47 protein-coding genes (1 of these 47 cut by a window edge) are annotated in these 57,671 nt (G+C 63.6%); 29 read left to right on the forward strand and 18 right to left on the reverse strand.

What is annotated here, in order from left to right; genetic code table 11:
* Positions 1-10 precede the first annotated feature (10 nt).
* The 6 genes from JQ553_RS15405 to JQ553_RS15430 all read left to right on the forward strand — a co-directional run bounded on the left by JQ553_RS15405 (position 11) and on the right by JQ553_RS15430 (position 10,575).
* Positions 11-1,096, forward strand: coding sequence for a malate/lactate/ureidoglycolate dehydrogenase (locus JQ553_RS15405; RefSeq protein WP_212500804.1), 1,086 nt, complete (start codon positions 11-13; stop codon positions 1,094-1,096).
* Between the two features lie 142 nt (positions 1,097-1,238).
* Entirely contained in the window at positions 1,239-2,015 is a 777-nt protein-coding gene (locus JQ553_RS15410; RefSeq protein ID WP_212500805.1) for an aldolase/citrate lyase family protein, read from the forward strand.
* Positions 2,016-2,188: 173 nt separating this feature from the next.
* Entirely contained in the window at positions 2,189-3,712 is a 1,524-nt protein-coding gene (locus JQ553_RS15415; protein ID WP_212500806.1) for a UxaA family hydrolase, read from the forward strand.
* Between the two features lie 149 nt (positions 3,713-3,861).
* A complete protein-coding gene (locus JQ553_RS15420) occupies positions 3,862-7,128 on the forward strand; it encodes a DUF2126 domain-containing protein (protein WP_212500807.1) in 3,267 nt (1,088 codons plus the stop codon).
* Between the two features lie 40 nt (positions 7,129-7,168).
* Positions 7,169-9,700 carry a circularly permuted type 2 ATP-grasp protein gene (locus JQ553_RS15425; RefSeq protein ID WP_212500808.1) on the forward strand — a complete coding sequence of 844 codons (2,532 nt, stop codon included), beginning with the start codon at positions 7,169-7,171 and terminating at the stop codon, positions 9,698-9,700.
* Positions 9,697-10,575 carry a transglutaminase family protein gene (locus JQ553_RS15430; protein ID WP_212500809.1) on the forward strand — a complete coding sequence of 293 codons (879 nt, stop codon included), beginning with the start codon at positions 9,697-9,699 and terminating at the stop codon, positions 10,573-10,575. The genes JQ553_RS15425 and JQ553_RS15430 overlap by 4 nt, the downstream gene beginning before the upstream one ends.
* Before the next feature lie 21 nt (positions 10,576-10,596).
* Here the strand turns inward: JQ553_RS15430 and JQ553_RS34450 are convergent, their stop codons facing one another.
* Positions 10,597-11,142: a hypothetical protein gene (locus tag JQ553_RS34450; RefSeq protein WP_249144283.1), complete on the reverse strand. Its 546-nt coding sequence runs from the start codon at positions 11,140-11,142 to the stop codon at positions 10,597-10,599.
* A gap of 84 nt (positions 11,143-11,226) precedes the next feature.
* On the opposite strand from JQ553_RS34450, the gene JQ553_RS15440 reads away from it, so the two are divergent.
* Positions 11,227-11,466: a hypothetical protein gene (locus JQ553_RS15440; protein WP_212500810.1), complete on the forward strand. Its 240-nt coding sequence runs from the start codon at positions 11,227-11,229 to the stop codon at positions 11,464-11,466.
* A 43-nt stretch (positions 11,467-11,509) separates the two neighbouring features.
* On the opposite strand, the gene JQ553_RS15445 is transcribed toward JQ553_RS15440, so the two are convergent.
* Both JQ553_RS15445 and JQ553_RS15450 read right to left on the reverse strand, forming a co-directional pair.
* Positions 11,510-13,807: a penicillin acylase family protein gene (locus JQ553_RS15445; protein ID WP_212500811.1), complete on the reverse strand. Its 2,298-nt coding sequence runs from the start codon at positions 13,805-13,807 to the stop codon at positions 11,510-11,512.
* A gap of 286 nt (positions 13,808-14,093) precedes the next feature.
* Positions 14,094-14,483, reverse strand: a complete 390-nt coding sequence (locus tag JQ553_RS15450; RefSeq protein WP_212500812.1) for a helix-turn-helix domain-containing protein — start codon at positions 14,481-14,483, stop codon at positions 14,094-14,096.
* Positions 14,484-14,568: 85 nt separating this feature from the next.
* Between JQ553_RS15450 and JQ553_RS15455 the strand changes: the two genes are divergently transcribed.
* The 4 genes from JQ553_RS15455 (at position 14,569) to JQ553_RS15470 (ending at position 18,044) form a co-directional block, all read left to right on the forward strand.
* Positions 14,569-15,747 (forward strand): alkene reductase, encoded by a 1,179-nt coding sequence (locus JQ553_RS15455; protein WP_212500813.1) that lies wholly within the window; start codon positions 14,569-14,571, stop codon positions 15,745-15,747.
* 158 nt (positions 15,748-15,905) lie between these two features.
* Positions 15,906-16,478 (forward strand): OsmC family protein, encoded by a 573-nt coding sequence (locus JQ553_RS15460; protein ID WP_212500814.1) that lies wholly within the window; start codon positions 15,906-15,908, stop codon positions 16,476-16,478.
* A gap of 55 nt (positions 16,479-16,533) precedes the next feature.
* Positions 16,534-17,244, forward strand: coding sequence for an SDR family NAD(P)-dependent oxidoreductase (locus tag JQ553_RS15465; protein WP_212500815.1), 711 nt, complete (start codon positions 16,534-16,536; stop codon positions 17,242-17,244).
* Positions 17,245-17,675: 431 nt separating this feature from the next.
* Positions 17,676-18,044 carry a hypothetical protein gene (locus JQ553_RS15470; RefSeq protein WP_212500816.1) on the forward strand — a complete coding sequence of 123 codons (369 nt, stop codon included), beginning with the start codon at positions 17,676-17,678 and terminating at the stop codon, positions 18,042-18,044.
* 80 nt (positions 18,045-18,124) lie between these two features.
* On the opposite strand, the gene JQ553_RS15475 is transcribed toward JQ553_RS15470, so the two are convergent.
* Positions 18,125-18,277, reverse strand: a complete 153-nt coding sequence (locus JQ553_RS15475) for a hypothetical protein (protein WP_212500817.1) — start codon at positions 18,275-18,277, stop codon at positions 18,125-18,127.
* A 218-nt stretch (positions 18,278-18,495) separates the two neighbouring features.
* Between JQ553_RS15475 and JQ553_RS15480 the strand changes: the two genes are divergently transcribed.
* The 5 genes from JQ553_RS15480 (at position 18,496) to JQ553_RS15500 (ending at position 26,566) form a co-directional block, all read left to right on the forward strand.
* A complete protein-coding gene (locus JQ553_RS15480) occupies positions 18,496-19,449 on the forward strand; it encodes a homocysteine S-methyltransferase family protein (protein ID WP_212500818.1) in 954 nt (317 codons plus the stop codon).
* 641 nt (positions 19,450-20,090) lie between these two features.
* Positions 20,091-21,473, forward strand: coding sequence for an ethanolamine ammonia-lyase subunit EutB (locus JQ553_RS15485; RefSeq protein WP_212500819.1), 1,383 nt, complete (start codon positions 20,091-20,093; stop codon positions 21,471-21,473).
* A 132-nt stretch (positions 21,474-21,605) separates the two neighbouring features.
* Positions 21,606-23,192 (forward strand): B12-binding domain-containing radical SAM protein, encoded by a 1,587-nt coding sequence (locus JQ553_RS15490; protein WP_212500820.1) that lies wholly within the window; start codon positions 21,606-21,608, stop codon positions 23,190-23,192.
* A 7-nt stretch (positions 23,193-23,199) separates the two neighbouring features.
* Positions 23,200-23,991 carry an ethanolamine ammonia-lyase subunit EutC gene (gene eutC, locus JQ553_RS15495; protein WP_212500821.1) on the forward strand — a complete coding sequence of 264 codons (792 nt, stop codon included), beginning with the start codon at positions 23,200-23,202 and terminating at the stop codon, positions 23,989-23,991.
* Positions 23,992-24,187: 196 nt separating this feature from the next.
* Positions 24,188-26,566, forward strand: a complete 2,379-nt coding sequence (locus JQ553_RS15500) for an RND family transporter (protein ID WP_212500822.1) — start codon at positions 24,188-24,190, stop codon at positions 26,564-26,566.
* Between the two features lie 70 nt (positions 26,567-26,636).
* Here the strand turns inward: JQ553_RS15500 and JQ553_RS15505 are convergent, their stop codons facing one another.
* The gene (locus tag JQ553_RS15505) at positions 26,637-27,140 is read right to left on the reverse strand and encodes a hypothetical protein (protein ID WP_212500823.1); all 504 of its coding nucleotides are present in this window, start codon (positions 27,138-27,140) and stop codon (positions 26,637-26,639) included.
* A 314-nt stretch (positions 27,141-27,454) separates the two neighbouring features.
* Here JQ553_RS15505 and JQ553_RS15510 point away from each other — a divergent pair, with 314 nt between their 5' ends.
* The 6 genes from JQ553_RS15510 to JQ553_RS15535 all read left to right on the forward strand — a co-directional run bounded on the left by JQ553_RS15510 (position 27,455) and on the right by JQ553_RS15535 (position 33,598).
* Entirely contained in the window at positions 27,455-27,694 is a 240-nt protein-coding gene (locus tag JQ553_RS15510; protein WP_212500824.1) for a hypothetical protein, read from the forward strand.
* A 182-nt stretch (positions 27,695-27,876) separates the two neighbouring features.
* Positions 27,877-28,755 carry a squalene synthase HpnC gene (hpnC, locus tag JQ553_RS15515; protein ID WP_212500825.1) on the forward strand — a complete coding sequence of 293 codons (879 nt, stop codon included), beginning with the start codon at positions 27,877-27,879 and terminating at the stop codon, positions 28,753-28,755.
* Complete coding sequence (gene hpnD, locus JQ553_RS15520; protein ID WP_212500826.1) at positions 28,752-29,588, forward strand: presqualene diphosphate synthase HpnD; 837 nt, start codon at positions 28,752-28,754, stop codon at positions 29,586-29,588. The genes hpnC and hpnD overlap by 4 nt, the downstream gene beginning before the upstream one ends.
* Positions 29,588-30,838 carry a hydroxysqualene dehydroxylase HpnE gene (hpnE, locus tag JQ553_RS15525; RefSeq protein ID WP_212500827.1) on the forward strand — a complete coding sequence of 417 codons (1,251 nt, stop codon included), beginning with the start codon at positions 29,588-29,590 and terminating at the stop codon, positions 30,836-30,838. Before hpnD ends, hpnE begins: the two co-directional genes overlap by 1 nt.
* Before the next feature lie 67 nt (positions 30,839-30,905).
* Positions 30,906-32,867: a squalene--hopene cyclase gene (shc, locus tag JQ553_RS15530; RefSeq protein WP_212500828.1), complete on the forward strand. Its 1,962-nt coding sequence runs from the start codon at positions 30,906-30,908 to the stop codon at positions 32,865-32,867.
* Positions 32,864-33,598, forward strand: a complete 735-nt coding sequence (locus JQ553_RS15535; RefSeq protein WP_212500829.1) for a phosphorylase — start codon at positions 32,864-32,866, stop codon at positions 33,596-33,598. The genes shc and JQ553_RS15535 overlap by 4 nt, the downstream gene beginning before the upstream one ends.
* A gap of 98 nt (positions 33,599-33,696) precedes the next feature.
* On the opposite strand, the gene hpnH is transcribed toward JQ553_RS15535, so the two are convergent.
* Positions 33,697-34,866: an adenosyl-hopene transferase HpnH gene (hpnH, locus tag JQ553_RS15540; RefSeq protein WP_212500830.1), complete on the reverse strand. Its 1,170-nt coding sequence runs from the start codon at positions 34,864-34,866 to the stop codon at positions 33,697-33,699.
* Between the two features lie 39 nt (positions 34,867-34,905).
* Positions 34,906-35,832, reverse strand: coding sequence for a 4-hydroxy-3-methylbut-2-enyl diphosphate reductase (gene ispH, locus JQ553_RS15545; protein WP_212500831.1), 927 nt, complete (start codon positions 35,830-35,832; stop codon positions 34,906-34,908).
* Positions 35,833-36,272: 440 nt separating this feature from the next.
* On the opposite strand from ispH, the gene JQ553_RS15550 reads away from it, so the two are divergent.
* Positions 36,273-38,888 carry an MMPL family transporter gene (locus JQ553_RS15550; RefSeq protein ID WP_212500832.1) on the forward strand — a complete coding sequence of 872 codons (2,616 nt, stop codon included), beginning with the start codon at positions 36,273-36,275 and terminating at the stop codon, positions 38,886-38,888.
* On the opposite strand, the gene JQ553_RS15555 is transcribed toward JQ553_RS15550, so the two are convergent.
* Complete coding sequence (locus tag JQ553_RS15555; protein ID WP_212500833.1) at positions 38,829-39,467, reverse strand: DUF2147 domain-containing protein; 639 nt, start codon at positions 39,465-39,467, stop codon at positions 38,829-38,831. The two genes, JQ553_RS15550 and JQ553_RS15555, sit on opposite strands and share 60 nt — an antisense overlap.
* Positions 39,468-39,569: 102 nt before the next feature.
* On the opposite strand from JQ553_RS15555, the gene hpnO reads away from it, so the two are divergent.
* Entirely contained in the window at positions 39,570-40,961 is a 1,392-nt protein-coding gene (gene hpnO / locus JQ553_RS15560) for an aminobacteriohopanetriol synthase HpnO (RefSeq protein ID WP_212500834.1), read from the forward strand.
* A 22-nt stretch (positions 40,962-40,983) separates the two neighbouring features.
* On the opposite strand, the gene JQ553_RS15565 is transcribed toward hpnO, so the two are convergent.
* The 4 genes from JQ553_RS15565 to JQ553_RS15580 form a co-directional block, all read right to left on the reverse strand.
* Positions 40,984-41,748 carry an anti-sigma factor gene (locus JQ553_RS15565; protein WP_212500835.1) on the reverse strand — a complete coding sequence of 255 codons (765 nt, stop codon included), beginning with the start codon at positions 41,746-41,748 and terminating at the stop codon, positions 40,984-40,986.
* The gene (locus tag JQ553_RS15570; protein WP_212500836.1) at positions 41,745-42,305 is read right to left on the reverse strand and encodes a sigma-70 family RNA polymerase sigma factor; all 561 of its coding nucleotides are present in this window, start codon (positions 42,303-42,305) and stop codon (positions 41,745-41,747) included. Before JQ553_RS15570 ends, JQ553_RS15565 begins: the two co-directional genes overlap by 4 nt.
* A 94-nt stretch (positions 42,306-42,399) precedes the next feature.
* A complete protein-coding gene (locus tag JQ553_RS15575) occupies positions 42,400-42,723 on the reverse strand; it encodes a cupredoxin family copper-binding protein (protein WP_212500837.1) in 324 nt (107 codons plus the stop codon).
* Between the two features lie 18 nt (positions 42,724-42,741).
* On the reverse strand, positions 42,742-43,692 hold the full coding sequence (locus tag JQ553_RS15580; RefSeq protein ID WP_212500838.1) for a metallophosphoesterase: 951 nt from the start codon (positions 43,690-43,692) through the stop codon (positions 42,742-42,744).
* A 222-nt stretch (positions 43,693-43,914) separates the two neighbouring features.
* Here JQ553_RS15580 and JQ553_RS15585 point away from each other — a divergent pair, with 222 nt between their 5' ends.
* The 3 genes from JQ553_RS15585 (at position 43,915) to JQ553_RS15595 (ending at position 46,769) form a co-directional block, all read left to right on the forward strand.
* Positions 43,915-44,982: a tryptophan 2,3-dioxygenase family protein gene (locus tag JQ553_RS15585; protein ID WP_212500839.1), complete on the forward strand. Its 1,068-nt coding sequence runs from the start codon at positions 43,915-43,917 to the stop codon at positions 44,980-44,982.
* Positions 44,979-46,163, forward strand: coding sequence for an aminotransferase class V-fold PLP-dependent enzyme (locus JQ553_RS15590; RefSeq protein ID WP_212500840.1), 1,185 nt, complete (start codon positions 44,979-44,981; stop codon positions 46,161-46,163). Before JQ553_RS15585 ends, JQ553_RS15590 begins: the two co-directional genes overlap by 4 nt.
* A gap of 198 nt (positions 46,164-46,361) precedes the next feature.
* Positions 46,362-46,769: a GFA family protein gene (locus JQ553_RS15595; RefSeq protein ID WP_212500841.1), complete on the forward strand. Its 408-nt coding sequence runs from the start codon at positions 46,362-46,364 to the stop codon at positions 46,767-46,769.
* 69 nt (positions 46,770-46,838) lie between these two features.
* Here the strand turns inward: JQ553_RS15595 and JQ553_RS15600 are convergent, their stop codons facing one another.
* The 4 genes from JQ553_RS15600 to JQ553_RS15615 all read right to left on the reverse strand — a co-directional run bounded on the left by JQ553_RS15600 (position 46,839) and on the right by JQ553_RS15615 (position 51,482).
* Positions 46,839-48,458 carry a GMC family oxidoreductase gene (locus JQ553_RS15600; RefSeq protein WP_212500842.1) on the reverse strand — a complete coding sequence of 540 codons (1,620 nt, stop codon included), beginning with the start codon at positions 48,456-48,458 and terminating at the stop codon, positions 46,839-46,841.
* 208 nt (positions 48,459-48,666) lie between these two features.
* On the reverse strand, positions 48,667-49,434 hold the full coding sequence (locus tag JQ553_RS15605) for an ABC transporter ATP-binding protein (RefSeq protein WP_212500843.1): 768 nt from the start codon (positions 49,432-49,434) through the stop codon (positions 48,667-48,669).
* Positions 49,431-50,450, reverse strand: coding sequence for an iron ABC transporter permease (locus JQ553_RS15610; protein WP_212500844.1), 1,020 nt, complete (start codon positions 50,448-50,450; stop codon positions 49,431-49,433). The genes JQ553_RS15605 and JQ553_RS15610 overlap by 4 nt, the downstream gene beginning before the upstream one ends.
* A 12-nt stretch (positions 50,451-50,462) precedes the next feature.
* Positions 50,463-51,482: an iron ABC transporter substrate-binding protein gene (locus tag JQ553_RS15615; protein ID WP_212500845.1), complete on the reverse strand. Its 1,020-nt coding sequence runs from the start codon at positions 51,480-51,482 to the stop codon at positions 50,463-50,465.
* Positions 51,483-51,663: 181 nt separating this feature from the next.
* Between JQ553_RS15615 and JQ553_RS15620 the strand changes: the two genes are divergently transcribed.
* Both JQ553_RS15620 and JQ553_RS15625 read left to right on the forward strand, forming a co-directional pair.
* The gene (locus JQ553_RS15620) at positions 51,664-53,409 is read left to right on the forward strand and encodes an adenylate/guanylate cyclase domain-containing protein (protein WP_312015148.1); all 1,746 of its coding nucleotides are present in this window, start codon (positions 51,664-51,666) and stop codon (positions 53,407-53,409) included.
* 163 nt (positions 53,410-53,572) lie between these two features.
* Positions 53,573-54,745, forward strand: a complete 1,173-nt coding sequence (locus JQ553_RS15625) for a M20 aminoacylase family protein (RefSeq protein ID WP_212500846.1) — start codon at positions 53,573-53,575, stop codon at positions 54,743-54,745.
* 188 nt (positions 54,746-54,933) lie between these two features.
* Here the strand turns inward: JQ553_RS15625 and JQ553_RS15630 are convergent, their stop codons facing one another.
* Positions 54,934-56,562 carry an inorganic phosphate transporter gene (locus JQ553_RS15630; RefSeq protein WP_212500847.1) on the reverse strand — a complete coding sequence of 543 codons (1,629 nt, stop codon included), beginning with the start codon at positions 56,560-56,562 and terminating at the stop codon, positions 54,934-54,936.
* A 437-nt stretch (positions 56,563-56,999) separates the two neighbouring features.
* Positions 57,000-57,671 carry the 3' portion of a UdgX family uracil-DNA binding protein gene (locus JQ553_RS15635; RefSeq protein WP_212500848.1) on the reverse strand. Its footprint extends 762 nt past the window's final position, so the window shows 672 of its 1,434 coding nt (coding positions 763-1,434); the start codon falls outside the window, past its right edge; it ends in the stop codon at positions 57,000-57,002.

Consider the following 57,671-nt stretch of genomic DNA (forward strand, 5'->3'; position numbering starts at 1 on the left):
CCGTCCATCCATGGTCACCATCAAGGTTGATAATCTCGTCAATTTCGTCTCCGAGGTCTTTTCGCACGCGGAATCCTCAACCGAGGAAGCCAGACGCATCGCGACTTACCTCACGACCGCGAACCTCACGGGGCACGATAGCCACGGCGTGATCCGCGTGCCGGTCTACATCAGGTGGAAGAAGACGGGTTCGGTGGTGCCGAACCAGACGCCTGAAATCGTGGTCGACACGCCCTCCCTCGCGGTGGTCGATGGCAAGTTCGGCTATGGACAAACCGTAACGCCAGTCGCGGTCAGGCTCGGGATCGAGAAGTGCAGGAAGGCGGGCCTTGCCGCGATCGCGCTGCGCAATGCGGGTCATATCGGCCGCGTGGGCGACTGGGCCGAGATGGCGGCCGCCGAGGGGCTGGTGTCGGTGCACTTCGTCAACGCCGCGGGTTCGCTGCTTGTGGCGCCCTATGGTGGCGTCGAGAAGCGGCTGTCGACCGCGCCCTATTGCGTGGGTATTCCGCGCGAGGGTCAGGACCCGATTGTGCTCGATTTCGCAACCTCGACCGTTGCCGAAGGCAAGTGTCTGGTGGCGAGCCGCGGCGGCAAGAAGCTGCCGACCGGCGCGCTGGTCGACGCCGACGGCACTCTGAGCGAGGATCCGCATGTGCTTTACGGCTCCTACACGCCTGACGGGCCGCGCGACCATACCAAGGGTACCGGCGCGATCCGCGCGTTTGGCGATCACAAGGGGTCGGGCCTTGCGTTCATCTGCGAACTGCTCGGCGGCGCGCTGACCGGCACGGGCGCCACCGCGCCGGACCGCCGCTTCGCCAACGGCATGCTGGCGTTCTACATCGATCCCAAGGTGGTCGATCCCGCGAATTTCTTCGACGGCGAGATCGCTCGCTATACCGACTTCATCCGCGCCACGAAGCCGATCGCCGGTGTCGATTCCGTCCTGATTCCAGGCGATCCCGAGCGGAAAACCCGCGCGGACCGCACCAAGAACGGCATCCCCTTGCCTGACGACACCTGGGCGGCGATAGTGAATACTGCGCGCGAAGTCGGCGTCAGCGAAGTCAGCATCCAGCGGGCGACCGCATAGTTCCGTCATTGCGAGCGAAGCGAAGCAACGCCACACGAAGAAGGAATGGATAGCTTCGTCGCTTCAGCGCAAAATTGCTTTGCAATTTTGTCGCGAGCTCCCCAATGACGAAGAGTCTGCGGCAACAGGGAAGGAAAACAAAGTGGCAAACAAGGTCAAGCAAGTCTGGGCGTCGGGCAAGGCGGTGGTGAATGCGTGGCTCGCAATTCCCTCCGGGTTCTCAGCCGAAGTGATCGCGCAATGCGGCTTCGACAGCGTCACCGTCGACATGCAGCATGGCGTGCAGGACTATCTGTCGATGGTGCAGTGTTTCCAGTCGATGCACGCCCACCCCGTGACCCCGATGGTCCGCGTGCCCTGGAATGAGCCCGGCATCATCGGCAAGGTGCTCGACGGCGGCGCCTATGGCGTGATCTGCCCGATGGTCAACACGCCGCAGGAAGCCAAGAGCCTCGTTTCCTATGCCAAGTATCCGCCGAAGGGTGTACGCTCCAATGGTCCGATCCGAGCCGGCATGTACGGCTCGGCCGGCACCTATCAGCAAACCGCCAACGACGAGATCGTGCTGCTCCCGATGATGGAGACCAGGACCGCGGTCGAGAACATGGAAGCAATCCTCGACGTTGAGGGCATCGACGGCGTCTATATCGGCCCGTCCGATCTCGGATTCTCCTACGGTCTCGTGCCGAAGCTCGACCGCGAAGAGCCGGAGATCCTGAAGATCTACGAGAAGATCATCAAGGAATGCGGCAAGCGCGGCCTCAACCCGGGCATCCACTGCTCCGGCGCCGAAGGCGCAGTGCGCGCCATCAACATGGGTTTCAAACTGGTCACGCTGTCGAACGAGGTCGGGCTGATGTCGACCTACGCGAAGATGCAGGTCAACGCGACCCGCGAGAAGTCCGGCGGCAAAGCGTGAGCTCTCCCTCGCCCCGCTCTTGCGGGGAGAGGGCCGGGGTGAGGGGCTCCATCCGGCGAGCATCGTCGTTGTGATTGGCGCTGTGCCTTGCCCCTCACCGGGATCGCTGTCGCGATCCGACCTTTCCCCGCGAAAGGGCGGGGAGAGGTGAAAGACCTTCGAAGGAGAACCCCATGGCCCCGGCACCCGTGATTCGCCTGCATCCCGACGACAGCGTCCTGATCGCGCGAGCGAGCCTCCCGCCGGGGCTGGTGGTGGCCGACGGTGTCAGCACTGTCGATCGCATTCCGGCCGGCCACAAGGTCGCAATCAAGCCGATCGCGGAAGGCGAGCCGATCAGGCGTTACGGCCAGATCATCGGGTTTGCCACCGCGCCGATCGCGCCCGGCCAGCACGTGCATACGCAGAACTGCGGCATGGGTGATTTCGCCAAGGACTATGCCTATGGTGTCGACGTCAAGCCGGTGCCCAATTTCGATTTGCCCGCGACCTTCGACGGCATCCGCCGGCCCGACGGGCGTGTCGCGACGCGCAACTATATCGGCATTCTCACCTCGGTGAATTGCAGCGCGCATGTCGCTGGCCTCGTCGCCGATGTCTTCAAGAAGAATCCGTTCACCGGCGACAATCCGCTTGCCGACTTTCCGAACGTCGACGGCGTCGTCGCGCTGACCCACAAGACCGGCTGCGGCATGACGCAGGACGAGCCGTTGGCGCTGCTTCGCCGCACGCTCGGCGGCTATGCGCGGCACGTGAATTTCTCCAACGTGATCGTGCTCGGCCTGGGGTGCGAGGTGAACCAGATCGGCGGGCTGATGCAGGAGCAGAAGCTTGCCGGCCGCCTGCGCGCGATGGACATTCAGGAGGTCGGCGGCACCCGCAAGACAGTCGAAGCCGGCGTCGCCTTTGTCAAGGAGGCCCTCACCGACGCCAACAAGATCAAGCGCGAGAAGGTCTCAGCGAGCGAGTTGACGGTCGCCCTGCAGTGCGGCGGCTCCGACGGCTATTCCGGGGTGTCGGCCAATCCGGCGCTGGGCGCGGCGAGCGATCTCCTGGTCCGTCATGGCGGCACCGTCATCCTGTCGGAAACGCCGGAGACCTATGGCGCCGAGCATCTGCTCACGCGCCGCGCTGTCAGCCGCGAAGTCGGCGAGAAGCTGGTCGGCCTGATGCGCTGGTGGGAGGAATACACGAGCCGCGAAGGCGCCGAGATGAACGCCAATCCAAGTCCCGGCAACAAGGCCGGCGGCCTCACCACCATTTTGGAGAAGTCGCTGGGTGCGATGGCGAAGGCCGGCAGCACCAACCTCGTCGACGTCCTGCACTACGCCGAGCCGGTGACCAAGAAGGGTTTCGTGTTCATGGATACGCCCGGCTACGATCCCGTCGCGGCGACCGGGCAGGTGGCCGGCGGCGCCAACCTCGTCTGCTTCACGACCGGACGCGGCAGCGTTTTCGGCTGCAAGCCTGCGCCGTCGATCAAGCTCGCGACCAACACGCCGATGTACAAGCGCATGGAAGACGACATGGACGTCAATTGCGGCACCATCCTCGACGGCGAGGAGAGCGTGCAGGAATGCGGCCAGCGCATCTTCGAGCTCATTCTCAAGACCGCGTCGGGCCAGCCGACCAAGAGCGAGAGCTTTGACTTCGGAGGCGCCGAGTTCGCGCCCTGGGTGCTGGGCGCGACGATGTGAGTGGGGCGAATGGCGAATAGGGAGTAGCGAATAGGGGTTTGTTCTATTCGCTATTCGCCTGCCCGGTGGGCACCGCGTGCCCGTTGTTAGTGCTTGATCCTCAGGGGCACCAGTGTTCTGCTCAAAAAAGCTGCTGGAGCCCCTTGTCCGTGTCGATCTTCGTCGCACTGCACCACGTCACGCACTACAAATATGACCGGCCGATCGACCTCGGGCCACAGACTATCAGGCTCCGCCCGGCGCCGCACACGCGCACACCGATCCTGAGCTACTCGCTCAAGGTCACGCCAGCAAATCACTTCGTGAACTGGCAGCAGGATCCGCAAGGCAACTGGCTGGCGCGGTTCGTGTTCCCTGAGAAGGCGAGCGAATTCAAGATCGAAGTCGACTTCTCCGCGCAGATGAGCGTGGTCAATCCGTTCGACTTCTTCGTCGAGCCCTACGCCAACAGCTTTCCCTTTCAGTACCCCGGCGATCTCAGGACCGAGCTTGCGCCCTATCTGGAGACGGTCGAGCCGGGGCCGTTGTTCGCGGCTTATCTGAAGGACATTCCGCGCACGGCCGACAGCACCGTCAATTTCCTGGTCGAGTTGAACGCCAGGCTGCAGAAGCAGGTCCGCTATGTCATCCGCATGGAGGCCGGCATCCAGACGCCGGAGGAAACGCTCGCTGCCGGCTCAGGCTCCTGCCGCGATTCCGCGTGGCTCCTGATCCAGACGCTGCGCCATCTCGGGCTCGCGGCGCGCTTCGTGTCCGGCTACCTGATTCAGCTCAGGCCTGACGTCGATCCGGTCGAAGGGCCGCGCGAGGTCGAGAGTGATTTCACCGATCTGCACGCCTGGGCCGAGGTCTATTTGCCGGGCGCGGGCTGGATCGGCTTCGACGTCACCTCGGGCATGCTGACGGGTGAGGGGCATATCCCCGTCGCCGCCACGCCGCATTATCGCTCGGCTGCGCCGATCTCGGGCACCGCCGGCTTTGCCAATGTCGACTTCGGCTTCGAGATGCGCGTCAAGCGCATCCGCGAGGCGCCGCGGATCACCAGGCCGTTCTCGGATGCATCATGGACGCGGCTCGACGCGCTCGGCGAGCAGGTCGACACCGATCTGCAAAACGACGACGTGCGGCTCACCATGGGTGGCGAGCCGACCTTTGTCTCTGTCGACGATCTGGAATCGCCGGAATGGAATGTCGCCGCGGTCGGTCCGACCAAACGCGCATTGGCCGATGAACTGATCCGCAAGTTGCGCGCACGCTTCGCGCCGGGCGGTCTGCTGCATTATGGGCAGGGCAAATGGTATCCGGGCGAAAGCCTGCCGCGCTGGGCGTTCGGCCTGTACTGGCGCAAGGACGGCGAGCCGATCTGGAAGAACGCCGACCTGATCGCCAACATCGAGAATCCAAACAAGGCCGAGATCGCCGACGCAGAGCGCTTTGCGATCGCGATGGCGAGGAGGCTCGGGCTCGCTGCGGACCATGTCATGCCAGCTTTCGAGGATCCGGCGTTCTGGCTGCAGCGTGAAGCAAGCCTGCCGGCCAACGTCAGCCCGGCGAATTCCCAACTGGCTGATGCGGAAGAACGCGCGCGGCTGGCGCGGGTGTTCGACGAGGGATTGACGACGCCGAAGGGCTACGTGCTGCCGATCCAGCGCTGGAATCCGCTTGGCGGTCGTATGCCGCCGCGCTGGCGCAGCGAGCGCTGGAAGATCCGGCGCAGCCATCTGTTCCTGTCATCAGGCGATTCCCCGCTTGGCCTCAGGCTGCCCATTGCGTCGCTCGAATACGTCCCGCCGGAGGACTATCCCTACACGATCGAGCAGGATCCGATGGCGCTGCGCGATGCATTCGGCGATTTTGACCAGGAGCTGATGCGCGCACTTCATGCAATGCCGGAGCCGCAGCCGGTGCGCACCGCGACCTCGATCGAGGTTCGCGGCGGTGTGCTGTGTGCGTTCATGCCGCCGGTCGAGCAGGCGGACGATTATCTCGAACTGGTCGCGGCGATCGAGGCCACCGCGGAAGAGTTGCAACTGCCCGTGCATGTCGAGGGCTACGCGCCGCCCTATGATCCGCGCATCGAGGTGATCAAGGTGACGCCAGATCCCGGTGTGATCGAGATCAACGTGCAGCCCGCGCAGAGCTGGCGCGAAGCCGTCGACGTCACCTTCGGTGTCTATGAAGACGCCGCGAAAACCCGACTCGGCGCCAACCGCTTCCTGATCGACGGCCGCCACACCGGGACCGGCGGCGGCAATCACATCGTGGTCGGCGGCTCGACGCCGCAGGATTCGCCGTTCCTGCGCCGGCCCGATCTGTTGAAGAGCCTCGTGCTGTATTGGCAGCGGCATCCGTCGCTGTCCTACCTGTTCTCCGGCATGTTCATCGGTCCGACCAGCCAGGCTCCGCGCATCGACGAGGCACGGCATGACGGGCTCTATGAACTGGAGATCGCGCTTGCGCATGTGCCGCCAGCGGGCATGGACGCGCCGCTATGGCTGGTGGACCGCTTGTTCAGGCATATCCTGGTCGACATCACCGGCAACACTCATCGCGCCGAAATCTGCATCGACAAACTCTATTCGCCCGACGCTCCGACCGGCCGGCTCGGCCTCGTCGAATTCCGCGCGCTCGAAATGCCGCCCGATCCGCGCATGTCGCTGGCGCAGCAGCTCCTGATCCGCGCGCTGATCGCAAAATTGTGGCGCGAGCCGCAGCAGGGCAAGTTCGTGCGCTGGGGCACCGCGCTGCATGACCGTTTCATGCTGCCGCATTTCCTCTGGGAGGATTTTCTGGGCGTGCTCGTCGAGCTGAAGCAGTCCGGTTATGATTTTTCTCCGGAGTGGTATCAGGCCCAGCTCGAATTCCGCTTTCCCGCCTTCGGCCGCGTGCATCACGGCGGCGTTGCGCTGGAGCTGCGCCAAGCGCTGGAGCCCTGGCATGTGCTGGGCGAAGAGGGCTCATCGGGTGGCACCGTGCGCTACGTCGATTCCTCGGTGGAGCGGTTGCAGGTGAAGGCATCGGGTTTTGTCGAGGGCCGCCACGTCGTCACCTGCAATGGCCGGCGGCTGCCGATGACAGAGACAGGCCGCGCCGGTGAGGCGGTTGCCGGCGTCCGCTTCAAGGCCTGGCAGCCGGCGTCGGGACTGCATCCGACCATTCCGGTGCATGCGCCGCTGACGTTTGACCTCATCGACACCTGGAATGGCCGCTCGCTCGGCGGCTGTGTCTACCACGCCACCCATCCGGGCGGCCGCAATTACGAAAGCAAGCCGGTCAACTCCTACGAGGCCGAGGCGCGTCGGCTGGCACGCTTCCAGGATCATGGCCACACCCCCGGCAGGATCGAGATGTCGCCGGAAGAGCGGTCAATCGAATTTCCAGTGACCCTCGACTTGCGGACGCCGCTACCGCACTGATAGCGTTTCGATCTGTCGGTGGCGAATTCTGGGAAATGGGATGTCTGAACCGGTCGGCCAAGGCAGCGTTCAGGAGAGCAGGGCCCGCCCGGGGCAGCGCCGGATCGCGCAATGGATGCGCGACTATGTTCGCCTTCCCGGCATTCCCGACGAGTACATTGGCGAGGACGGCGCGCCGCGTCCGGTCTGGACCCGCTTCTTCGATGCCTTTGCCGCGCTGTCGCCAGCCGACATCGAACGGCGTTTTGCCTCCGCCGACCGCCATCTGCACGAGGCCGGCGTCACCTACCGCACGCCCGGCGATACATCGGACCGGATCTGGCCGCTCAGCCATTTGCCGCTGATCATCGACGCCGCCGATTGGCGGCAACTGGCCGGCGCCGTCGCGCAGCGGGCGCAGCTCATGGAAATGATACTCGCCGATCTCTATGGTGAGGGCCGCCTGGTCGCCAGCGGTGCGATTCCGGCCGCGGCGATCGCCGGCAGCAGCGAATATCTGCGCGCGGTCAGCGGCATCAAACCGCCGGGCGGCCGCTATCTGCACCTCTATGCCGCCGATGTCGGCCGCGGACCGGACGGACGCTGGTGGGTGCTCGGCGACCGCACGCAGGCGCCTTCGGGCGCGGGCTATGCGCTGGAAAACCGTCTGGTGCTGTCGCGCGCATTTTCCAATCTCTACAAGTCGATGAATGTCGAGCGCGTCGCGCCGTTCTTCGAGGCATTCCGCGACTCGCTGCGCGCCAGCGCCGATCGCGACGAGCCGCGGATCGGCCTGCTCACGCCGGGCGCGTTCAGCGAGACCTATTTCGAGCACGCAACCCTCGCGCGCTATCTCGGCTTTCTGCTGGTCGAGGGCGACGATCTCGCGGTCAGCGGCGACCGCGTTCATATCCGCACCGTGGCCGGGTTGAAGCGGCTCGACGTGCTGCTGCGCCGGGTCGATTCCAACATGCTCGATCCGCTCGAGCTCGATGCGTCGTCCTATCTCGGCGTGCCGGGCCTCGTCGAGGTGCTGCGCAAGGGCGGCGTCGTGGTCGCCAACATGCCGGGTTCGGGGGTGCTGGAGGCGCGCGCGCTGCTCGGCTTCCTGCCCAATCTGTGTCGCCGCCTGCTCAGTGAAGATCTCATGATGCCGCACATCGCGACCTGGTGGTGCGGTCAAAAATCCGCCCGCGAGGCGGTGTTGTCGGAACTCGACGAGTTCGCGATCGAGGGCGCCTATGGCCGTGGCGTTCCCGGCTTCCCCGGCAGCGGTCCGGTGCTCGCGAGCGAATTGACGGCAGCCGAACGCGACCGGCTGAAGGATGCGATCGTCAGTCGCGGCATCGACTATGTCGGCCAGGAACTGGTGCGCCTCTCAACCACGCCGGTCTGGGAGAACGGCCGCATCGCGCCGCGTCCGTTCGTGTTGCGCGTGTTCGCGGCGGCGACGCCGAACGGCTGGACCGTGCTGCCCGGCGGCTTCTGCCGGATCGCAGAGCGCGCCGATGCGCGCGCGGTCTCGATGGGTGACGGAGCAAGTTCCGCCGACGTCTGGGTCGTGTCCGACAAGGCGGTTTCGAGCGCGACGCTGTTGCCCGCGGTCGACACCGTGCGCATCCGCCGCATCGCAGGCGTGCTGCCGAGCCGTGCCGCCGACAATCTGTTCTGGCTCGGCCGCTACCTGGAACGCGCCGAAGCGACCATCCGGTTGATCCGCGCGCTGTGCACGCCGTTGCGCGATCCCGCGAAGGGAAATTCGGCCGGCGCGCCGCCGCCGCTGCACTCGGCCGAGCGCATCCAGCGCATGCTCGTGGCCTGGGGAGCGACTTCGCAGACCGCGCGCGCCAACCCGGCGAAAATCGCGCTCGACGCTTTGCAGAATGAGGAAAGATTCGGCTCGGCCCTCTCGCTGGTGCGATCGGCGCAGCGCATGGCGACGTCGCTGCGCGAGCGGCTGTCACCGGATGCCTGGCAGGTCATCACCGAAATGGCCGATCGGCTCGCCATCGAGGTCCACGACGATGACGGCGTGGTCAGCGCCGCCGAGCTGACGCTGCAGGAGCTCGCAAGCTTTGCCGGCCTTGCGCAGGAGAACATGAATCGCGCGGCAGGCTGGCGCTTCCTCGAGATGGGCCGCCGCGCCGAGCGCGCCATCAACACCACGCGTTTCGCCCGCCAGTTCGCCTGTGACGAGGCGGGCGACGAGGACCTCGACACTCTCTTGACGCTGGTCGATTGCCAGATCACCTATCGCTCGCGCTACCTGGTGCAGCCGCTGCTGGTGCCGGTGCGGGATCTCGCGGTGCTCGATCCCTACAATCCGCGTTCCGTCGCATTCCAGGTCGCCAGCCTGAACGAGCATATCGCCGCGCTGCCGAGCTTGCGGGAGCACGGCCTGATCGAGCGGCCGCAGCGTCTTGCGGTGGCGGTGGAAGCGATGCTGACCACCGCGGAGGCGGGAACGCTCGATGCCCGGACGCTGTTCGCGCTGGAGCAGGATCTGCTCACGCTGGCCGACGCCATCGGGCTGCAATATTTCCCGCACGGGCCCAATGCCAGCCGTCCGGAGAAGCTCACGGGCCTCGCGTGATCTACGACATCCGTCATGTCACGACCTACAGCTACGAGACGCCGGTGAGCTTCGCGCGCTGCTCGCTGCGGCTGGAGCCGTTGTCCGGCGACGGCCAGGAGCTGATCTCCCACAGCGTCGAAATCCGCCCGAAGGTGGCGGAGCGCACGCACCGGCGCGACTTCTTCGGCACGCTGACGGAAGGCGTCCTGATCGAGACCGCGCATCGCAATCTCCGCATCGATTCGCGCTCGCGCGTCGCGGTCGCGCGGCGGGCACCGCGCCGTGACGCGGCGAGCCCAACCTGGGAAGATGTGCGCGATATTGCATTCGAGGCGTCGAGCCTCGGCCCGGCATCGCCGGTCGGCTACGTCTTTGCCAGCGCGCTGGTGCCGGTGCTGCGGCCGGTGACGGACTATGCCGCTGCAAGCTTTCCGGCCGGAGGCGGCGTCCTGTCAGGCGCGGCCGACCTGATGCGTCGCATCCGCGCCGAGTTCAAATATGATCCGAAGGCAACGGTGATCTCGACCCCGCTGAAGGACGTGTTCGAGAAGCGCCACGGCGTCTGCCAGGATTTCGCCCATGTGATGATCGCGGGCCTTCGCGGGCTCGGCCTGCCCGCCGCCTATGTCAGCGGTTACCTGCGCACGATTCCGCCGCCCGGCCAGCCGCGGTTGCAGGGCGCCGACGCGACCCATGCCTGGGTTTCGGTCTGGTGCGGCGCCGAGCTTGGCTGGATCGGCTTCGATCCGACCAACGATCTCGTGGTCGCGAACGATCACATCATCCTCGCCATCGGTCGCGACTTCTCCGACGTCTCGCCGGTCGACGGAGTCATCGTCGGCGCACGCAAGCAGAAGCTCGGCGTGGCGGTCGACGTGCTGTTGGTGGAGTGAAGCGGTAAGACCCAGGTCGGCTCACATGCCGCTTCCACCGCCGCCGCCACCACCACCTCCACCACCTCCAGCCTGTCTGGAATTCTCATAGTTGAAGTCTCTGGGTTCACGAGGCGCGTAGACGGACGCGCCCGGATAGCTCGTCTTCCAGCCCTGCATCGAATGCCTTGGCGCGTGGCTGGAGACGATCAGAGGGTGTTTCTGGGAGGCATGATGCTGCTTGTCCGGCGTTTTACTTGATACAGTCCGGGCAAGCGCGGCCGGAGCGGCGGCTATTGCGGCCGCGGCAGAAAGTGCGATTATCGTTGTCTTCATTTGCGGCCTCCTTTTGAGATTGGCCCATCGCGCTTTCCCGCGACGGCTCGATCCATCGGGCCCCATCCTGACCTCAACACCGAACAAGCCGAATTCTTCCTTCGCGACCTCAAAAGCCCATCCTGCGATCGCCTGGGTCAGATCGGCCTCGAAATGGGATATGGAGGCCGCCTGCGTCCTGCTACGACGCAGGAGAACATCAATGGAATGTTGGTAAGGTCTTCGAAGTACGGTTTGATCCGCTGTCAGCAACCGTTGCGCCGACGATCGCAAGGGCTGAGTTCGGCAAGCCCAACCAGGGGCATATCGCGTTGCTGAGGCGAAAGGAGACGTTCGATGACTACAATCAAGCACTTGTCGACGGGATTGATCGCAATCGCCCTGCTCACAACGTCCGCCGTGGGTCACGAGAATTTCACGGCCGGGCGACACGTCATCGGCAGGGACACTGCGAGCACCGCCACCGCCGGCCGCTGGTTTATCACCCCTGGCGGCATTCCAGTATGGTTCGGTCCGTCGGTTCGGGGCAGGCCCGGCAACATTTGCGACGACGCGGACAATGGGAGGATATGCTGATTGAGCCCTCGGAGAGGGTCAAAAGCCGGCGCGAGGACTCACGTCAGGGCCGCAGTTCGATGCGTCCCTTGACCCGCGCAGCTTCCCGCCCGAGCAGGATAGTTTCGCCATCGCGCCAGCGGGTCAGAAAGTCGTGGGCGTGATGGCTCAGCAGATGGCCGGATTGCCCGGGAGCAACGACGAACAGGCTGCGATCGAGATCCGCCAGATCGTAGACTCCGCGATAGGACGGCCCGTGCACCGAATCGAGACCGTTCCAGCCGGTGCTGCCGCGGTCCACAGTGCTGTCGTCGCCCGGGCTGGCGATGCGCGCGACCGCAAACGAGCCGATGACCGGAAATCGGCTGAGGAGCGGATGAGCGAACACCGCAGCATGCGCCGCGCCCCAGCGCCAGGTCGACGGATCCGGGCCAAAGCGCTGGGCCAGCTCCGAGGTGACATCGGTGAGTGTGGCGGCGAGCAATACCGAGCAATCGGTCCCGCACCAATGCGCACCCGCCGGACTCAGAACGAAGGCGATGAACTCCGCGGAGGCGATTGCGGCGGAAGGCTTGATGCCGGCACGTCGCAGAATTTCGTGGCGAAAGCGCTGCATCCAGGCATCGAAGATCAGCGGCTGCGGTTTATCCATCTCCATGGCGCCGTCCCAGTCAGTCAACGTCGCCACCGCCCTGGCAGCGGTCGGATCCGTCGGATGCACCTTGAGCAGGACGGGGAGGAGTTCGATCGCGTATGCGCTGACCACGTCGCGTTGCATCGCCGCAAAATCCGCGGCGGTGTGCCGCTCGTTCGCGGCAATGCGAGCTTGGATACGCCGACTGCGCCAGTCGCCGAACCAATCGCGCGCGAGGAACAGGGGGCCGGACGGGGCGATGCGCTCGTTGGCATTGGCAAGCCATCCGCTCGCGGGACTGACGTCGTGCGGCAGCTCGTCGCCGGTCGCCCAGCCGATCCAATCATGCGCTCCGTCCGCGCCAGGCACCGGCATGCTGCCGTCACCGGTGCGACGAATCGGTATGCGGCCGGTGACGTAGAGGGCGATGCGATCATGATCGGCGACCAGCAGATTCAGCACGGGCGACGTGATCTCGGCGGCGGCCCGTGCGGCCTCCTCGACATTCTGCGCCTGGTTCAACGCCATCAAGCCGGCCGCTGCTGTATTTCCCGGAGCCAGATTGGCTGCTTGCAGCGCCAGAAGCGGTTTCTGTTCGTCCTTCAGCAGGTCGCTTATCAGCGGGCCATGGCGGGTCTCGCGCACGCGCAGAATTTCGTCCGGCTGCCCGCGCACATGAATGCGCTCCTCCCGCACGGCGAAAGCGCGCAGGCCATCAGGTGTCGCGTAGCCGCCATCCACGGATGTCTCGACAAAGAGATCCTGAACGTCGGCGCCAGTGTCGGTGAAGGTCCAGGCGATGCGGCGGTTGTGGCCGATCATGAGGAAGGGCAATCCCGGGGCGGTGGCCCCGGCCAGCGTCTCTTTCGGCGTGTCGATGCGGGCGAGATACCAGATGCCGGGCATGCCGAAGGCGAGATGCGGATCGCCCGCGAGCAGTGGCGCGCCGGTCGTACTGTGCCGGCCGTCGACCGCCCACTCGTTGCTCGCTCTGCGTGACTGGTTGAAGGGCGCAGTAAAATCGGGCAGCGCGGCCATGAGGTGTCGCACTGGGCCGGCGAGGGCGGGATCGAGCATCGCGTGCGGCTGTCCGGTCCTTCGATCCTGCGGCCAAAGCTCATCGATCTCCCGCTGCGGCAATTTGTCGGCGATGCTGAGCCGGGCGAGTTCGACACGCCAGTTGTGAGAAAGCCAGACTGCCATCGTCTCACCCCAAAGCAGGCTGTCCACGGGACTCCAGGGCTCAGGTGTGCCGATGACCAGGAACTCCTCCCCGCTGAAGCGACCACGTTCGCGTATCCATGCGTTGACGCCCCGGGCATAGGCTTCCAGCATACGGCGCGTCGGCATCGGCAGAGCTTCGAAATTGGATGAGGCGTGACCATGAAGGCCGAGCGTGCGCATCATCCGATCCATCGGCAGCGTCGCCGGCCCGGCGATCTCGGACAGTCGCCCGGACGCCGAACGTCGCATGAGATCCATTTGAAACATCCGGTCGCGCGCATGCAGGTAGCCAAGGGACGTCGCGGCATCGATCATGTTCGCGGCGCGGATTCGCGGCACACCATCCGCGTCCAGACTCACGCTCGTCGTGGCGGAAAGGCCGGGGATCTGCAATTCATGGGTGGACGGCGGCAGGGTCTGCCAAAGCAAGACGGCAACGATGCAAGTTCCCGCCAGCAAAAACGCCACGCCATAAGCAATTGTCTTGACCGCTATCGCCTTCATCAGTTGCCATCCCGCCCAGCCCGCCAGGCAAACCTTGTACCGATGCGTCGCCCGTTGTGACGGAGTTGCGGATTTGTCAGGTCGACAATCTCTCGCGCGAGAGAAAATGGCAGATGTGAACGCTGGGAACGCTCTCTAGGTGCGTATTTCCCAAACGATCAGCCGTGTGAAATGTCTCGAATATTCACCATCATTCCCGCTGTTGAAAGTCGTCGCAGTCGACAGCCTCGCCAAGAACAATTGGTCCCGAGATGTTACCGGGCGATGTCATCCGTCGGGAGAGTGGTTACCCTTGTAATCGAACAGGTCGACGATCTCGAACGACATTGCACGGCAGAAGCCTATGGACCTCATCGAGCTCCTTGGCGTGATGGACTCCCCATTCGATGAGGGAATCCAGCACGGGCCGCAGGCTTTCGCCGAGTGGGGTGAGCAGGTATTCGATCCCCTGACTATCGCCGCTGCTGGGCTGCCGGCTCACCATTCCATGTTCCTCGAGCGCTCGCAGCTGCTCGATCAACACCTTCTGCGAGATGCCGACAATGCGCTTTTCCAGCTCGCATGTGCGTTGCGGGCCATCCATCAGCACATCGAGAATGACCGCCTTCCAGCGTCCCGAAAGGACGCCTAGCGCACGCTCGACCGGCAAGCCCGGCAATCTCTTGATGATCTTCATCCGCCGACCACTGACCAAAGGGTGTGTAGATGGCAATGACCACCGAAGAATAACCTTCGGCAGGAATCTGCTCGAAGGGTGATCTATGACCGGCTTGTTCGAAACTCAACTGCTTGGCGGCACTGTTCCGCTGAAGAACCGCATCGTCATGCCACCCATGACCCGGACGCGAACGTCCGAGGGCGACCTCCCGACCGATGGTGACCTTCCGAACGAACTGATCGCCACCTATTACGGCCAGCGGGCCAATGCCGGCCTGATCATTGCCGAGGCGACCGACGTGGATCAGTCGAGCCACGGTTACGCGAGGACACCCGGAATCCACTCGGAAGCCCAAATGCAGGGCTGGCGGCTGGTAACCGATCAGGTTCACCGTCATGGCGGCACGATCTTTCTGCAGTTGTGGCACGTCGGCAGGATGGCCCATTCCTCGATTCTGCCGAACGGCCGGGCCCCGGTGGGCGTGACCGGGCAACGGGCAGAGGGCTCGTCGGTGTTTGCGCACGGCCCGGACGGCCGGTTGGGCTATATGCCTGCGGAGACGCCGAGGCCGCTCAGCACGGATGAGGTGTCGGCCATGGTGGGCACCTTCGCCAAAGCCGCCGCCAGTGCACGGAAGGTCGGATTCGATGGAGTCGAACTCCATGCGGCCAACGGCTATCTGTTCGAGCAGTTCATGAACTCGGTGCTCAACACGCGCACCGACCGCTACGGCGGGGGCAGCATGGAAGATCGTACGCGCTTCCTGATGGAAGTCGTCGATGCGGTGGTGGCTGAATTCGGTCCGGGGCGCGTCGGTGTTCGCCTGTCTCCGTTCGGCAAGTACAACTCCATGCCGCCGGAGCCGCTTGTCGAGGAAACGTTTCTGTACGTTGCCGAGCAACTGGGGCGCCGCGGCGTGGCATACATCCATCTGCTCTACGAACTGCTGCCCGAAGGAAACATGGAGACCGCGGAGTTCAAGCCTCGGTACCTCGACCACGCTCTGCTCGCCAAGGCTCGCGCGGTGTTCCCTGGCGCCTTCATCTGGTGTGGCGGCTTCAACGACCGCGAGCGCGCCCAGGCGGCGCTCGACAGCGGGCTGGTGGACCTGATCGCTTTCGGCAGGTCCTTTATCGCGAACCCGGATCTTGCCGCGCGTCTCAAGCACGGCTGGCCGTTAGCCGTGGCGGACCGATCAACTTATTACACCAGGTGTGGCGAGGTGGGTTACACGGACTTCCCTGCATATCGATCGGTAGCGCTGCGCGCGGCGGCCGGCTGACCGCGGCGGTGGGTCGCGCAGGCGTTCGGTGCCGGGCGGTTCTGAGGACCCCTGCCGGTCGACCACGAAACCCGGCCACACGTCGCTGGCGAGGTCGTCCTGATTTCCCCAGTATCCAGATGTGAAGTTTAACCCAACCCCAAGCAAAGGAGCCCCATGTGGACGCACCAACGAAGACTGCCGACCCCACCATCGTCAACGGCATCGATGTCGACGACCTGTTTGCGCTGATCGACGACGTCAGGCGCGAACCTGCCAGAGGCAAGACGAATTGGCACGTCATCACGACCTGGCGGGGCCAGACGCGGAGCCGCGCCGAAATCGAGCGTTATGAACTCGGCGGAGAAAGGGTGCCACGTCGGTTCTCGATCGATATCGACGAGCCCCGCGAACTCGGCGGATCGAACAATTTCGCCAATCCGCAGGAGCATCTGGTCGCGGCGCTCAACGCCTGCATGACCGTCGGATACGTGGCGCAGTGCGCGGTGCGTGGAATCACCCTCGAAAGCCTGTCGATCGAGACCGATGGCGACATCGATCTTCGCGGCTTCCTCGGGATCGATCCTGCCGTGACGCCCGGCTACGAGACCCTCAGCTATACCGTCCGTATCAAAGGCAGCGGCACAAAAGAGCAGTTCGCCGAGGTCCACGAGACGGTGATGGCGACCTCGCCCAACTTCTACAATCTATCCCGGGCCGTGGCTCTCAAACCGGCCTTGATCGTGGAGTGATTGCATGATGGCGCAACCGTCGTACGGTCCCGGTCACACAGTTCGGAGGGATGCAATGCCCAAAGCGGTGATCATTGGCGTCGGTCCGGATCGAGGACTCGGCGCTCAACTCTGCAAACGTTTTGCTAGGGAGGGGCTCGACGTTGTCGTGGCCGGGCGCACTCAAGCGTCACTGGACGCGGTCGTCGCTGATATCGAGAGAGCGGGAGGCAAAGCTTCCCCGTTCGTTGCGGACGCCACCAACGAGGCTGACGTTGCCGCGCTGTTCGACCATGCCGGCGCCGTGGTGGATCTGGCCATCTACAACGCGGGCAATAACACGTCGGGCCGCATCCTCGAGATGGAGGCGGATTATTTCGAGAAGAGTTGGCGGGTCGCATGTTTCGGCGGGTTTCTGTTCGGGCGGGAGGCGCTGCGCCGCATGATCCCGGAGAAGCGAGGTACCATCCTGTTCACCGGCGCCAGCGCCTCGCTGCGCGGTCGGGCCGGTTATGGCGCCTTCAATTCCGCCAAGGCGGGCCTGCGGGCGTTCGCCCAGGCGATGGCCAAGGAATACGGTTCTGAGGGAATCCACGTCGGCCACGTCGTCGTCGATGGTGCCGTCGACGGTGACGTGATCCGCAGACGCTTTCCGGACGCCGACGCGCACCGCGACAGGTTGCTCGATCTCGAGGGCATCGTGGAATGCTACGCCTTCCTCTACCGGCAGCATCACAAGGCTTGGTCGTTCGAGGTCGACGTCCGAACGTCCGCGGAGCCTTGGTGAGCACTCGTGGCGGAAACTCAGCGGCCCTTTGAAGTTGGAATTACGGTCGCAGTGCACTTAACTCGGCGACCACGATCGTGGAATTAAGTGCACTGTCAGCGCATTTCGCGATTGCTCGGTGCATTGAAGATGTGCAGATTACTGATTTGGAAATAAATCATGTGCTGCCAAATATTGGACCGACTGACATTCGAGGCATTTGGTTTCCACAGGGATTTTGAGTTGCGGTACGGTTTACTCAATTCAGCGGAATTACGCGACAGAACCCGGGCCGCCGGCGATCAAGTGCACCCTCACCGTAACTCAACGCCTGAAGCGGAGCGTCACCCCCGGATGCCCCTGGGCCATCCTACTGTCGAAACTGCAATGGGATGCCGGATAAGCAGGCCCACAACCCGCGATTGAAGAGCGATTGACGGAGGAAAATTAGCATGAAAGCCGCGCTGCTATCACTGGCACTCTTGGGAATCCAGCCTGTGCTGGCCTCCGATCGGGTTCCTACGTTGAATGTCGAGGCGATGTGCAAGGCGACCACGGCGACCGACAAGGCAATGGGCCTTGTACTGGCCCAGAGCTTTGCAGCGTGTATGCGCGATGAAAACACCGCCCATAAGCAATTGCTGACTGTTTGGCGGAAAAATCCTGGCTCCGTTCGCGATGAGTGCGAAGGCGAGGCCATGGCCGGTGGAATTCAAAGTTATGTTGATCTTCTCACCTGTATGCAGATGGCGGACTGGGTGCGTCCTGCTTCACAGGCAACTCGCCTCAGAGGAGCAAGCAAGAATCGAAATGCGAATTAGGAAACCACGGTGACGGTGTCACACCGCACCCTTGGGGTGAAACACGATAATTTCAGTAACAGTGCGATTGCCACGATGCGCTATCGCGCGTTGTTTTGCGCGAAGCGCTTGCCGTTGATCTGCGCGTCTTTTTCAACGGAGCCTGCCAGAAGCCGACCTTGCTGACGTAGCTGAGCGTCGGGTCCGGTCCGATCGCCGACAACACGGCGAATCCATTCGGCAAGCCGTCGCATGAACACGGCCAGCGTGCCAAGTGCGCGTCGCCGGGCATGGGCGCGTCAGCCGGCCTGTTACCACTGTAACTCGAATTCTATCGCCTCCGTCGGATCGACGTCGCATGCTTCGACGACGTTGCTTGACGGCACAACCTTGCATGTAGGTCACGCCCTGATGTGACAGGCCTTGGCCGCCGATCTCGCGGAATGATGTCCTCGGAAACGAGTAGAGACAAATGGCCAAATACCGTCACGATCTGCCGCAACGCCATGGCGGCGCCTTCCTCACCGATGGGGGCTTGATTACGACGCTGATCTTTCAGGAGGGCATCGATCTGCCGCACCTCGCGGCGTTCGTATTGCTCGACTCCGAACGGGGACGCGAGCGTCTGACAAAATACTATGAATCCTATCTCGCTATTGCACGGCGTCACCGCGTTGGATTTGTGCTGAGTAGCCCGACCTGGCGGGCCAACCACGATTGGGCAGAGAAGCTTGGCTACGACGCTGCGGCGCTGGATGCGATCAACAGAGATTCCATCGCTTTTCTCGAAATTCTGCGTGGCAGGTGGGAGGCGACTTGTGAGCCCTCGCATTTGCCCTGTGTCATCAACGGATCGATCGGCCCGCGTGGCGACGGATACAAGGCGGGGCACATGGATGCGGAGGAGGCGGAAGCCTATCATGGCGAGCAAATCGCTTCCTTCGTTGAGGGCGGGGCCGACATGGTGACGGCCTTCACAATTACCAACATCCATGAGGCCGTCGGCATCGCCCGTGCCGCCAAAAGACAGAGTATTCCGTGTGCGATTTCATTCACGGTGGAGACAGACGGACGCCTGGTGACAGGCGAGACACTGCGGCAGGCGATCGAAACCGTCGACCACGAGACGAATGGAGCGCCGGAATATTTCATGATCAACTGTGCGCATCCGACGCACTTCGCGCAAACGCTCGACAGCAGGGCGGGGTGGACCAAGCGCATCTACGGCATCAGAGCCAATGCCTCGATACGAAGTCACGCCGAACTCAACGAGTCCGAAACGCTGGACTCCGGCAATCCGCAGGATCTTGGCCATCGCTATCGTAGCCTAAGAACGACGTTTCCGACGATGCGGATTCTTGGAGGTTGCTGCGGCACGGATCACCGTCACGTTGCAGCAATCGCGGCCGAGTGCCTGCCGGTTTGAAAGCGCATCGACGTGGCGTGATGACCGCTTGCCGATCGCTCGTACTCGCCGGGATCCTCGATCACTGATTTGCCCGACGCGGCAAGTCCTGGGGCGAGAAATATTCCGCTTCCGGATAGACCCAAATCAGCGGTTTAATCCGCCCGTCTCACCCGAATGAGGGGCGCTTCGCCATCGTCACGAGTGTTGGGTTGAGATGCGGTGGACGCTGCGGCACACGAGGCGAACGTGCCAGGGCGGACGGCGAAGTCGTGTGGTTCTGGCGCCCCGATGCAGGTGTCAAGTTCGTGAGAAGCAAGCTTCTCACTGATGACGGTGACAACAAAGCTGGTCTCACCGGGAAGAGCGCGAAGTAAGCCGTAAACCATCGCGCAGGGAAAGCCGGGTTGATTCCGGTTACACCTGTGGTCCTACCCCCGTGCTTTTTGTTGCACGGGACCCATGGGTGCGATCGGCACCCGGCTTTCCCTGCGCCCTCAGCGAGAAAAGAGGGCGGACAGCGATGCAAACCTCGGGTCCATCGTGCCGCGAGAAGGCGAAGCTGCGTCGAGAATGACCGACGGCACCGAAAATCGAAAATTTACATCGCAATATCAACTGCTTATGCTAATGGTCCCGCAGCCTCGCAGGCTTGAATTGCCATGGTCTATCGCCGCAGCATCGATGCCACCTCTTACGTGTTCGCGGACCTGCGCGACTTGCTCGCCAAGGCGACACCGCCGCGTTCCGGCGACCGGCTGGCCGGCATTGCGGCAGACAGCGCCGAGGAGATGATCGCGGCCCGCCTCGCGCTCGCCGACGTCCCGCTCACCCGATTCCTCAACGAGGCGGTGATCCCTTATGAGGACGACGAGGTCACCCGTCTGATCCTCGACAGCCATGATGCCGCGAGCTTTGCGCCGATCGCCTCGCTGACCGTCGGCGGCTTCCGCGACTGGCTGTTGTCGGATGCTGCGACCACCGACACACTGAAACAGGTGGCGCGCGGCATCACGCCGGAAATGGCGGCCGCGGTTTCCAAGTTGATGCGCAACCAGGACCTGATCCTGGTCGCGAGCAAATGCCGGGTGACGTCGCGCTTCCGCAACACCATCGGCCTGCGCGGGCGGATGAGCGCGCGGTTGCAGCCGAACCATCCTTTCGACGATGCGCGCGGCATTACAGCCTCGATCCTCGACGGGCTCCTGCTCGGGTCGGGTGACGCCTGCATCGGCATCAATCCGGCGAGTGACGATCCCAACGTGATCGGGACCCTGCTGCGGCTGCTCGACGACATCATCACGCGGCTGAAGATCCCGACGCAGGGCTGCGTGCTCACCCATGTCACGACCACGCTCGGCCTGATCGGGCAGGGGCTGCCGGTCGACCTCGTCTTCCAGTCGATCGCCGGCACCGAGGCGGCGAACCGCAGCTTCGGTGTCGACCTGGCGCTATTGAGCGAGGCGCGCGAGGCGGGCCTGTCGCTCCGCCGCGGCACGGTCGGCAGCAACGTGATGTATTTCGAGACGGGGCAGGGCTCGGCGCTGTCGGCCAGCGCGCATCACCAGGTCGACCAGCAGACCTGCGAGGCCCGCGCCTACGCGGTGGCCCGCGCCTTCGACCCGCTGCTCGTCAACAGCGTGGTCGGCTTCATCGGTCCCGAGTACCTCTACGACGGCAAGGAGATCATCCGTGCCGGGCTCGAGGATCATTTCTGCGGCAAATTGCTCGGCCTGCCGCTCGGTGTCGACGTCTGCTACACCAACCACGCCGAGGCCGACCAGGACGATATGGACAATCTGGCGACGCTGCTGGCGGCCGCCGGCGTCACCTTTATCATGGGGGTGCCGGGCGCTGACGACGTCATGCTGAACTACCAGTCGACCTCGTTCCACGACGCGCTCTATCTGCGCGACCTGTTCGGCCTGAAGCGGGCACCCGAATTCGACGACTGGCTGATGCGATCGGGCCTTGCGGACAAGGATTTCCGCCTTGCCGCCGATGCAGGGCTGCTGCCTGAATTCGCATCCAGGCTGCTCGCGTGAGGGGGGAGACTGAACTTCTCGAGCAACCTTCGCGCTGTTGTGACGTTAGCAGATGCCACAATATTGAAGAATTTCTGGCCCACGGATCAATGCCGTGCTTAGATTTGTTGGTGCTGCACTTGAGGGGGCTTGATGAGAGCTGAGGGCATTGAGACGGCACGACGTATCCTCTGCGTCTTTCCGCGCTATACGTCGGCCTTTGGGACCTTTGAATATGCCTACCCCCTGACCGATGGTGTCAAGGCGTTCATGCCGCCGCAGGGCTTGCTGTTGATCGCGGCCTATCTGCCCGAGAACTGGGCGGTCCGCTTCGTCGACGAGAATCTGCGCGCCGCCTCCCAGGATGATTTCGAGTGGGCGGATGCCGTGTTCGTCAGCGGCATGCATATCCAGCGCCAGCAGATGAACGATATCTGCCGGCGCGCGCATGGCTATGACCTGCCGGTTGCGATCGGCGGCCCGTCGGTGAGCGCCTGCCCGGATTACTACCCCTCGTTCGACTACCTCCATGTCGGCGAACTCGGCGACGCCACCAACGAGCTGATCAAGCGCCTGGCTGAGGACACCAGGCGTCCGGACGAGCAGGTCGTCCTGAAGACCATCGACCGCCTGCCGATGACGGAATTCCCGCTGCCGGCCTATGAGCTCGCCGAGACTCGAAAATATTTCCTCGGCAGCATCCAGTTCTCCTCCGGCTGTCCCTATCAGTGCGAATTCTGCGACATCCCTGGGTTGTATGGCCGCAATCCGCGGCTGAAGTCGCCGCAGCAGATCATCGCGGAGCTCGACAAGCTGCGTGAATGCGGCATGACCGATTCGATCTACTTCGTCGACGACAATTTCATCGGCAACCGCAAAGCCGCGGTCGAGTTGCTGCCGCATCTGATCGAGTGGCAGAAGCGCACCGGCTATGTCACGCGGCTCGCCTGCGAGGCTACGCTCAACATCGCCAAGCGGCCCGAGATCCTCGAGAAGATGCGCGAGGCCTTCTTCGCCACCATCTTCTGCGGCATCGAGACCCCCGATCCCGACGCGCTCAAGGCGATGCACAAGGACCACAACATGATGGTCCCGATCCTGGAGGGCGTGCGGACCATCAACTCCTACGGAATGGAGGTGGTCTCCGGCATCATCATGGGCCTCGATACCGACAAGCCCGAGACCGGCAACGCGCTGCTCTCTTTCATCGACGATTCGCGCATTCCGCTTCTGACCATCAACCTGCTGCAGGCGCTGCCGAAGACGCCGCTGTGGGATCGCCTTGAAAAGCAGGGTCGGCTGGTCGAGGACGAGGGCCGCGATTCCAACGTGCAATTCCTCTTGCCTTACGAAGACGTCGTCAACTCCTGGCGCAAATGCATGGAGGTCGCCTACCAGCCCGACAAGCTTTTCGCGCGCTACCAGTATCAATGCGACTACACCTACGCCAACCGCATCAAGGTGCCGGTTAGTCCGGAGATGAAATCCTGGCGCAATATCAGGCGCGGCCTGATCATGCTCCGCAATATCTTCTGGAAAGTCGGCGTGCTCGGCGACTACAGGCGCGCGTTCTGGAAATTCGCGCTGGGACGGCTCAAGCGCGGCGATATCGAGGGCCTGATCTCGGCATCGATGATCGCGCATCATCTGATCACGTTCGCGCGTGCGGCTTCCAGCGGGCAGCAGAACGCCTCGAACTATTCGATCCGGCTGCGCGAGGCCGCGGTCCCGGCCGAATAGGCGCAGCATGAGGCCTCCGGTGCCGCCGTCCCGTTCGCTCGCAGAGTTGCGGGCGCTGACGCCGGCGCGGGTCTCGCTCGGTCGCTGCGGCGCCAGTCTGCCGACCACGGCGCTGTTGTCCTTTACGCTCGACCATGCGCGCGCCCGCGATGCCGTCCACGCCGCATTCGATGTCGCAGGCATCGTGGCCGGGCTTGCCGGCCTCGGAATCGCGCCGGTCGGGGTGTCGAGCCAGGCGCGCAACCGGCGCGACTATCTGCGGCGTCCCGATCTCGGACGCATGCTCGATTCCGAATCGAAGCGCATGCTGGAGGGCAGGGGTGGCGCGCCGTGCCCATGTGCGATCGTCATCGGCGATGGCCTGTCGCCGACGGCGGTGAACGTCCATGCGGTCGAACTCGTCCGCCACCTCATGCCGCGACTCGCCGCGGACAAGATCGAGACCGGTGCGGTGGTCGTCGCCTCGGGCGCCCGCGTCGCGCTTGGCGACGAGATCGGCACCATCATCGGTGCGCGCATGCTGGTGATGCTGATCGGCGAGCGTCCCGGCCTGTCGGCGCCCGATAGTCTCGGCGCCTATCTTACCTTCGGGCCGCGAATCGGGCTGACTGATGCCGAGCGCAACTGCATCTCCAACGTCCACCGCGCGGGCCTGAGCTATGAGGAGGCTGCACTCAGGATTTCCTGGCTTGTGCGCGAAGGCCTGTCTCGCGGGATGACAGGAGTTGCACTGAAAGATGATAGTAGCGGCGGATCACTTCCGCGCGCGTTGTCGGAGTGTGACAAATCAGATACTTAGCGACCGCTTCTGGCGGTTCCGTACCTGCTTGACGTGGCTCTCGCGCTTGCGAGCAGAGGCTTCGACCTGTAAAACCGGCGCCGGTCAATATTCGCGTGTTTTCAAGGGCTAGCGCTGATCCTACGTGCTCAACGGCCTCAGTCGCGATCGGGACCCAAGCTAGAAAGATTGAGCCGTTTTCAGAACAGGACAGGGCATGCTCGAAAAGAACTCCGAAAGTCAGGTTCACGTCGAGAAGATCGAAGAGCCGCGGCCGGGGACCAGCATTGCATTCGGGCTCGAGCGGCTCGGCCTGATCCCGATGCGGGCGCCGATTCTGTCCTGCATCATCCTGGTCGTCCTGATGATCGCTGCCGTTTTCGGCGTCGAGCGGATCAAGATCGACGATTCGCTGTCCCAGCTGTTCCGCTCCAATTCCAAGGATTACAAGCAATACGAGGCTGTCACCAAGCGCTTCCCCGCGACCGAGTTCGACGTTCTCGTCGTCGTCGAAGGCAAGACGCTGCTTGCCCGCGACAATCTCGTGAAGCTGCGCGACATGGTTACCGACCTGCAACTCGTCGAGGGCGTGCGCGGCCTTGTCTCGCTGTTCTCGGCGCGCCAGGCGCCGGAGCCCGGCAAGCTGCCGGCGGCGTTGTTTCCGCCTGAACTCCCCGAGGGCGAGGCCTACAGCAAGTTTGTCGAGACCGTCAAAAGCAACGAGATCATCCGCGGCAAGCTGTTGTCGGAGGACGGTACGCTTGCGCTGATCGTGCTGTCGCTCGAGCCCGAGGTGGTCGGCAGCAACAAACTCGGCAAGGTGGTCGGCGACATCAGGAAGATCATGGCCGACGATCTCGGCGGTAGCGGGCTCAATGCCCAGCTCTCCGGCGTGCCGGTGATGCAGCTCGAGATCCGTAACGCGGTCGAGCGCGACGGGTTGACCTACAACATCCTCGGCATCCTCGCCGGCTGCATCATCGCCATCGTCTTTTTCCGCAAGATTTCCTTCATGGTGGCGGCTGCCTTCCCGCCGATGATCGCGATCCTGCTCGCGCTCGGCGGCCTCGGCTGGGCCAATTTCAATCTTAATATGTTCCTCAACGTGATGACGCCGCTCATCATGGTGATCAGCTTCTCCGACTCGATGCAGCTCACCTTCGCTGCGCGCGACCGGCTGATCGCCGGGCAGGACAAGTTCACCGCGTTCAAGAACGCGGTGCTGGTGGTCGGGCCGGCCTGCGTGCTGACCCACGGCACCGCAGGCATTTCCTTCATCGCCTTGCAGTTCTCGGATTCCGATTTGATCCGCAAGTTCGGCGAGGCGGGACTCGCCGCCACCATCATCGCGCTGATCGCGGTGTTGTCGCTGGTGCCCGTGTTCGGCGTGCTGTTCGTGCGCAACGAGAAGATCTTCGCAGTGAAATTTCAGAGCGCGGACGCCGGCGTGCAGGCGCTGCGCAATTTCTGCTACTGGATCGCCGTACGCATGGTGAGCCGTCCCGGGCTCTTCAGCCTGATCGCGGTCATCATCGTCGGCGGGCTCGGCATCATCTACGCCAATCTGGAGCCGCGTTACCGGCTCGCCGACCAGGTGCCGGACAAGCGCCAGGCCGTGGAGGCGTCGAGCCGTCTCGACGCCAAGCTGACCGGCGCCAATCCGATCGACGTGCTGATCGAATTCCCCAAGGGGGCTTTGCTGTATTCGCCGGAGACGCTGAACACGATCGCCGATGTCCACGCGATGGTCGAGAAAGCTGCCGGCGTCGGCAATGTGTGGTCGCTGGAAACGCTGCGGCGCTGGCTCGCGGAGAAGGCCGGCACGACCGACGTCGAGACGCTGAAGCAGTATGTCAGCGTGATCCCCGAGCATCTGGTGCGGCGTTTCATCTCCAAGGAGCAGGATGCGGTGGTGGTATCCGGCCGCGTGCCTGATCTTGATTCCAGTCAGATCCTGCCCGTTATCGAGAAACTCGACCATGCGCTCGACAAGGTCCGCGCCGAGCATCCCGGCTACGAGATCGCGGTCACCGGACTCTCGGCGATCGCCGCGCGCAATAGCGCCAACATGATCGAGAAGCTCAACCGCGGCCTGACCGTCGAATTCGCGCTGGTCGCGATCTTCATCGGGCTCGCGTTCCGCTCGGTCGTGGTGATGTTCTCCTGCATCCTGCCCGGCATCTTCCCGGTGGTGCTGTCGGGCACTGTGCTGTGGCTGCTGGGGGAGGGGCTGCAATTTGCCAGCGTCGTGGCGCTGACGGTGTCGTTCGGCCTGGGCCTGAGCGCTACTATCCACTTTCTCAACCGCCTGCGGCTCGAGACCAAGCCCGGCGTCACGCCGGAACTCGCAGTGGAACGCGCCACCGTGCTGGTCGGTCCGGCGCTGATCCTGACCACGGTGGTCCTGGCCTGCGGCCTCGTCGTCACCGTGTTTTCCGACCTGCCGTCGCTGCGGCTGTTCGGCTGGCTCAGCGCGTTCTCGATGGTGGCCGCGCTGGTCGCCGACCTCTTCATCCTGCGGCCGACGTCGATGTTCCTGATCAACCTGTCGCAGAAAATTCGCGGCAGGGCAGGACATCCGAAAGCGTTGGAATAGTCCCCCGGCAAATCAAAGGCCCGGTCCCGCGCAGGGGAGACCGGGCCTTTTGCATCTGCTGATGAAGACGTCAGCTCTTCGTCATCGTAATCGAGACGCCGCGGATCTCACCCTTGGAGTCAATCTGGACGACCTGCCTGGTGCCGTTGCTGCGCAGGTTCAGGTTCGCGGCAAAGCCGGCCGCTTCGACGAACACGTCGATGACGCCGCCGCCCGCCGTACCCTGCAGATTGCCGAAGATGTTGCGGCTCTTTTCGCTCCAATTCCCGGAGATGCGCTCGCCCTGGCTGGTCACCTCGCTGGAGAGATCGAATTTGTAGCTATCGCTCGCGCAGTGCAGGCTCTGTTTCAGGTTCAGGCCCCCCGGCGCGACTTTGTAGTCTGCCTTGCAGCGGATGTGTTCGGTGGACCCGTTCGACAGCGTCACAGTGCCCGAGCCGCTCCAGCTGCCGTCAAAGCCTGCAAATGGTCCGCCGGATTGCGCATGACTTGCCGAGACCGTCAGCAAGAGTGCGGCGCCGAGACCGGCAGCCTTGAACGCCCGCCCGGAAAGGCCGGATCCAAACAGAGTCATTGTGAATATTTCCCATCGAATCGAACGCTTCTCGTGGAAGAAACGTCCCGCCGCACCGAAAGTTTAGTGTCATCGCACAATGTTAGGTTCAAATCGCGGCAACATCGATCCTGGGCAAAATTGTGGTAAAAATAGCACACGAACATCAAAGCCTTATTGAAGGGTTTACAGCGTCGCAAATTTAGCCGCAATTTACAGTGCTTGTCGTGTGTTCGTTGCCGCGCTAGCGGCGTCTGCAATCCCAACAATCCGTCCCGGCATGCCGAAGCGCTTTTCGGGTACAGATTCCCTGCTGTCCGAAACGAAGGAATACGATGCGTAAATTTTTTCTGGCTCTTGCCTTGTTGTCGATCCCGCTTTCATCTGGCGCCTTTGCCGCCCAGCAGGCGCGTAGCGGCACTCCCGACGAGCAGAAGGCCTGTGCGCGCGATGTGCAGAAGCACTGCCGCGCCGTGATCGACCAAGGCGACTTCACCATTCTCGCCTGCCTGCAGCAGAATCGTCCCAAGATCAGCTCCGCCTGCGATCAGGTGCTGAAGAACCACGGCCAATAAGGCCGCGCACCTGCGGAACTGCCAAACGCTCGCGATCGGCATAGGTGCCGGTCACGGGCCGCATGTGCTGGCGGTCACAGATAGCATTGGTTTCGGCGGCGTATTCCCCTATATGGGGCTCGCCATCCCCGCATGCGCCGAGCGCGTGCGCCAAGCTATGAACAGTGCAGCCCAAATTTCCGATGACCACCGCGAGCGACCTGCGATCAGGAAAGACCCACCGCGACGAGAATTTCCCGGTCGCGTCGTGGATCATTCATCCACGACATCGTGCACTGATCCTGGCTTTCTATAATTTCGTCCGGACCGCCGACGATATCGCCGACCACTCGACGCTCCCCGCCGATGAGAAGCTGCGCTACCTCGACCTTCTCGAATCCGAATTGCTCGGTAACGGAGACACCGAGAAGGAAGCTGTCAGTCTGCGCCGTGCGCTCGCCGAACGCGGCATGCCGCCGCGCCACGCGCTCGACCTCCTGGTCGCGTTCCGCATGGACGTTACCAAGCTGCGCTACGAGGACTGGGACGACTTGATCGATTATTGCCGCTACTCGGCGATGCCGGTCGGGCGCTTCATGCTCGACGTGCATGGCGAGAGCACCTCGACCTGGATTGCCTCCGACGCGCTCTGCGCCGGCTTGCAGATCAACAACCACCTCCAGGATTGCGCCAAGGACTACAAGAACCTGAACCGCGTCTATCTGCCGCGGGATGCTCTGGCCGCGTCGGGCGCGACCGTCGAGATGCTCGGCGAAACAAGCTCGCCGCCGCCGCTGCTGCAATGCCTGCGGGCGCTCGCCGCGCGCAATGAGACGCTGTTGAACGAGGGCAGGCCGCTCGCCGCGGAGGTGAGGGACTTCAGGTTCGGACTCGAGATCTCGGTGATTCAGGCCTTCGCCGACAGGATCGTCAACATGCTCAAGGTGCGCGATCCGCTCAGCGAGCGCGTCCATCTGAGCCCGATCGAGTTGCTGCTGCGCAGCCTCGGCGGTGTCGCGAGCGAAGCCGCCCGCCGTGCGACGGGGCGGGGTTCGGTCTCCAAGACGGCGGCTGGCGCATGAGCCTCGAGACGACGGCCAACGCAGATTACGGGAACACCGCGTCCGGCAGCTCGTTCTACGCCGGCATGCGCATCCTGCCGCGCGCACAGCGCGAGGCGATGTTCCAGATCTACAGCTTCTGCCGCCAGGTTGACGACATTGCCGACTCCGACGGCCCGCGGCCGGAGCGGCTTGCCGCGCTGCAGCAGTGGCGCGACGATATCGATGCCCTCTATCAGGATCGCCCGCCAGCGCGCCTCAAGGATTACGTTGCCTCGGTGAAGACCTTCGGACTGAAGCGCGAGGATTTTCTCGCGATCGTCGACGGCATGGAGATGGATGTGCCGCAGGACATCCGCGCCCCCGACCTTGCGACACTCGATCTCTATTGCGATCGCGTGGCAAGCGCAGTCGGCCGGCTGTCGGTGCGGGTGTTCGGCCTGCCCGAGGAGGACGGCATCCTGCTCGCGCATCATCTCGGCCGCGCGCTGCAGCTCACCAACATTCTGCGCGATATTGATGAGGACGCAGCCCTCGGCCGTCTCTATCTGCCGCGCGAGTGGCTGTGGCACGCCGGCATCACCAATAACGATCCGGCGCGCGTCGTCGCAGAGCGCGCGTTGCCCAAGGTGTGCGCACCGCTCGTCGAGCGCGCCAAGATGCATTTCGCGAAGGCCGACGAGATCATGAAGCGCAATTCGCGTCGCGCGGTCCGTGCGCCGCGAATCATGTCGAAATACTACCGCATGATCCTCGATCTCCTGATCGCACGCGGATTCGCCGCGCCGCGCGCGCCGGTGCGCGTCTCCAAGGCCGCCAAGCTCGGCATTCTGCTTCGTTACGCGATCATCTGATGCAAAAGACTGTTCACATCATCGGCGCCGGCATTTCCGGCCTCTCGGCGGCCGTTCGGCTCGCCAGCGCCGAATACAAGGTGTTCGTGCACGAGGCGACGCAGCAGGCCGGCGGCCGCTGTCGCTCGTATTTCGACGCTGCCACCAACCTCACCATTGATAACGGCAACCATCTCCTGCTGTCGGGCAACCACCATGCGCTGAGTTACGCACGCTCGATCGGAACGGAGGCCGGCCTGGTCGGGCCGAAGCGCGCGCAGTTTCCGTTTGTCGACCTCTCGACCGGCCAGCGCTGGCAACTCGATCTCGGCGATTCCCGCCTGCCGCTGTGGGTGTTCGACGAGGGGCGCCGTGTCCCCGACACGAGTCTGCGCGACTACCTGGCATTGGCGCCGCTGGTCTGGGCAAGCACCGAGACCCTCGTCGGCAAGGTGATCCCGTGCAAGGGCACGCTGTATGATCGTCTGGTTCAACCGCTGTTGCTCGCGGCCCTCAATGTCGATCCGCCCGAGGGCTCGGCTGGACTCGCTGGCGCGATCGTGCGCGAGACGCTGCTCGCAGGCGGGCAGGCGTGCCGTCCGCTGATCGCGCGCGAAGGTTTGAGCTCGGTCCTGATCGAGCCGGCGGTGAAGCTGCTCTTGGAGCGCGGCAACAGCGTCCAGTTCGGCCACGAACTGCGCGCATTCGGCATGTCCGGCGACAGGGTCGCGCAGCTCGATTTCGGCGGTGACGACAGGGTCGCGCTGTCCGACGCCGATACGGTGGTGCTCGCGGTACCGCCGCGCGCCGCCGCCTCGCTGCTGCCGGGGCTGACCACGCCGACCAAATTCCGCGCGATCGTGAACGCGCATTTCCGCGTCGATCCGCCGCGCGATGCGGCGCCCATTCTCGGTGTGGTCGGCGGCCTCGTGGAGTGGCTGTTCGCCTTCCCGCAGCGGCTGTCGGTGACGATCAGCAATGGCGACCGCCTGGTCGACATGCCGCGCGAGGAACTTGCGCAGGCGATCTGGCACGACGTCCGCAAGGCATCGGGCGTTTCCGGCGACTTGCCGCCCTGGCAGCTCGTGCGCGAGCGCCGTGCCACTTTCGAGGCGACGCCGGAGCAGAACGCTCTGCGTCCAGGGCCCGCCACCGCGCAAAAAAACCTGTTTCTTGCCGGCGACTGGACTGCTACCGGGTTGCCAGCAACCATCGAGGGGTCGGTGCGGTCGGGTGACCGCGCCGCCGATCTGGTTCTTACCAGGCGCTAGATTCGACCCGTTGGAGCGGCCTCCGCTGTCGATCAGCCGGCCCGCGATGAAGAGGATATTGAGCGACATGCTTTCGAGGGATCACAGCCTCGCAGTCGACCCGGTCGCGCTGGAGAAGAGCATCTCCAAGGCAACCGAAGCGCTGCTCGGCTATCGCCAATCCGACGGACATTGGGTGTTCGAGCTCGAGGCCGACAGCACCATTCCGGCCGAGTACGTCCTGCTGCGTCACTATCTCGGTGAGCCCGTGGATGCCGAGCTCGAAGCCAAAATCGCCAGCTATCTCCGTCGCGTGCAGGGGGCGCATGGCGGCTGGCCGCAGGTGTACGATGGCCCGTTCGACATCAGCGCCAGCGTGAAGACGTACTTCGCTCTGAAGATGATCGGTGATTCCATCGATGCGCCGCATATGGTGCGGGCGCGCGAGGCAATTCTTGCGTACGGCGGAGCGTCGCGCAGCAATGTGTTCACGCGCTTTCTGCTCGCGCTTTACGGTATCGTGACCTGGCGCGCGGTGCCGGTGCTTCCGGTCGAGATCATGCTGCTGCCGATGTGGTCGCCGTTCCACATCAACAAAATCTCCTACTGGGCGCGCACCACGATGATCCCGCTCATGGTGCTGGCAGCGTTGAAACCGCGCGCGAAGAATCCGAAGGGCGTCAGCATCAACGAACTATTCGTGCAGGATCCGAAGTCGCTCCGCATGGCCCCGAAGGCGTCGCATCAAAGCGCGAGCTGGTTCTATTTGTTTCGCGCCTTGGATGGCGTGCTGCGTGTGGTCGAGCCGATGTTCCCCAGGAGTCTGCGGCAGCGCGCGATCGACGCCGCGCTCGCCTTCATCGAGGAGCGGTTGAACGGCGAAGACGGCATGGGCGCGATCTATCCGCCGATGGCCAACATCGTCATGATGTATGAGGCGCTCGGCAAGGATGAGAACTATCCGCCGCGCGCCAACACACGTCGCGGTCTCGACAGGCTGCTCGTGATCGGCGAACAGGAGGCTTATTGCCAGCCCTGCGTTTCGCCGGTGTGGGACACCGCGCTGACCTGCCACGCGCTGCATGAAGTGGGCGGCGACGAGGCCTTGGCCAGGATGAAGCAGGGGCTGGACTGGCTGAAGCCACGGCAGGTTCTGGAGCTGAAGGGCGACTGGGCGGTCAAGGCACCGAACGTTCGTCCAGGCGGTTGGGCGTTCCAGTACAACAACGACCATTACCCCGATCTCGACGATACCGCCGTGGTGGTGATGGCGATGGATCGAACGCGCCGGCAGACCGGGACCAGGGAATACGACGCGGCGATCGCGCGTGGTCGCGAGTGGATCGAGGGCTTGCAGAGCCGTGACGGCGGCTGGGCTGCCTTCGACGCCAATAACCTCGAATACCACCTCAACAACATCCCGTTTTCGGATCACGGCGCGCTCCTCGACCCGCCGACCGAGGACGTCACCGCGCGCTGCATCTCGATGCTGGCCCAGCTCGGCGAGACCGAGAAGACCAGCAAGGCCCTTGCCGACGGTATCGCCTATCTGCGCCGCACCCAGCTCGCCGAGGGCTCCTGGTATGGCCGCTGGGGCCTGAACTACATCTACGGCACCTGGTCGGTGCTCTGTGCGCTAAATGTCGCAGGGGTCGATCATGGTGACCCGATGATTCGGAAGGCCGTCGGCTGGCTGGTATCGATCCAGAATCAGGACGGCGGCTGGGGCGAGGACGCGGTGAGCTACCGCCTCGATTACAAGGGCTATGAGCGCGCGCCGTCGACCCCCTCCCAGACGGCATGGGCCTTGCTTGGGCTGATGGCGGTCGGAGAGGTGGAAAACCCGGCCGTGACACGGGGCATGGAGTACCTAAAGGCCACACAGACGGAAAAAGGGCTGTGGGATGAGGAGCGTTACACCGCTACGGGGTTTCCGCGGGTGTTTTACTTGCGATATCATGGTTACTCAAAATTCTTTCCGCTCTGGGCGATGGCGCGGTATCGAAATTTGAGAAGCACCAACAGCAGGGTGGTAGGGGTCGGGATGTGATTTTGGGGGCGGGGGCCGCCGAGACCGTGGGCAACAGAATCGATCCTCGGCCGGTATTGATTGTGACTGGACTGGTCCAGGAGGCCCGCATCGCGGCTGGGCCCGGCATGATCGTCATCTGCAGTTCCAGCGATCCGCAGCAGCTTCGTGCGCTGCTGGCGACGCTCGACCCGACGACGTTCCGCGGCGTGATTTCGTTTGGCGTGGCCGGCGGGCTCGATCCGTCGCTCAAATCGGGCGACGTCGTGGTCGCGACCGAGGTGACGGCGGGCGATACCCGTTTCCTGGCTGCATCCGCGCTGAACGAGGAGATGATCGCCAGCGCGGCGCTCAGGCGGCGCAGGATCGTCCGCGGCCGGCTCGCCGGCGTGGAGCAGGTGGTCGCGGCGAGAGCCTGCAAGGCCGCGCTGCGCTCGTTGACGGGGGCCGCAGCCGTCGACATGGAGAGCCACATCGCTGCGGGCTATGCCGCCAATGCGGGCATCCCCTTCGCCGCGCTGCGCGTGATCAGCGATCCCGCCGATCGGGCGCTGCCGGAACTCGCGAAGTCGGCGGTCAAGCCGAATGGCGATATTGACCTCGGCAAGGTGATGCGAGGGGTCGTCCGCAATCCCCTTACGCTGCGCGCCCTGGTCTCAACCGGCATCGACTTCAACCGCGCACTGCGCTCGCTGCGCGGTTGCCGCGGTTTCCTGCTCGGCAGCGACGCGCTGGTTCCGGCCGAGATCTGACCAATCGCTCGCTCGTCCTCGAGCGGGCAGGGCAAATTCCAAAACAAAGGCCCGATCGCGCGGCGATCGGGCCTTTGTCTTTTGTTGCGCCGGACGGCTCAGGCTGCCGTGGAGGCCTTCTGCTCCGCGGCCGCGGCCTTTTGCTGGGCGGCAAGTGCCTCGTCGCGGCGGATCTCGGAAAGCTTCTTCTGGACCTGCTCCGAGAAGATGTACTGAGCCGGGCGCTGCTTGGTGAGATTGATCTCGGGCGCCATCGGCCCTGTTGTCTTGATGCCGCGTAGCGCCACCCACATCGCCTTCAGCGGGTTGTTCAGCGCGGCGGTGGCCGCGGTCGGCTCGTAGCCGCAATGCGCCATGCAGTCCGCGCATTTCTCGTACTTGCCGGTGCCGTAGGAATCCCAGTCGGTGGTCTCCATCAGCTCCTTGAAGGTCTTGGCGTAGCCTTCACCGAGCAGATAGCAGGGCTTCTGCCAGCCGAAGATGTTGCGCGCCGGCATGCCCCAGGGCGTGCAGTCATAGGACTGGTTGCCGGCAAGGAAGTCGAGGAACAGGCCGGAATGCATGAAGTTCCACTTCTTGCCCTTCCCGAGCGCAAAGACGTCGCGGAACAGCTTCTTGGTCTTGGTGCGGTTCAGGAAGTGCTCCTGGTCGGGCGCACGTTCATAGGCGTAACCCGGCGACATCGACACGCCGACGCCGAGCTCAGTGGTCAGGTCAAGGAATTTCGCGATCTCCTCGGCCGGGTGGCCGTCGAAGATCGTGGCGTTGACATTGACGGTGAAGCCGCGCGCCTTTGCCGCCTTGATCGCGGACACCGCGCGGTCGAACACGCCCTTCTGCGAAACCGCCTTGTCGTGATGATCCCTGAGGCCGTCGAGATGCACCGAGAAGAACAGGTACGGGGAGGGCTCGAACAGATCGAGCTTCTTCTCAAGCAACAGCGCGTTGGTGCACAGCGAGACGAACTTCTTGCGCGCGACCAAGCCGCGCACGATCTCGCCAATCTCCTTGTGGATCAGAGGCTCGCCGCCGGGGATGGCCACCATCGGTGCGCCGCACTCGTCGGCCGCGTCCCAGCACTCCTGAGCCGTCATGCGGCGGTTGAGGATCGCATCCGGATAATCAATTTTGCCGCAGCCGACGCAGGCGAGATTGCAACGAAACAGCGGCTCGAGCATCAGCACAAGCGGATAGCGTTTGCGGCCAAGCAGCTTCTGCTTGATCAGGTAGCCACCGATGCGCATTTCCTTGAAGAACGGTATAGCCATTAGCGAATTTTCTTTCTGGACCAGGTGGGTGTATTTGGATCAGGCCGCACTCAGTTCGGCAGGCAGCCGGAATTCGATATTCTCTTCACGGCCCGGAAGGATCGAGACCGCGACTGGCCCGATCCGCCGCAAGGCCTCGATCACGTCGTCGACCAGAACCTCGGGCGCCGAGGCGCCTGCGGTGATGCCGACGGCTGTTGCATCCTTGAGCCAATCGGGATTGAGCTCGCTGCCATCGGCAATAAGGTAACTCGCCACGCCAACCTCGGTGCCGATTTCGCGAAGCCTGTTTGAATTGGAACTGTTGGCGGCCCCCACCACCAATATGACGTCCACGAGTTTGCTGAGGTCCCTTACCGCAGATTGGCGGTTCTGTGTGGCATAGCAGATATCCCGGATGTCCGGGCCTTGAATGTCTTTAAATTTTGCCTGAAGGGCCGCGATAATGTCCTTGGTGTCGTCCACGGACAGGGTCGTTTGGGTGATATAGGCGACCGGGGTATCGGTCGGTAGCGTCAGTTCCGCAACGTCATCAACGCTTTGGACGAGGAGAACCGGACCTGGAACCTGGCCCATGGTTCCCTCGACCTCGGGGTATCCGGCATGGCCGATCAGGATCAGGGCCCGGCCTTTTGCGATGTAGCGTTTGCCCTGGTTGTGGACCTTGCTGACGAGCGGGCAGGTGGCATTGAGCACCGGCAGGTCGCGCGCGGCGGCCTCCTCCTCGACGCTCCTTGCCACGCCATGGGCGCTGAACACGGTCACCGCCCTGGGAGGTACTTCGGACAGGTCCTCGACGAAGATGGCTCCCTTCCCTTTCAGGCTCTCGACGACGTACTTGTTGTGAACGATCTCGTGGCGCACATAGACCGGCGGGCCGAATTTATCGAGCGCACGCTCGACGATTTCGATCGCGCGCACCACGCCCGCGCAAAAACCGCGCGGCTGAGCAAGGAAAACTTCCATCGAACGTTCACTACGCAAAGTGCACCATTTTCATTCAACGTACGGCCATTTGGCGCCGCACTTCATCGGGCCGGACATCCGCAACGCGAGCTGCAATATCCGCACCACGCCGGTCCCTGCACTCAACGGAAGCCCCAAGCGCTATGGAAGGACAGGGGTTTGTGGCAAAAAATAAGCGCCGAGGAAAGATCCGCCAGCCTGAGAAAGGCTATTTACGGTATTATAGTATGCTCAATGGGCGCGAGCCCCTCACTTGTTCGTCACTTTATTGCCCATTGAGGCGGTCTATACCGACGACTCGCGGCCGTTTTCCTGTTGTTTGGTTCCTCGTCGGCAATCTGCCGCACACACTAACCAAAACAACATTAGATCGGCTGCGGGAACTCCGCTAGACAGCGGGCGTTTTCGGCCATGCTTCCCTAAGATTAGAAAGATACCAAGTGCTGACAAATATTGTTGTCTCGGTTGTCAGGACGTGTACGCGCTTTGCCCTTCCTGTCGTGCTTTTTTCCTTGATCCTGGCGGTTGGGGCCGGCTTCTACGCGGCCCGCAATTTCGCGATCAACACTGACATCAACAAGCTGATCTCGCCCGATCTGGATTGGCGCAAGCGCGACAACCAGTTCGAGCAGGCGTTCGACCGTGAACGGCTGATCCTGGCGGTGGTCGAGGCGCCGACGCCCGAGCTGACCAGTTCAGCGGCGAGGGCGCTCGCAGAAAAGCTGTCCGAAGACAAGACGAACTTCGAGTCGGTGACGCCACTTGGCTCCGGCGAGTTCTTCGAAAGAAACGGTCTTCTGTTTCTGCCGACCGACGAGGTCGCCAAGGTGACTGGCCAGCTCGCATCGGCTGCGCCCCTGATCGAGATCATGGCCGGCGACCCCTCGATTCGCGGCCTCACCGGTGCGCTCGAAACCGGCCTTGCCGGCATAAAGCGCGGGCAGGTGAAGCTCGACAATGCCGCGCGTCCCTTCAACCAGATCGCCGAAACAGTCGAGACCATCCTGGCCAAGGGCAACGCGACGTTCTCGTGGCGCGAGCTGACCAGCGAAACGCCGCTGACGGACTCCGACAAGCGCGCCTTCATCGAGGTCAAGCCGATCATCGACTATTCCGCGCTGGAGCCGGGGAAGTCTGCGACCGACGCGATCCGACAGGCGGCCGCCGACCTGAAATTCCCTGCCGAATATGGCGCGCGGGTCCGCCTGACCGGGCCGGTTCCGATCGCCAATGAGGAATACGCGACCGTGCAGGACGGCGCGATCAGGAACGGCATAGGCACGGTGCTGATCGTGCTTGTCATCCTCTGGATGGCGCTGCATTCCGGCAAGATCATCTTCGCGGTGTTCCTGAACCTGTTCATCGGTCTTGCCATCACCACGGCCGTCGGTCTGATGATGGTGGGTTCGCTGAACCTGCTCTCGATCGCGTTCGCCGTGCTGTTCGTCGGCCTCGGCGTCGACTTTGGCATCCAGTTCAGCGTGCGCTACCGCTCCGAGCGGTTCAAGAATGACAACCTGACGCTGGCGCTCGAGAACGCGGCGCGCCGTTCGGCGGTGCCGCTATCGCTCGCGGCGATGGCCACTGCGGCGGGCTTCCTCTGTTTCCTGCCGACCGACTACAAGGGCATCTCCGAGCTGGGCAAGATTGCCGGCGCCGGCATGCTGGTGGCCTTCGTCACCAGCATCACGGTGCTGCCGGCGTTGCTCGACCTGCTCAATCCGCCCGGCGAGAAGGAGCCGGTCGGCTATGCCTTCCTCGCGCCGGTCGACGACTTCCTCGAAAAGCACCGCATTGCGATCATCGTCGGAACGCTGCTCGTCACGGTCGCGGGCCTGCCGTTGCTTCACTTCATGAAGTTCGACTTCAACCCGATAAACCTGCGCAATTCCAAGGTGGAATCGATCGCGACGTTCCTCGATCTCAGAAAGGATCCGAACACCGGGGCCAACGCCATCAACGTGATGACCAACTCGGAGGCCGACGCCAGGAAGATCGAGGCGAAGCTCGAGAAGTTGCCCGAAGTGCTGCGGGTGATGTCGCTCGACAGTTTCGTGCCCCAAGACCAGCCGGCCAAGCTCAAGCTGATCGCGCAGGCGGCGAAGGTGCTCGGTCCGGCGCTCAATCCCGATTCGGTCGATCCGGCACCGTCGGACCAGGAGAATGTCGAGTCGCTGAAGAGCTCGGTCGAGAACCTGCGCAAGACTGCGGGCGACGGCAAGGGGCCGGGCGCAATTGCGGCGCGCCGGCTTGCCGATGCGCTGCAGAAGCTCGCCGACTCGAACCAGGCGATCCGCGACAAGGCGCAGGCGATCTTCATCGCGCCCATGAAGATCGTGTTCGACCAGCTCAAGAATTCGCTGCAGGCCCAGACCATCACGTTGCAAACGCTGCCGCCGGAACTGGTGGAAGGCTGGAAGGCGCAGGACGGCCTGATGCGGGTCGAGGTGCTGCCGAAGGGCGATCCCAACGACAACGACAATCTGCGCCGTTTCGCCGACGCAGTGCTCGCCGCCGAACCGACCGCGATCGGCGGGCCGGTCTCGATCCTCAAGTCCGGTGACGTTGTGGTGAGGGCTTTCATCCACGCCGGCATCTGGGCGCTGGTCGTGATCAGCCTGTTGCTGTGGCTGACACTGCGGCGGGTCACCGACGTGTTGATGACGCTGGTTCCGCTTCTGGTCGCGGGCATCGTCACGCTGGAGATTTGCGTGCTGATCGGCCTGCCGCTCAACTTCGCCAATATCGTCGCGTTGCCGCTGCTGCTCGGCGTCGGCGTCGCCTTCAAGATCTACTACGTCACCGCGTGGCGGCAGGGCAGGACCAACCTGCTGCAATCGAGCCTGACGCGCGCGATCTTTTTCAGCGCGCTGACTACAGCGACGGCGTTCGGCAGCCTGTGGCTGTCAAGTCATCCCGGCACCGCGAGCATGGGCAAGCTGCTTGCGCTGTCGCTCGGGACCACGCTCGCGGCTGTGTTGCTGTTCCAGCCCGCGCTAATGGGCAAACCGCGCAATGTCGGGAAGGAGACAGATATCTCCAACGACGTCACCTGACGGCGAGGCGGCCATCTGCTTCTGGCCCGCCTTGGGGGCCGGCGGCACTTGGCCCGTGGTTTTCGGTGGCTGCGGATTGGTCGTTGCGGCCGACTTGGGCGCGGCTCCCTTCGTCGCGCCAGTGGCGGCAGCGCTTGCGGGAATCGGCGGGCCGACGCGCGTCCAGGTCTCGCCGCCGCAGAGGAAGCCAAGCACGCAGCCCTGGATTTCCAACTGATCGGCGCCAACAGGCTTGATCGTCGAGCTGTAAAGCTGCCCGTCCTTGGCGTTGTAGACTTGGCCCTCCCACGCATCGACTCCGGCTTTCTTCTTCATGTCGATCAGAATCGGCATGCCGAGCGTTGGCCGGGTTTGCTTCGCCGGATCGGGATTGTTGCTATCCTTCCCGCCGGGGGTTTTCTCCCACGCTACCGCACCCCACATGCTGCCATTGCACTGGGCGACGCGGATGGTGGCGACACCATCGGCGACCTTCCAGTCACCTGTCGGGTCTGCCGCCAATGCCGGAGATAGCACCGTGGCCAAAAATAAACTTGTAAAGCCTATTGTACGCGTGAACGTTCTTGGGCAGTGCAACATGGTCCAAACCTGTGCTTAAGTAGACGATCCGAGCGGGGGGCAAAACGCCGCTATCGGGCGTTTTATGTTGACGAGATGGCCATCAACCGACGTATGTAACAAATGCTAGGTTCCAATTTAGACGTTTCCGAGATTTTTGTGGAGCGTGAAGGGCAACGCGGTGCCATGCACACGCGTCACCTGAACGAACAGCTTGTTCGCGTTCTCAAGACCATTGGTTACGACGTCGGTTTCCGAAAGGGGCAAGGCCAATACCTCTTCGATCGTCAGGGGGCTCGTTATCTCGATTTATTGAGTGGATTTGGCGTTTTTGCGATTGGCCGGAATCATCCGGCGCTGCGCGAGGCGCTGAAGAGCGTGCTCGACGCCGATTTGCCCAACCTGGTGCAACTCGACGTCTCCACACTCGCCGGCGTACTCGCGGAACGCTTGGTGGAGCATGTGCCATATCTGGACAAGGTGTTTTTTGCAAATTCAGGCGCCGAGACCGTCGAGGCAGCGATCAAATTCGCTCGCGGCGCGACCGGCCGCCCCGGCGTCGTCTACTGCACCCATTCGTTCCATGGCTTGTCCTATGGGGCGCTGTCACTGACCGACGACGCGAACTTCCGCGGCGGCTTCGAGCCGCTGCTGCCGGGCTGCACGCCGGTTCCCTTCAATGATCTCGAAGCGCTCGAGAAGGCCTTGTCGTCGCGACAGGTGGGCGCGTTCATCGTCGAGCCGATCCAGGGCAAGGGCGTCAACATGCCCACCGACGAGTTCCTGCCCGGCGCGCTGGCGCTATGCCGCAAATACGGCACCTTGTTCGTCGCCGACGAGATCCAGACCGGCATCGGCCGCACCGGGAAATTCCTCGCGATCGAGCACTGGGGCGTCGAGCCTGACATGGTGCTGCTGGCGAAGGCGCTCTCCGGCGGACACGTTCCGATTGGCGCCCTGCTCACGCGCAAGCACATCTTCGACAAGATCTTTAACCAGATGGACCGCGCGGTCGTGCACGGCTCGACCTTCGCGAAGAACGATCTCGCGATGGCCGCAGGCATCGCGACGCTTGATGTCATCAAGGCCGAGCGGCTGGTCGAACGTGCCGCGAAGCGCGGCGCCGAGCTGCGGCTCGCCCTGACCCGCATGGTCCCGGGCTACGAACTGATGAAGGAAGTCCGCGGCAAGGGCCTGATGATCGGCGTCGAGTTCGGTCCACCGAAATCGCTGCGGCTGAAGGCGTCGTGGAATCTGCTGGAGACGGCCAACAAGGGTCTGTTCTGCCAGCTCATCACCGTGCCGCTGTTCAAGGATCACAAGATCCTGACGCAAGTCGCCGGCCACGGCAGCCACACCATCAAGCTGTTGCCGCCGCTCGTCATCACCGAGGACGATTGCAACTGGATCGAGAAGGCGTTCGACGAGGTGATCGCCGGCAGCCACAAGGTCCCCGGCGCAATCTGGTCGCTCGGCAAGACGCTGGTCGACAACGCGGTCAGGAAGTCGGCGTAAGGCAAGACCACTTCGTAGGCCGTCACCCCTCCTTGTTCGCCCGCATCGCGGTCTCAAACTTTTCGCCGAACTCCGACAATTCGTCGGCGCCGAGGTCGCTCACCGCCCAGTAGTTGAGGCCGCGGTCGCTCCAGCGGCGGATGTTGAAGCCCTGCAGCGTCGAGATCTTCGCGGGCTGGCGCTCGGTATTCGCGGTTTGTGCCACGAACAGATTGATCACGTGCTGGCGCCGCTTGTAGACCACGGCGCCGATGGCGCGGGCGTCGACATAATCGAGCCGGCCGCCAATCAGCGTAAAACCCTGCGCCGTGAGATCGATCACCGGCGGCGAGACGTCGAGCTTGCCGTTGAACCAGGGCTTCACCGTATGCTGGTCGGTCGAGACCACGTCGGTGAGATGCCCGGCCTGTAGCGAGCGCAGATGCGCCGACACCACCTCGGAGCGGATGCGCTGCTCGTCGTCGTTGCGCAGCACGATCGCGACCAGGCCGGTCGCGGCCATCGCCGACACCGCCGAGCCGAGCGCAAAGCCGCGCAGCACTGCGCGGCGGCTCGGGGCTGCTTGCGGCTGCGGCAGCGCCTTCTCGATCCGGCGGCGCAGCTCGAGCGGCGCCTTGTAGCGCAGATCGGCTTGCCCCATCGCCTGGCTGATCTCGCGATAGTCCCTCGCCAGTGCGGCGCAATGCGCACAGCTCGCGATATGAGCTTCCACCTCGCGCGCATGGCCGGCATCGAGTTCGCCGTCGATCAGCGCGTGAAGCAGCACTTCGGCTTCCTCGCATGTCATTTCGCTTGCTCCTGTTCCGCAAGCCAGGCCGATCGCAGCATGGCGCGGGCACGCGCGAGGCGCGACATCACGGTGCCAACGGGCACGGCGGCGACGTCGGCGATCTCGCGGTATGAAAGATCCTGGATTTCCCTGAGTACGAAGGTCTCGCGGAACGGCTCGGCGAGCGCTGCGACCAGCTTGCGCACGGTGTCGCCGTCGAAGCGGCGCAGCATCTGCCTTTCCGGCGTGTCGGGCGTTTCGTGCCACAGCGGTGTCTGCTCGGCGCTTTCGGGCAGTTCCTCGGTCGCGGTCACCGGCGCGGTCGCGCGTCGCGCATATTCGGCGCGGCAGACATTGCGCAGGATCGCGAACAGCCACGGCTTCATCGCGGGTCCCCGATAGCTGTCGAAATGCTTGTAGGCGCGCAGGTAACATTCCTGCACCGCATCCTCGGCGTCGGCCGCATCGCGCAGCAGGTAGCGCGCGAGGGTGTAGGCATCGTCCAGATAGGGCAGCGCGGCTTCGCGAAAGCGCCGTGCTCTTTCGGGATCGTCCTGCGATGCTTTGGCAGCCATCGTCTCTTGCCCGGCATTTCCATGAGGCGTTCCTGCCCGGCCAGGGGCGGCAGCCCACCGGCCGGGCATTGTTGTGATGCCTTGGTTGGACACGTTATTCAACCTTCACGCTGCCCGTCATGTGCGGATGCAGCGAACAAAAATACTTGTATTCGCCGGCCGTGGTGAAAGTGAACCCGAACTTGTCGTCAGTATCGAGCGTCTTCGAGCGAAACTTGCCCGCGCATACCACGGTGTGTGGAATGTCGTCGCGATTCATCCAGGTCACGGTGGTGCCGACCTTGACGGTGAGTTGGGCCGGCTCGAACACGAAGTTGTCGATATGCACTTCGGTGTCTTCGGCCCGCGCCGTGGCGAGGGGCAGCAGCATGGTCGCGACCACGGCGACGCCGAAGTCGCGGCGATTGATCGAACTCATCGGCTTTCCGTCCTTCCCTCAGCCCTGCAGCGGCGTGTCGATGATGGCAAGGCGCTCGGTGCCCTGCTTGAAGTTGACGCTGGCGACGCCAAGCATGCTGCGCAGCTTTGCATCCTCGACCTTCATCGGGCCGGGCGAGGCGGCTGCGCCCGGCGCCGGCTGCGGGAAGGCGGTCGAGCGCGCGGTGTGGAAGGTCACGTTACCTTCGACCTTCTGCATCACCTGATGGATGTGCCCGTTGAGCACCGTGACCGAGCCGAAGCCCTTCACATACTCAAGCGCGCGGGCGCCATCCTCGGTGCCCCAGCCCCATTGCGGATAGACCGTCCACAGCGGGATGTGGGCGAACAGCACGATCGGCGTGGATTTCGAGCGGCCCTTGAGATCGTTCTCCAGCCATTCGAGCTGTTCGCTGCCGAGATTGCCGAGGCCGCCGCCCTTGAGGTCGACGACGTTGACGAGGCCGACGAAATGCACACCGCCGGCGTCGAAGGAATACCAGCCGGCGCCCCTGGTGCCCTTGCCATAGCGCTCCTTGTAGAGCTTGACCTCCTCGTCGATGAAATCGTGCTCGCCCGGCACGTAATGCACGTCGAGCTTGGCCTGCGAGATGATGCGGTCGGCGTCGTCGAATTCCTTGGCCTTCGACAGGTGCGTGATGTCACCGGTGTGGATCATGAAGGCCGGCTTGGCCGGCATCGCACGGACCTTGCTGATCGCCTCTTCCAGCGTACCGTTGGCGTTCGGATTGGCCGGCTTGTCGAAGCCGACATGGCTGTCGCTGATCTGCAGGAACGTCATGCCGGCTGGTTCTGCCGCCGCGGCCGAACCGACGATGCCGAGCGAGCGCGGCACGCCGCCGGTGACCGTCCAGAGCACGCCGGTGCCTGCCCACGTCATGCATTCCAGCACCTTGCGCCGGCTGACTCCTTGATCTTCATTGCGATGGTCGTGATCGAATCCGCTCATGGCAAAGTCTCCCGTAGGCCCAGAGATTGGGTTTCCGGGGATGTGATCGGGCTGGGGCGGAGCTTATTCCCGGCGGCGTTGACGATTTCGTGAGCAGCGGCGCCGATCGAGGCTCACGCCGCCTGGTGTGTAGGTCTCAGGCAAAGGTATCGGCGCGGTGGTATTTTCGCGCCGCTGACTGCAACGAGCGGGTACCATCAGCGACGTCCAGGGAGATCAGCCATGCGTGAACCGGTCTACTATGCCGACTATCTGCGGCTCGATCGGTTGTTGTCTTCGCAGCAGCCCGAAAGCGCCAGGATCGGCGTCAATGCCCACGACGAGATGCTGTTCATCATCGTCCACCAGGCCTATGAGCTGTGGTTCAAGCAGATCCTGCACGAGCTTGATCGTCTGGAAGCGGATTTCAGCACGATCCCCGTCACCGATGACGCCATGGCCCGGATCGGCCATGGGCTGAATCGCATCCATGAGATCCTCAAGCTCTTGGTCGCACAGCTCGACGTGCTGGAGACCATGACGCCGTTCGACTTCCTCGACTTTCGCGACCTGCTGATGCCCGCATCCGGCTTCCAGTCGCTTCAGTTCCGGCTGATCGAGACGCGGCTGGGCCTGCCGGTCGAAGCGCGCATCCCGCTGGACGACAAGGCGATCGAGGATCGCCTGTCGGAGCCCGACCGCGTGGCGCTTCGCGCCGCCGGCAACAGCCCGTCGCTATTCGATCTGCTCGACCGATGGCTCGCTCGGACGCCCTTCCTCGATTGGGGAGGCGAGACGTTTCGCGAGGCTTACCGGGCCGCGGTGGAAAGGCATCTTGCGCGGGATGCCGAGCTGGTCAGAGCCGATCCGGCGATCCCTGAGGAAAAGCGCGAGCGCGAGCTCAAGGGCATCGCGCTCGCGCTCGAACAGTTCTCGGCGGTGTTTTCCGCTTCAGACGGCAGTGGCGGCTGGCGTCTGTCGCCGCAAGCGGTTCAGGCCGCCTTGTTCATCACGCTCTATCGCGACAAACCCGCGGTGCAGCCGGCGTTCCGCCTGCTCACCTCGCTGATGGACATCGACGAAACCTTGACGCTGTGGCGTTATCGTCATGCCCTGATGGTGGAGCGGATGATCGGCACGAAGATCGGCACGGGCGGCTCGTCGGGCCACGTCTACCTGCGGACGACGGCGGAACGACATCGGATTTTTTCGGACCTGTTCCGCCTGTCGACATTCCTCATCCCCCGTTCAGCCGTGCCCGAGCTTCCGCCCGCGATCCAGGCCCAGATGAGTTTTGTGTACGCGTCATGACCTTGCTCGATCTCACCGCTCATTTTTCAAGATTCCGCGCGGCTGCGCCCGAGCGGATCAACCTTGCCGCGCACAGCCACCATGACTGGCCCGACGTGACGTTCGCGGCGCAGCAGCAGTGCTGGCTCGACGCGGCGCGGCTCGCCGGTGACAAATGGGAGCTGGTGTTCGGCGAATTGATCCCGCGCGTGCAAGCCGGCATTATCCGCCGCCTCGGCCTGCCGGCTGCGTCGACGATCGCGGTCGCGCCCAACACGCACGAATTCCTGCGCCGGCTCTTGTCGTGCTTCCCGGCCGGTCGTCCAATTCGCATTCTGACCAGCGACGCGGAATTCCACACAGCGCGCCGTCAGCTGGAACGCCTGGAAGAGGATGATCTGGTCGCGGTTACGCGGATACAGGCCGAGCCATTCGAAAGCTTCGCCGCGCGTTTTCATGCGGCCTGCGGAACTGGCGGACATGACCTTGTCTTTGTCAGTCAGGTGTTCTTCACATCGTCGGCCACTTCGGGCGATCTCAGGGAACTCGTCGAAGCGGTGCCTTCGCGCGACACGTTCGTGGTGATCGATGGCTATCACGGCTTCATGGCGCGCCCGACCGATCTCTCCGGGATCGCCGGTCGCGCTTTTTACCTGGCCGGTGGCTACAAATACGCCATGGCTGGCGAAGGCTGTTGTTTCCTGCATTGTCCACCCGGCTATGGGCCAAGACCCCGCGACACCGGCTGGTTCGCCGATTTCGGTTCGCTCGCTGCGCCTCCAGGCAAATCGGTCGGCTATCCAGAACATGGTGGGCGCTTCCTCGGCGCCACCTTCGATCCCAGCGGTCTGTACCGACTTGCCGCCGTCTTCGATTGGCTGGACCGTGAGAGCATTACCGTCGAGCAGATCCATGCGCATGCGCGCACATTGATGGCGCGCTTCCTTGCCGGCATCGAGGCGCTTGACATCGAGGGGCTGCGGAGAGCGGATTTGATCACGCCATTCGGCGGCAATGCCGAACACGGCAATTTTCTCACCTTCCGGACGTCGCGCGCCGGGGACATCGCGGCAAAGCTTGCCGCGCTGGCGGTGCATTGCGATCACCGTGGCGACCGGCTTCGCTTCGGCTTCGGGATTTGCTCGAACGCCGACGACATTGCGCAGGCGCTCGCGCGGGTCGGGCGAGCGATGGCAGGCTGAAGGTGGCTGCACGTCACATCCCAATGTGTGGGCAGCGCTGCGCTGTCTCGCTCAGTTCCGCGCTTGGCCTGCAATTCCTTGTCAGAATCGATGTCGTCGCGCGACAGTAGGACGCAATCGCGGATCGAATGCACCATTGAAGCCGCAAGTCTCCGAGACTATCGATCCGGTCAAAATTCGAATCGAACGGAGGAGAGCATGAGTACTGTCAACGGCGGTTGCCATTGCGGCGCCATTCGCTATGAGGTCGCGGGGCAACTCATCGTTCATGCGCTGTGTCACTGCGCCGATTGCAGGCGTCACGCCGGCGCGCCCATGGTCGGCTGGACGACGTACGCTGAAGACGCGGTCAAGGTGACGAAGGGGCAGCCCAGGATCTACCGGTCGTCAGAAAACGGGCGGCGGCACTTTTGCGACAATTGCGGCACCGGCCTTTTCTACACCAACGCGGCCATGTTGCCCGGGATCATCGATATTCAGAGCGCGACCTGCGATGACGCCGATGCAGTGCCGGCGACGATGCATATCCAGGTCGCGGAACGTCTTCGCTGGATGGAAGACGTGCACGCGTTGCCGACCTTCGACCGCTTTCCGCCGCAGACATAGCGAGAACAGCCTGATCGGGACGCAGTGAACGCGGATCCGCTCGCACGAGACGATCCATTTCGTGGTGGATCATCGCGCATCCTGCAGGATCATCGCTGCGCCCTTGTCGGCGATCATCGCCGTCGGCGTATTGGTGTTGCCGGAGGTGATGGTCGGCATGACCGAGGCATCGGCGATGCGCAGCCCACGGAGTCCGTAGAAGCGCAGCCGCTCGTCGACGACGGCCATCGGATCGTTTTCCGTTCCCATCTTTGCGGTGCCGACGGGGTGGAAGATCGTGGTGCCGATGTCCCCGGCAGCCTTCGCCAGCGCGGCATCGTCGTCGCCGACGGAGGGGCCGGGCAGGAATTCCTCGGGCCGATATTTCTCCAGCGCCTTCTGCTTCATCAACCGCCGCGTGGTGCGGATCGCATCCGCCGCAACCTGGCGGTCGTCGTCGGTCGCAAGATAGTTCGGCGCGATCGACGGCTTGTCGTCCGGCGCTGCCGAGCGGATGCGCACGGTGCCGCGCGAGGTCGGCTGCAGATTGCAGGCGCTCACCGTAATCGCGGGGAAGCGGTGCAGGGGATCGCCGAACTTGTCGAGCGACAGCGGCTGCACGTGAAACTGGATGTTGGCGCGCGACCTCGTGGAGTCGGAGCGCGTGAAGATGCCGAGTTGCGACGGTGCCATGGTCAGCGGCCCGCGGCGGCGGAACGCGTAGTCGAGACCCATCAGGCCGCGGCGCAATAGATTGTAATAGGTCTCGTTCAGCGTGCGCACGCCGGAGACCTTGTAGATCGCACGCTGCTGCAGATGGTCCTGCAGGTTGCGGCCGATACCCTGCCGGTCGAGCACGATGTCGATGCCGAGCGGCGACAGCCATTGGGACGGGCCGATGCCGGAGCGGTGCAGCACCTCGGTCGATCCGATCGAGCCGGCGCACAGGATCACTTCGCCCCTGGTGCGCGCCTCGACCACCTCGTTGCCCTGCTTGAACAGCACGCCCGCGGCGCGGCCGCTTTCGACGATCAGGCGATCGACAAGCACATTGGTTTCCAGCCGCAGATTGGGGCGGTTCAGCACCGGCTTGAGGAAGCCGCGCGCCGCCGACCAGCGCCGGCCGCGCTTCTGGTTGACGTGGAAATAGCTCGTGCCCTCATTGTCGCCGGTGTTGAAATCGGGGATGCGCTTGATCCCCATTTCCTCCGCGGCATCGCCGACCGCGTCGAGGATGTCCCAGGACAGGCGGGGTGCCTCGATGCGCCAGCCGCCGCCGGCACCGTGATGCTCGCTTTCTCCGAGGAAGTGGTCTTCCAGCCGTTTGAACACTGGGAGCACGTCGCTGTAGCTCCAGCCCGTGAGCCCGAGCTGCCGCCAATGGTCGTAGTCGGCGGCCTGTCCGCGCATCGAGATCATGGCGTTGATCGCCGACGAGCCGCCGATCACCTTGCCGCGCGGGTAAGCAAGTGTGCGGCCGTTCAGGCCGGGCTCGGACTCGGTCTTGAACATCCAGTCCGAGCGCGGATTGCCGATCGCGAAGAGGTAGCCGACCGGGATGTGAAACCAGATCCAGTTGTCGTTGCCGCCCGCTTCCAGCAGCAGGACGCGATTCCTCGGATCGGCCGACAGGCGGTTGGCCATGATACAGCCGGCCGTGCCCGCGCCGACGACGATATAGTCGAAATCTCCTTCGAGCCTTCGCGGCATGCCCTCATTCCTGGCGGTCATTTTCTGCTGAGACCATTAGACCGATATCTCGTTGGCCTGAATCGGAACCTCTCCGCATTAGGCCCGAAGCTACCCGCTTACCAGACCGTGCTTTGGATCGCCAACACCCAAGCGCAAGACCCAAGCGAATGAACTGACGCGAATCTCCGCGCTGGATGTCGGGCGGAGCCAGACCTGCGCGGCCGTTTCATCCCGGCAGAAATGCGCTTTCGCCGCTGTCACGATCCTGAAAGACGGTCAGTTTCGTGCCGTACAGCTCTTCCAGCTGCATACGCGTGAGAACGCTGCGGATCTCGCCATCGGCAATGCGCATGCCCTGCCGGAGGAGGAACGCGCGATCGGCGGCACGCATGGCGTGGTTGGGATCATGCGTCGTGAACAGCACGCCGTGGCCGGAGCGTCCAAGCGCGCGAATCTCATGCATCACACGCCCCTGGTTGCCGAAGTCGAGGCTCGCAGTCGGCTCATCGAGCACGATGAATTGCGGCTCCTGCGCCAGTGCACGCGCCAGCAGCGTGAGCTGTCGCTCGCCGCCGGAAATCTCGGTGGAGGGCCGGTCAGCCAGATGGGCGATGCCGAGGCGCTCGAGCATGCGCGCGGCGATCGCGCGATCGGCGGCAGTTGGTCGGCTGAACAGGCTACCATGCGCGGTGCGTCCCATCAGGACCACGGTCTCGACCGTGAAGGCGAACGTCGCCGTATGTGATTGCGGGACGTAGGCGATGCGCCGCGCCCGCTCGCGACTGGTGAAGCTCGCGAGTGGTCGGCCACCGAGCTCGATCTCCCCGCCCTTGGGCGGCAGCAGACCGAGCAGCGTCTTGAGCAGTGTGGTCTTGCCGCCGCCGTTCGGGCCGAGCAGCGCTAACACCTCGCCCGATTTCAGTGAAATGTCGAGCTGGGTCCCGACCACCCGGTCGCCATAGCCGATGGTGAGATCGCGTCCCGAGAGAGTCATTCCGTGGACCAGCTCTTCGCGACGCTGGTGAGCAGCCAGATAAAAAACGGCGTGCCGACCAGGGCGGTGAGGATGCCGAGCGGAATTTCGACCGCGGCCGCGGTGCGGGCAAGCGTGTCGATCAGAAGCAGAAATCCACCGCCGATCAGCGCCGCGGCAGGGATGAGCCGGCCGAAATCTGGGCCCACCAGCGTGCGCGCGATATGCGGCACCACAAGCCCGACCCAGCCGATGATCCCTGCGGTCGCAACGCTTGCTGATGTGACCAGCGTCGCCGCTGCGACGATGGCGATGCGCAAGGGGCCAGTCGGCACTCCGAGTGCGCGCGCCTCTTCGTCAGGCAGTGACATCACGTTCATGCGCCACCTGAGTGCGAAGAGCACCAGCGTGCCGATCGCGACCGGACCGAACAGCGGGATGAGATCGGAGGGTCCGATCGCGGCGAGGCTGCCGAGCAGCCAGAAGGTCATGGCGGGAAGCTGGTTGTACGGATCGGCCAGATACTTGATCAGGCCGACTCCAGCGCCGAGCAGCGCTCCGATGACGACGCCGGCGAGCACCAGCACCAGCACGGGGTCCCGCGCGCGGACCGCGCTTCCGACCGCGTAGACCGCAGCGACCGCGACAAGCCCTCCGGCAAATGCCATCGCCTGTATCGCGAATACGCCAAGCGAGATGAAGATGCCGAGCACCGCACCGAGCGCCGCGCCGGACGAGGCGCCGAGTATGTCGGGCGAGACCAGAGGATTGCGGAACAGGCCCTGGAAGGCGGTGCCTGCGACCGCGAGCGCCGCGCCGACGAGGCCAGCCGCGACGATGCGGGGCCCGCGAACCTGCCAGATCACGTTTTCGACCGCGGGCGGTACGTTCGGCGCGTGACCGGTCAGCTTCGCGGCGAGGACAGCGAAGAGATCGCCAAGACCGACTGGATAACGCCCGACGGTGAATGCAAGCAGCAATGCGGCGACGAGGACCAGGAACGAGATCAGGAAGCCGGGGACGCTGGAGCGAGCCATTGCGGCAGCGTATCACCCGCGGCCCTGGAGCACACCGTCGATATCGGCATCGGACGGAGTCACGTGATAAAACCGCGAATAGAAGTCGCGAGCCAGGGCGCGAATGTCCTCGTCGAAATGATCGGGATAGAAGATCTTTGCCAGCCACCAGAGCCCGATCAGCCGGTTGACCGATGGCGGAAAATCGACCCATCCGAACGGAAGCTTGGGCGACAGGTGGACGCGGCCGGTGCGCACGGCCTGGATCTGCGCCCATTGCGGATCCTTAGCGACATTTGCCGCAAAGTCGCGGTCGATGGTGACGATGACCTGAGGATCCCAGACGAGCACCTGTTCGATCGACACCGTGGCGAGCCCGCCGCGCTGTTCGGCTGCGACGTTGCGCGCGCCGAGGAATTCGATTGTCTCCACATTGATCGAGCCGCCGAGCCCTGTCTCCAGCCCCCGCGGTCCACGCGCGTAAAACACGCGCGGGCGCTCCTGATCCGGGATCCGATTGACCCTCGACTGAATCGTGGTGAGCGTGCGCTCCGTGAAGCTCGCGAGCGGCTCCGCGTCGCGGTGCGTCAGCGCACCGAGCAGGCGATAAGTGGACGCGATCGCCTCGAAGCGGCCATCGAGCAGAGCATAGGGGATTCCCGTCTGCTCCTGCACGCGGGCGGCAAGTGAGGCGAAGGTCGGTGCCGTCGAGCCGACATCGAGGATGAGATCGGGCTTCAACGCCAACACCGACTCGAGGTTGGCGGTGTTGCCGCGGCCCGTGAGACGGCCGACCTCGGGTCGTCTGCAGACGTCGGGCAGCAGGAACGCGCATTCCTCTGCGCGGTTGGCGCGCGGCCAGCCGAGCAGGAGATCCGGCGCCAGCGTGTAGAGCAGGATCGCAGCCGGCGGCCCCGCCGGAAATACCCGGCTGACAGTCTCGGGAATCGTGATCGCGCGGCCGGCCGCGTCGGTGATCTCACCCGCACGCGCGCGCGGCGCCGCGAGAAGCATTGCGGAGGCGGCGAGCAGGGTGCGTCGGGTGAGATTCATGACGGATGGTGGACACAGATGGCCAGAATTGGCAACCGCTCGCCGATGCGCTGATCGCATGGCGGAGCGCTTGCCCGCAGATGGCCCGACGCCCTTCCGCGATTACCGCTCACAGGTTCACAACAAAGTGCTAGGCTCCTCGTCCCGGCGACGTGTTTTGCCCGGTCGTTCGGAGGGCGCTGTGACGGAGCAGCGGGTTCAAAGGCGATTGGCTGCGATCTTGGCCGCCGACGTGGTTGGTTATTCCGCGCTCATGGAACGCGCGGAGGAAGCCACCTACGCCGAGTTCGAACGGCTGAAGCGAGAATTGATCGAGCCGAGCCTCTCCCGCCACGAAGGACGACTCATCAAGACAACGGGTGATGGCGCGCTGGCCGAGTTCGCGAGTCCCTTAGCGGCCACGAGATGCGCGGTCGAGATACAGGATCATCTCGCCTCTGGCAGCAGTCCCCTGACGTTGCGCGTCGGGCTCAACCTTGGTGACGTTATCGTTGGACAAGACGGTGACCTCTTCGGCGACGGGATCAACATTGCCGTCCGACTGGAAGGGATCGCCGATCCGGGCGGCATCCTGATGTCCGAGAAGGTCTTCGGCGAAGTCGAAGGCAAGCTCGACATTGGCTTCGAGGACCGGGGCGAACAGCAGCTCAAGAACATCTCCAAGCCGGTCCGCGCTTTTGCTGTACGCGCGGGAGAGCATGGCGCACTGATCGATGGGCTAAGTGCGGCCCCGCCACTCCCGGACAAACCCTCTATCGCCGTGCTGCCGTTCGAGAACATGAGCGGCGACCCCGAGCAGGAATATTTCGCGGACGGAATGGTCGAGGAGATCATCACCGCGCTCTCGCGGTTCAAATGGCTGTTCGTGATCGCCCGCAATTCGAGTTTCACCTTCAAGGGCCGAGCCGTCGATATCAAGGAGGTCGGGCGCAGGCTTGGTGTCCGTTACGTCCTTGAGGGATCTGTACGTAAGGCGGCGGGGAGAGTTCGCATCACCGGGCAGTTGATCGATGCGATTACAGGGGCGCACATTTGGGCGGACAGGTTCGAGCGCGAGCTGACCGACGTTTTCGCGCTGCAAGACGAAGTAACGGTCGCCGTCGTCGCGGCCATTCAGCCCAAGCTGCTTCAAACAGAGATTGCAATCGCGACGCGGCGGCGACCCGAGGATCTCACCGCTTATGATTTGTATCTCCGCGCCTTGCCGCAGTTTTACCTAACAACCCGCGAAGGTTTCGCCGAGGCGATCAGGCTGGCTCATCGCGCCTTGGAGCTGGATCCTCGGTTCGGCGCGGTCGCGGCTCTGGCAGGCGCCTGTCACACCATTAACGTCACTATGGGCTATGCGAGTGACCCGCAATTCGACCGCAACGAGGCAATTCGGCTTCTCCGCCTCGCCTTGAGCATCGACGATGGTGATCCTGACACGTTAGCAATGGCTGCCATGATCTCGGCGTTCATGGTCGGCGACAGTGAAAGCGAGCTCGAAATGGCCGACCGGGCGGTTGCGCTCAACCCCAATTCATATTTGGCATGGCGCGGCAGAGGCTGGGTCTATGAAATTGCGGGGCAGCCGGAGGAAGCGGTTCAAAGCTTCGAGCGTGCCATTCGTGTGAGCCCGGTAGACCCGACGCTACACACAACGTTTGTTGGGATGGGGATGGCCCTTATCGAGCTTCGTCGCTTCGACGAGGCCATCGTCGCGGGCAAGAAAGCCCAGCATCAGACCCCCTCCTATGCAGGAGCTTACCGCTGCCTCGCGTCCGCGTTCGCCCATCTTGGGCGCGGCGATGAGGCGCGAGAGGCGGCCGCGCGCGTGCTTGAGACCGATCCCTCCTTTACGATATCTGCGATGATCGCCCGGAGCAGGCAGGCAAAGGCGAAGCTGTGGATTGAGGGTCTTCACAAAGCAGGGCTGCCCGAATAGCTCGACCGCATCGGTCATGATTTGCGCTCCGGTCAGACGGGCCGGCCGGGACAAGCCCGGCGCTGGGGGCGGGGCGGGGGCGCCGGGGCGCTGTTGGGGGGACCGCCCCTTGCGTGCTACACAGAGTTGTGAGCGTTCCAACATTTGAAGCCAGAGAAGTCCCATGCCCATCGTCAATCGCGTCGCCGATCTGCAACCCCATATCCAGGCCTGGCGCCGCAGCATCCATGAAAACCCCGAATTGCTCTACGATGTGCACCGCACTGCATCATTCGTGGCGGACCGTTTGAGGGAGTTCGGCTGCGACGAGGTGGCGACCGGCCTCGGCAAGACCGGGGTGGTCGGCGTCATCAAGGGCAAGAAGGGGCCTGCCAAGGGCGACCTCAAGGTGATCGGCCTGCGCGCCGACATGGACGCGCTGCCGATCGAGGAGCAGACCAATCTGCCCTATGCCTCCAAGACCCCCGGCAAGATGCACGCCTGCGGCCATGATGGCCACACCGCGATGCTGCTCGGCGCCGCGCGCTATCTCGCCGAGACCCGCAATTTCGCCGGCGATGCCGTCGTGATCTTCCAGCCGGCCGAGGAGGGCGGCGCGGGTGCTGCCGCCATGATCAAGGACGGGCTGATGGAGCGCTTCGGCATCGAACAGGTCTATGGCATGCACAATGGCCCGGGCATCCCGATCGGCTCGTTTGCGATCCGCACCGGCCCGATCATGGCCGCGACCGATGCGATCGATATCAAGATCGAAGGCCTCGGCGGTCATGCCGCGCGGCCGCATAAATGCATCGACTCGGTGCTGGTCGGCGCGCAGCTCATCACCGCGCTGCAACAGATCGTGTCGCGCACGATCGATCCGCTCGATTCCGCCGTGATCTCGATGTGCGAATTCCATGCCGGCAACGCCCGCAACGTGATTCCGCAAACCGCGGAATTGCACGGCACAGTGCGCACGCTCACCAGGGAGGTCCGCGATCTCGTCGAAAAACGCGTTCGCGAGGTGGTCGAGGGCATCGCAAAGGTCACCGGCGCGAAGATCGACCTCAATTACGAGCGCGGCTATCCCGTCACCGTCAACCACGGCACGCAGACCGAGTTCGCGAGCCGTGTCGCCAGGGAAGTCGCCGGCGAGGCCAACGTCCACGAGATGCCGCCGCTGATGGGCGCGGAAGACTTCGCCTACATGCTCGAGGCGCGGCCCGGTGCCTTCATCTTCTGCGGCAATGGCGACAGCGCCGGCCTGCATCATCCCGCCTACAATTTCAACGACGAGGCGATCGTCCACGGCACGTCCTACTGGATCAAGCTGGTGGAGAACTCGCTGGCGGCGTGACGGCCTGAGCAGTCATTGCGAGCGAAGCGAAGCAATCCATCCTTCCGCGCATACTGCTCGATGGATTGCTTCGTCGCTTCAGCGCAAATTTTGTCGCGAGCTTCTCGCAATGACGGACACCATCATTCGAAGCAAAAGGCCCGCACTACGGCGCGGGCCTTTCAATTTGGGCCGCTGCGCCTTCCTGATCAGAACAGCCGCGCGAAGATCACATAGAGCGAGCCCGAGATCAGGATCGCTGCGGGAAGCGTCAGGACCCAGGCCATCACCAAGTTTCTGATTGTGGCAACCTGCAAGCCGGAGCCGTTGGCAGCCATCGCGCCGGCGACGCCGGACGACAGCACGTGAGTGGTCGACACGGGCAGGCCGAACGTGTCGGCGGCGAAAATCGTGCCGGCAGCGACGAGTTCTGCGGACGCACCCTGCGCGTAGGTCAGGTGAGTCTTGCCGATCTTCTCGCCGACAGTGATGACGATGCGCTTCCAGCCGACCATGGTGCCAAGGCCGAGGGCGATCGCGACCGCGACCTTCACCCAGGTCGGGATGAATTTGGTCGCGCTGTCGAGCGAGGCCTTGTAGGCGGTGAGGATAGCGATGTCTTCCTTGCTGAGGTCGCTCTCCTTGTCCTTCATCAGGAAGCGGATCGCTTCCGAGGCCAGGTACATGTCGTTGCGGGTGTTGCCGACGGCTTCCGCCGGTACCTTGTTGAGCGAACCGTACCTCTGCACCTGATCGGCGATGTCCCTCACCAGCACCGATAGTGACGGAAAGGTGCCTTCGGTGATTTGGTGCAACGAAATGTACTGCGTCACCGCTGGTCGGGGATCGCCGATGATGCTGTGGCCGGCGCCCTTGGCCGCGATGACCCTGGAGGCCGCCTCCGAGGTCTTCTGGAATTGCGCCACCTGGGATTCCGGCAGCGAGCGGTTGAGTGCGTAGGCCGTCGGCACGGTGCCGATCAGGATCAGCATGATGAGGCCCATGCCCTTCTGGCCGTCGTTCGAGCCGTGCGCGAAGCTGACGCCGGTGCAGGTCAGCACCAACAGGCCGCGGATCCAGAGCGGCGGCGGCTTGTGGCCTTCCGGCGCGGCGTAAAGCGCAGGGTTCTTGATGACGGTCTTGAGCAGCAACAGCAGTAGCGCGGCGCAGACGAAGCCGACCAGCGGCGACAGCAACAGTGCGTAGCCGATCTCGGTGGCCTTGCTCCAGTCCACCCCCGAGGTGCCGTCGCGGCCGCGCATCAGCGCATTGGCGACGCCGACGCCGATGATCGAGCCGATCAGCGTATGCGAGGAGGAGGCCGGCAAGCCGAAATACCAGGTGCCCAGATTCCAGATGATCGCGGCAATCAAGAGCGCGAACACCATTGCGAAGCCGGCGCTGGAGCCGACCTGCAGGATCAATTCCACCGGCAGGAGCGAGACGATGCCGAACGCCACCGCGCCGCTCGAAGTCAATACGCCGAGGAAGTTGAACAGGCCGGACCACATCACGGCCGCTTCCGCCGGCAGCGAGTGGGTGTAGATCACGGTCGCGACCGCGTTCGCGGTGTCGTGGAAGCCGTTCACGAACTCGAAGCCGAGCGCGATCAGCAGCGCGACAAACAGCAGAATGTAGGGCACCAAAGTCGTGACCTTGGTGCCGGTCGCGTCGATGTCCGAATAGATGCTGTAGGCGACATACAGCAATCCGGCGGCAAGGACGCCGAAGAACATGATCATCGTGAGGGGATTGAAGCCCTTGTCGAGATTGGGCCGCGACGCTGGCTGTATCGGCACTCCGTCGGATATCGATGAATTGACTGCAATATCGGTCATTCTGACGCCCCTCGTCTGCAATGAGAGGGTTAATTTGACCGAGGGACTTGAAGGTTAGATGACAAGGTAATGCCGCCCGGCTTGCGGCAACCAGGAAATGACAGCGCGCTGCGTGATGCCTCGTGATGGCTCCGATTGGAATCTTTCTAGTGTCGTTCCCGCAGCAGCGGCGCCACGGCAGATGTGCTGTCCGTGATGCAGCATCTCGCGTCGCGGGGAATTGTCATTGCTGTTGTCGGGAAGCAACGACGTGGAGGTCGCACGCTGCGCGGCCGGGGCTAGCGAACCGCGCAGCGCGCTGACCTCAGGTACGTCATGGCGTGAACATGACGCCCAATAGCTATGAAGAATGCGACTGTATCACACGTCAATTAAGGGTTGTAGGCATTTCTCAACGCATTCAACCGCTTCACGCCAATGTGGGGTTCGCGGGGAACTCAGGCGGCGTTTGCCGATTGACCAAGCAACGCAGCGGCGATCTTCAGATCGTCCACGAAGTGGCGGTATTCGCGTGCCTTGGCGTCTGCATCCGGAAGTCGCAGCAGATAGGACGGATGCACGGTGACGAGCACCTTGGTTCCGTCGTGATCGATCAGGCGGCCGCGGTTCCGGTTGATCGGTGTGACCTTTCCGAGCACGCTTTGCGCGGCGGTGGCGCCCAGCGCCACCACGAGTTCCGGCTCGATGGCGGCGAGTTCGCGCTCATACCAGGGACGGCAGGCGCGGATCTCAGGCGTGCTCGGCTTCTGGTGCAGCCGGACCTTGCCTCGCGGCACGAATTTGAAATGCTTTACCGCGTTGGTGACATAGACCTTGCGGCGGTCGATGCCGGCCTCTTCCAGCGCGCGATCAAGCATCTGCCCGGCGGGCCCGACGAAGGGGTGGCCCGCGATGTCTTCCTTGTCGCCGGGCTGTTCGCCGACCATCATGATGGATGCCGTTTGCGGACCTTCGCCGAACACGGTCTGGGTCGCGTTCTTCCACAGCGGGCAGGCGCGGCAATCGGCGGCTTGTTCGCGTAAGGCGGCGATGGTGTCGTGCGCTTGCTTAGGGGCCATCGGCGTATCCTGGCGCTTCTGCGGCTTGTGCGGTTCGGTCGCCTCGTTTGC

The sequence above is a fragment of the Bradyrhizobium lablabi genome, assembly GCF_018131005.1.
GTDB classification, from domain to species: domain Bacteria; phylum Pseudomonadota; class Alphaproteobacteria; order Rhizobiales; family Xanthobacteraceae; genus Bradyrhizobium; species Bradyrhizobium lablabi_D.

Excerpts from the sequence above, each read along its gene's own strand:
- JQ553_RS15405 (WP_212500804.1), top strand. The coding sequence starts at position 11 with ATGGTCACCATCAAGGTTGATAATCTCGTCAATTTCGTCTCCGAGGTC.
- JQ553_RS15415 (WP_212500806.1), top strand. The coding sequence starts at position 2,189 with ATGGCCCCGGCACCCGTGATTCGCCTGCATCCCGACGACAGCGTCCTG.
- JQ553_RS15425 (WP_212500808.1), top strand. The coding sequence starts at position 7,169 with ATGTCTGAACCGGTCGGCCAAGGCAGCGTTCAGGAGAGCAGGGCCCGC.
- JQ553_RS15440 (WP_212500810.1), top strand. The coding sequence starts at position 11,227 with ATGACTACAATCAAGCACTTGTCGACGGGATTGATCGCAATCGCCCTG.
- JQ553_RS15445 (WP_212500811.1), bottom strand. The coding sequence starts at position 13,807 with ATGAAGGCGATAGCGGTCAAGACAATTGCTTATGGCGTGGCGTTTTTG.
- JQ553_RS15450 (WP_212500812.1), bottom strand. The coding sequence starts at position 14,483 with ATGAAGATCATCAAGAGATTGCCGGGCTTGCCGGTCGAGCGTGCGCTA.
- JQ553_RS15455 (WP_212500813.1), top strand. The coding sequence starts at position 14,569 with ATGACCGGCTTGTTCGAAACTCAACTGCTTGGCGGCACTGTTCCGCTG.
- JQ553_RS15465 (WP_212500815.1), top strand. The coding sequence starts at position 16,534 with ATGCCCAAAGCGGTGATCATTGGCGTCGGTCCGGATCGAGGACTCGGC.
- JQ553_RS15470 (WP_212500816.1), top strand. The coding sequence starts at position 17,676 with ATGAAAGCCGCGCTGCTATCACTGGCACTCTTGGGAATCCAGCCTGTG.
- JQ553_RS15475 (WP_212500817.1), bottom strand. The coding sequence starts at position 18,277 with ATGCGACGGCTTGCCGAATGGATTCGCCGTGTTGTCGGCGATCGGACC.
- JQ553_RS15480 (WP_212500818.1), top strand. The coding sequence starts at position 18,496 with ATGGCCAAATACCGTCACGATCTGCCGCAACGCCATGGCGGCGCCTTC.
- JQ553_RS15485 (WP_212500819.1), top strand. The coding sequence starts at position 20,091 with ATGGTCTATCGCCGCAGCATCGATGCCACCTCTTACGTGTTCGCGGAC.
- JQ553_RS15490 (WP_212500820.1), top strand. The coding sequence starts at position 21,606 with ATGAGAGCTGAGGGCATTGAGACGGCACGACGTATCCTCTGCGTCTTT.
- eutC (WP_212500821.1), top strand. The coding sequence starts at position 23,200 with ATGAGGCCTCCGGTGCCGCCGTCCCGTTCGCTCGCAGAGTTGCGGGCG.
- JQ553_RS15500 (WP_212500822.1), top strand. The coding sequence starts at position 24,188 with ATGCTCGAAAAGAACTCCGAAAGTCAGGTTCACGTCGAGAAGATCGAA.
- JQ553_RS15505 (WP_212500823.1), bottom strand. The coding sequence starts at position 27,140 with ATGACTCTGTTTGGATCCGGCCTTTCCGGGCGGGCGTTCAAGGCTGCC.
- JQ553_RS15510 (WP_212500824.1), top strand. The coding sequence starts at position 27,455 with ATGCGTAAATTTTTTCTGGCTCTTGCCTTGTTGTCGATCCCGCTTTCA.
- hpnC (WP_212500825.1), top strand. The coding sequence starts at position 27,877 with ATGACCACCGCGAGCGACCTGCGATCAGGAAAGACCCACCGCGACGAG.
- hpnD (WP_212500826.1), top strand. The coding sequence starts at position 28,752 with ATGAGCCTCGAGACGACGGCCAACGCAGATTACGGGAACACCGCGTCC.
- hpnE (WP_212500827.1), top strand. The coding sequence starts at position 29,588 with ATGCAAAAGACTGTTCACATCATCGGCGCCGGCATTTCCGGCCTCTCG.
- shc (WP_212500828.1), top strand. The coding sequence starts at position 30,906 with ATGCTTTCGAGGGATCACAGCCTCGCAGTCGACCCGGTCGCGCTGGAG.
- hpnH (WP_212500830.1), bottom strand. The coding sequence starts at position 34,866 with ATGGCTATACCGTTCTTCAAGGAAATGCGCATCGGTGGCTACCTGATC.
- ispH (WP_212500831.1), bottom strand. The coding sequence starts at position 35,832 with ATGGAAGTTTTCCTTGCTCAGCCGCGCGGTTTTTGCGCGGGCGTGGTG.
- JQ553_RS15555 (WP_212500833.1), bottom strand. The coding sequence starts at position 39,467 with ATGTTGCACTGCCCAAGAACGTTCACGCGTACAATAGGCTTTACAAGT.
- hpnO (WP_212500834.1), top strand. The coding sequence starts at position 39,570 with ATGCTAGGTTCCAATTTAGACGTTTCCGAGATTTTTGTGGAGCGTGAA.
- JQ553_RS15565 (WP_212500835.1), bottom strand. The coding sequence starts at position 41,748 with ATGACATGCGAGGAAGCCGAAGTGCTGCTTCACGCGCTGATCGACGGC.
- JQ553_RS15570 (WP_212500836.1), bottom strand. The coding sequence starts at position 42,305 with ATGGCTGCCAAAGCATCGCAGGACGATCCCGAAAGAGCACGGCGCTTT.
- JQ553_RS15575 (WP_212500837.1), bottom strand. The coding sequence starts at position 42,723 with ATGAGTTCGATCAATCGCCGCGACTTCGGCGTCGCCGTGGTCGCGACC.
- JQ553_RS15580 (WP_212500838.1), bottom strand. The coding sequence starts at position 43,692 with ATGAGCGGATTCGATCACGACCATCGCAATGAAGATCAAGGAGTCAGC.
- JQ553_RS15585 (WP_212500839.1), top strand. The coding sequence starts at position 43,915 with ATGCGTGAACCGGTCTACTATGCCGACTATCTGCGGCTCGATCGGTTG.
- JQ553_RS15590 (WP_212500840.1), top strand. The coding sequence starts at position 44,979 with ATGACCTTGCTCGATCTCACCGCTCATTTTTCAAGATTCCGCGCGGCT.
- JQ553_RS15595 (WP_212500841.1), top strand. The coding sequence starts at position 46,362 with ATGAGTACTGTCAACGGCGGTTGCCATTGCGGCGCCATTCGCTATGAG.
- JQ553_RS15600 (WP_212500842.1), bottom strand. The coding sequence starts at position 48,458 with ATGCCGCGAAGGCTCGAAGGAGATTTCGACTATATCGTCGTCGGCGCG.
- JQ553_RS15605 (WP_212500843.1), bottom strand. The coding sequence starts at position 49,434 with ATGACTCTCTCGGGACGCGATCTCACCATCGGCTATGGCGACCGGGTG.
- JQ553_RS15610 (WP_212500844.1), bottom strand. The coding sequence starts at position 50,450 with ATGGCTCGCTCCAGCGTCCCCGGCTTCCTGATCTCGTTCCTGGTCCTC.
- JQ553_RS15615 (WP_212500845.1), bottom strand. The coding sequence starts at position 51,482 with ATGAATCTCACCCGACGCACCCTGCTCGCCGCCTCCGCAATGCTTCTC.
- JQ553_RS15625 (WP_212500846.1), top strand. The coding sequence starts at position 53,573 with ATGCCCATCGTCAATCGCGTCGCCGATCTGCAACCCCATATCCAGGCC.
- JQ553_RS15630 (WP_212500847.1), bottom strand. The coding sequence starts at position 56,562 with ATGACCGATATTGCAGTCAATTCATCGATATCCGACGGAGTGCCGATA.